We start from the raw sequence: 57,671 nt of genomic DNA, 5'->3' as shown, positions 1-57,671 counted from the left end.
GGTGCGGCTCAGGAATTCGACGTCGTCGCCGCGCGTGCCCACGCCGTCGGCCAGGAACACGAGGTCGAATTTCGCGGCCTCCGCGGTTTGCGCGAGTTTGACGTAATGACGGAAATCCACGCCCGCGTCGGCCTGCGTGTCGGGGTGACGCCAGGCCGCGATGTGATGGCCGGTGGGATAGAGGAAGGCGCCGAGACTCAGCCGGCCGGTGCGTCGGGTCATGAAATCGGATCTCCGGGACAAGAAACCACGGGCGCGGCCCGCCACCGGAAGATCGACGAACCGGTGCGCCGCGTGCAGCAAAAAACGATAGCAGCAAGGGCCCGGGGGCCGAACCAATCAATCGAGAAATGCTTTTCGGCGCCATGGCAATCCTGGGCAATTTGACGCACCAGAACCGCGCATTGCTTATTCGAGGACAAATGCAGCCGATACGGCTTTCACTATATTCATCGCTCCGCAGCACCCCGCTCGACGAGGCCGCCGCGGCCCATCCACCCACCCACACGTCACACCCGAGGTACCGCATGAAGAAAACGCTCACTCATCCCTTGATCGCTCTCGCGCTGGCCGGCGCATTCGCCCCGGTGGCGCATGCGCAAAGCAGTGTCACGCTGTACGGATCGCTCGATGCGGGCGTGCTCTATGTCAACAACGCCGGCGGCCACAACCAATGGCTGCAGAACAACGGCGGGCTGTCGAACACATACTTCGGCCTGCGCGGCGCGGAAGACCTCGGCGGCGGCCGCAAGGCGATCTTCCGCTTGCAATCGGCGTTTTCGCTCGGCAACGGCGCGTTCGCGCGCAACGAATCGGGCTTCAACCGGATGGCCTACGTGGGCCTGCAGGACAACGTCTACGGCACGCTCACCGTGGGCCGCCAGTTCGATTCGATCATCGATTACCTGACGCCGCTGTCGCTGTCGGGCACCGGCTTCGGCGTCAATCTCGCGCTGCATCCGCTCGACAACGACAGCCTCAGCACGCAGCGTTCGACGGCCAATGCCGTGAAGTTCGAAAGCGCCAACTACGCGGGCTTCCACTTCGGCGGCTCGTTCGGCTTCAGCAACGACAAGAATTTTTCGAACGGCCGGGCATGGAGCGTCGGCGCGGGCTACGAAAACGGCCCGCTGAGCGTGGCGACTGCCTACGACCAATCGAACAACAGCGCACTCACGAACCCGAACGGCGCGGCGGCCGACGATTCGATCCCGGCCGGCGTGCATCGCACGTTCGGCGTCGGCGCGCATTATGTGTACGGCCCGGCTGCCGTCGGCGTGCTGTGGACCCACTCGAAAATCGAGGATTCCCGTCTGGCCGGCGTGCCGAACGACATCCGCTTCGACAATGTCGAACTGAACGGCACCTATGCGCTCACGCCGTCGCTCGCGCTGCTCGGCGGCTACACCTATACGTTCGGCAAGACGTCCAGCGCCGGCTCGAAGGCAGGCAGCCCGAAGTGGCACTCGGCCACGCTCGCGGCCGACTATTCGCTGAGCAAGCGCACCGACGTGTATCTGGCCGCCGTCTATCAGCATGCATCGGGCACGCTGTACGACAACGGCCAGGGCGTGCGGGTCGACAACACCGCGTCGGTCGGCGGCCTGCTGACGGCTTCCAGCACCGGCAATCAGGTCGGCGCGACGTTCGGCGTGCGTCACCGCTTCTAAGCGGCTCGCTTCGAAGCCGCGCTCGAGGCATTCGAGATGCTCGATCACTCGACGCGCGCCTGATTCACCTCATTCGCCCGCGCCCCCTGCGGGCCTCGTGCGCCGGCCGCCCACTCCGGCCGGCGCACCTCCCCATCCCGCCCCATCCCATCTCGATATTGAAGGCGGCGCTTTATACTAGGCGCTTTCGCCAAACCGCCCTCCCCACGGCGGCCATCGCCGCCGTGCACCGTCGGCACCCCGCCCTCACTCATCGTCATGCGTCTCCTCCACACTTCCGATTGGCATCTGGGCCAGAGCTTCATGGGCAAGAGCCGTCAAGCCGAACATCAGGCGCTGATCGACTGGCTCATGCTGCGCGTCCAGGAACTGGCCGTCGACGCCGTCGTCATCGCCGGCGACATCTTCGACACCGGCACGCCGCCCAGCTACGCGCGCGAGCTGTACAGCCAGCTCGTGGTGCGGATGCACGAAGCCGGCGTGGCGCTGCTGCTGCTCGGCGGCAACCACGACTCCGTCGCCACCTTGCGCGAAAGCAGCGCCCTGCTCGCACGCCTGTCGGCCACCGTGGTGCCGCATGCCGACGTGCCCGAGGATCAGGTGCGCGTGCTGCCGCTGCGCCGCGGCACCGATAACAACGCGGCCGGCGTGCCCGGCTGCGTGGTGTGCGCGATCCCGTTCATCCGCCCGCGCGACGTCACCCTGAGCGAAGCCGGCCAGACGGCCGACGAGAAGCGCCAGCAATTGATGGCGTCGATCCAGACTTACTACCGGGCCTGCTACGAAGCGGCCGAGGCGGTGCGCGACGCGCTGCACGAGGAAACCGGCCGCCGCCTGCCGCTGATCGCCACCGGCCACCTGACGACGGTGGGCGCCAGCGCCACCGAATCGGTACGCGAGATCTACGTCGGCACGCTCGAGGCGTTCCCGACCGCGGCGTTTCCGCCGGTCGATTACCTGGCGCTCGGGCATATCCATCGTCCGCAGAAGGTGGGCGGCCTGGAACATGTCCGCTACAGCGGTTCGCCGATCGCGCTGAGTTTCGACGAGGCGGCCCAGCAAAAGGAAATGCTGCTGGTCGAACTCGACGACACCGGCCTGCGCGCGGTCACGCCCGTGCCGGTGCCGGTGTTCCGGCGGCTGGCCACGCTGAACGGCAACCTGAAAGCGCTGGCCGACACGCTGCCGCGCCTCGCCGAAGGCGCGACGCCGGAGCAGCCGGTGTGGGTGGAAGTGACCGTGACCGAGGACGACTATCTGTCCGACCTGCCCGCGCGCATCCAGGCGCTCGCGGAAGGCCTGCCGATCGAAGTGCTGCGGATTCGCCGCGAGCGCACCAACACGGCCGCGCAGTTGACGGCCGAAACCGGCGTCACGCTCGACGAACTCGATCCGCTCGATGTATTCGCGCGCCGCCTCGGCCAGGAAACGCTGCCCGAAGACCTGCGCGCGTCGCTGACCGAGCGCTACCGGGAAATCGTCGCCGCCACCGGGGAGCACGACGCATGAAGATCCGCACGCTGCGCCTGAAGAACCTCAATTCGCTGAAGGGCGAATGGTTCATCGATTTCACCAAGCCGCCGTTTTCCGACCACGGGCTGTTCGCGATCACCGGCCCGACCGGCGCGGGCAAATCCACGCTGCTCGACGCGATCTGCCTGGCGCTGTATCACGAAACACCACGCCTGAAGACCGTGTCCGCGTCGGTCAACGACATCATGACGCGCCACACGTCCGACTGTTTCGCCGAAGTCGAATTCGAGGTGAAGGGCCAGGTCTATCGGGCGTTCTGGAGCCAGCATCGCGCGCGCAACAAGGTGGATGGCGCGCTCCAGCAGCCCAAGGTCGAACTGGCGAAAGGCGACGGCACGATCCTCAGCAGCCAGATCGCCGAGAAGCTGCGGCTGGTGGCCGAGATCACCCGGCTCGATTTCGCGCGCTTCACGCGCTCGATGCTGCTGGCGCAGGGCGGCTTCGCCGTGTTCCTGAACGCGCCGTCGAACGATCGCGCCGAGTTGCTGGAGGAATTGACCGGCACGGAGATCTACGGCGAGATTTCGCGGCGCGTCTACGAGCGCGCGGCGGCGGCCCGCGACATCCTCAAGACCCTGCGCGCGCAGGCCGACGGCATGGATCTGCTGAACGCCGAGCAGCGCGAAGCGATGCAGCGCGAAATGGCGGCGCTGGCCGTGCAACTCGACGCGCTCGGCAAGCAACTGACGACGCTGCAGGTGCAGCGCCAATGGCGCGTCGATCTGACCGCGGCACAACAGGCCGCGCAGCAGGCTCAGGCCGGGCTGGACAAGGCCGTCGCCGCGCTCGACGCGGCGGCCGGCGAACTGGCGCGGCTGGCGGCGAGCGAGCCGGCCGAACTGCTGCGTCCGCTGCACGACGCGCTGCAACGCGCCGATGCGGCCTGCCGGCAAACCGTCGCGCAACTGGCCGAACAGCGCACCCGCCAGACGGCCCGCGCCGCCCGGCATGGTGCCGAACACCGGCTCGCGGTGCGGCTGGCCGCGCGTGTCAGCGACGACGCACAGCGCAAGCTCGGCGCGCTCGACGCCCAGCTCCAGCAGTTGAACGAACGCGCCGAGGCGCTGCGCCATCACGCCGTGCTCGGCGAACGGATCGGCATCTGGCGACAGCAATTCGCGCATCGCGGCCAGGCCGTGGCCGGTATCGGTCAACGCGAGAAAGCTGCCGGCGAACTCGCGCGCAAGCTCGTGGACGAACGTACCAAGCTGACGCGCCAGGCCGAAGCCGTCGCGCTGGCCGACAAGGCCCGCACCGATTCGGCCGCGCGCATCGCGACGCTGCACGATGCGCAGCAAACGCGTCTCGACGGCCGCTCGCTGCCCGATTGGCGGCAGCGCTGGCAAACCGCGCATCAGGGCGTCACGGCGTGGAAGGATCTCGACACGCGCGCGGCGGCCCTGCGCGAGCGCGCCACCGAACGCGACGCGCTCGCCGCGCAACTGAAACAGCTCGACGCCGACCTGGCGACCCACGGCACGCGCCTGAGCGAGCGGCAAACCGCACTGAACAAGCTCAAGGAGCAAGCCGCCGACAAGCAGAAGCTGCTCGAACAGGAGCAGGTCATCCGCAGCCTGAGCGAGCATCGCGAGCGCTTGCAGCCCGGCGAGGCCTGCCCGCTGTGCGGCTCGCACGCGCATCCGGCGATCGGCGCGTATGGCGCGATCGACGTGTCGGCCACCGCACGCGGTTTGCGTGAATTGAGCGAGGAAATCCGCACGGCCGACCAGCAGAACAACGCTTTGACCAGCGAACTGGCGGCCCAACGCGCGACGCAGAAGCAATCGCAGGAACGCCTGACGCGGCTCGCCACGCAGATCGATCAAGGCCTGCGCGACTGGCGCGAACTCGCGGCCACGCTCGACGGCGAAGCGATCGGCCCGGACGACTGGGCACATGCCGGCCGCCTCGAAGCGGGCCGCGTGGCGGCCGATCAGGCGTCGGCGCAACTCAAGCAGACGCTCAACGTCATCGAAGAAGCCGAAGACACACTTGCCGGCCTGCGCAAGACCGACGCCGAATCCATCGAGGCCTGGCACCGCGCACGCACGCTGCAGGCCGCCATCGAGCAGACGATCGCGAGCACCGTCGAACGCCAAAGCGAAATCGACATCGAGCTGAAGGCGCAACGCACCGCGCTGGAACATGACGATGCCGCGCGAGTGGCCGCGATCGTCGAAGCCGGGTTCGACGCCACCGGGCTGCCCGCCGAGGCCGAAACTTGGCTGGCCGCTCGTGTCGATGAATGGCAGGCGTGGCAAACCACGCAGCAGCGCGTGCAAACGCTGACGCAAGGCCGCATCGAGCAGCGCGCGCACGGCGAGGCCGCCGCCGCGGTGCTGACGCACTGGCAGACGCGCCTGCAAGCGCTCGAAGCGCAGCATCGCGACGCCGATACGCCCTTGTCCGAGGAAGAAGCCGATACCGCACAAGACGGCGATCCCGCGCAGGCGCTGTCGGCCTGCACGAATCGCATCGATGCGTTGACCCAGGAACTGAGCCAACTGGAAGGCCGCATCGGCCAGCTCGACGGCCTCCAGACCCAGCAGCGCGCCACGCTCACCGAAGCCGACACGCAATGGCGCGCCGCGCTGGCCAACGGCCCGTTCGCCGACCTGCCGGCGTTCCTCGCCGCCCTGCTGCCGCCCGACGAGCGCAAGCGCCTGCAAGCGCTGAAGCAGACGGCCGAGCAGGCACGGCAAACCGCGCAAACGCTGGTGCAATCGGCGCAGGAGAAACTGACGGCGCTGACCGCGCAACCGGCGCAATCGGCGCAATCGGAGTTGTCGCTCGACGAACTGACCATGCAGATCGACGCGATCAACACGCAAACCGCCGAACTGAACGGCAAGCTGGGCGGCCAGCGCGAGCGGCTGAACCGCGACGACACGCTGCGCCGCAATCAGCAGGCCCTGTTCGCGCAGATCGAGGCGCAGGCGCGCGACACCGACGTCTGGCAGCACCTCGACGCGCTGATCGGCTCGGCCAGGGGCGACAAGTTCCGGAAGTTCGCGCAGGGTTTGACGCTCGACCATCTGCTGATGCTGGCGAACCGTCATCTCGACCGCCTGCACGCGCGCTACCTGCTGCGGCGCAAGGCCAGCGGCGAACTCGAACTGGAGATCGTCGATCTCTGGCAGGCCGACGTCACGCGCGACACGCGCACGCTGTCGGGCGGCGAGAGCTTCCTGGTCAGCCTGGCGCTCGCGCTGGCGCTGTCCGACCTGGTCAGCCACAAGACCTCGATCGATTCGGTGTTCCTCGACGAAGGCTTCGGCACGCTCGACGCCGATACGCTGGAGATCGCGCTCGATGCGCTCGACGCGTTGAATGCGAGCGGCAAGATGATCGGCGTGATCAGTCACGTCGAGGGGCTCAAGGATCGCATCGCCACGCAGATCCGCGTGGAGAAAGGCGGCGGGATCGGGCATTCGCGACTGGTGATTTAGGCCGGGGCGGGCCGGTTGCGCATCTCGCGCGGCCGGCCCTTCGTTGCGCTATCGGCCGTCCTGGCTTTCGCGCGTCCCATCGCGCTCGGTACCGTGATCGCCTTCGCTCGGCATCACCAACCGCGTCACCGTCAACGCCGGGTCGGCCGCGATCTCCCCCGCCTCGAACGGCACGCGCAGCCAGCGTCGCTCGGCGTAGCGGCGCGTGCCGTCGGCGAAGTGCGGCGAGGCCGGATCGTCCGATTCCGAATGCGCGAGCAGCGTATGGGCCTCCGCGCCATGCGCGCCGAACGTCACCACCTGCAGATAGCTGTTGCCGCCGATCGTGTCGGCCGAGATCGGATCGCGCGCGCGGCGCTTGCCGTAATCGCAGATCGACGCGAAATAGCCGACGCTCGCGCAGCCGCCGTACAACGGCACCGGCTCGCCGTTGCGCGTCAGGTAGAGCGTTTCGCCGCGCTTGGCGTCGAGCGCGTAGCCCGCATCGGTCACGGCCAGGATCGCCGCGCCGAACGCCTGCGCGACGGCCGGTTCGTCGGCGCGCAGGTCGGCCGGCGTGTTCTGCGGATCGGCCGGGTCGAACGGCTTCGCGTACAGCCGGGCCGGATCGATCTTCTCGGCGCGCACCCAGAACTGATCCCATAGATAAACGCCGCGCGCGTCGCGGTCGGCCACGCCGTTCCAGGCGCGCAGCGTGCGGCAGGCCTCGGCCGTGTCGGCCATGCGCGCCGGATGGAACACCTGCCCCGTCAGCGGATCGCGGTCCACACGCAAGCGCCCGCTCGCGCACACGCGATCGAGCACCGGCCGCTTGAACAGCGTGGCGCCGAGCGTGTCGCCGTCGAGCGTGAAGCGTTGCACGTCGGTTGCCGTCAGCCGCGTGCGCACTTGACCCGGCCGCAGTTCTTCGCTCGGTGCGGTGCGCTCGGCCAGCGCCAGCCCGAGTCGCGCGCGCATGTCGAGCGGTGCGACGCCCGCGCCCATCACGCGCGGAAAGCCCGTCAGCGGCTCGGCAGGATTGGCGAGCCAGTAGCTGTTGTTCATGTTCGCGACGAAATCGCGCCGCAGCAGGCCCGGCATCTGCGCTGCCGGCAGCGACCCAGCCTGCGCCGAGGCACCGTTGCGCTGCCAATCGCATTCGCCGCGCGAACCGTCCAGGAACGGCACGCCGGGCAGCCTGGCGTCCACCGCCTTGCCGATCGGCGGCGTGCAGCGGTCGGCCAGCGCGTCGGGCACGTCGGGCACGTTGCCGATATCGGCGAACCAGACTTGCGGATCGCGGCGGCCGATCGCCAGCGTGTTGACCCACGGCATCGCGGCGGACGCCTTCTGCGTGGCAATGAAATCGGGCAGCGAACGCGCGCGGCCGAAATCGAGAAAGGTGCGGAAGATGCGGTCGTTGCCGCTGTTGGCGTCGCGAATCGAGAAGGCCTGGGCGTGCGTCCAGGCCAGCTTCGGCGACCACCCGGAGAGATCCACCACCGGCCCGTAACGCGTCGCGTAGAGCGTGCGCGCGACGGTGGCCAGCGTGCCGTCGGGGTTGCGCACCGGCACCGTCAGCGGCACGCGGCGCATCGTTTCGCGCCGGCCGTCCACCCAATACGCAGTCGGGTCGTCGGCGGCCAGCTTCAACTGGAACAGGCCGAAGCGCCGCGCGCCGGACACGGTGTGGGTCCAGGCGATCTCGTCGTTGTAGCCGATCATGATCACCGGCACGCCGAGGAACGACGCGCCGCCCACGTTCAGCTTGCCGGGAATCGTCAGTTGCGCTTGGTAGAAGCGGTCCGGACCGCTCCAGAACCAGTGCGGATTGCCGAACAGGATCGACGCGCCGCCCGTGGCGTCGTGGCCGAACGCGAGCGCGTTGCTGCCGATGCCGTAATGGCCGCCGACGTGCAGCGCGTCGGGATCGAGCGCGGCGAGCGAGTTGGCGGTGGCGGTGTCGGCCTCGGCATGCGCGTTGGCCGAGGGGCTGGCCGGGTCGGCGGTGGCCGACTCCGCATGCGTGTTCGTCGGGCGACTGGCCGGGTTGGCCGTGGCCGCCTCCGCATGCGCGCTGGGCGAGTGGCTGGCCGGGTTGGCCGTGGCCGCCTCGGCATGTGCGTTGGCCGGGGGGCTGGCCGGGTTGGCACGCGTGCCGCCGTCCGCACGCAGCGGTGCGCCGGCCGAGGGTGGATGCGCGCTCGCGATCGCCGACACGAAATGCGCCTCGCCGCCCGCCAGGTTCGCCGCGTAGAGGCGCCGGTAGATGTCGGCGTCCGTAATCGACGACAGCCACGGCGCGTTGCGGCAGGCCAGATGCCGGCCCGGCGCATCGCCCGCGCGCACTTCGTCGAGATAGCGGTCGTAGCCGGCCGCGAAGCCGCGAATCATCCGTTGCAGCGCGTCGGGCTGGCTGTGGCGGTAGCGCTCGATGGTGCCGGCCGAATCGACCAGCCGGAAGAAGAAATCGGAATCGAGATTGCTCGGCGCGCCGAGCGTGGAGCGCGTGGCCGGCTTGGCGTTCGCGCCGAAATACCGGGAGCGGTCGCCGCGATAGGTCACGAACGCCTCGGCCATCGTGCAGAGGTTGTCGCTCGCCTGCGCGTAGCCGTATCCATAGCCGAGCGCCTGCCAGTCGGCGGCCTCGATGTGCGGAATGCCGTCGGCCGTGCGCCGGATCAGCACCGTGTCCTTGTCCGCCTGGGCGGTCGATGCGGTCGATGCGGTCGATGCGGTCGATGCGGCCGCCTGCGGCGTGGTCGAACCTGGCGCGGCGCACCCTGCCTGGCCCAGCGCAGCGGCAAGACCGACCGCCGCCGCAAGCGCTGCCATGCCTGCGCGCCATGTCCGGCGGGATCGGCCGGCTGCTGCGCGCCACTTCGTCGAAACTGAAAAAACCATGCTGTTCAATCCATTGCTTGATGCTCGGAGCCGGCCGCCGCGCAACGCCCTCGCCGCGCGACATGCGGCCCGGAGCCGGTGATGTGATTGCGAAGCGCCGGCATGCGAACGCGATCCCGTCGATCCCGGGCGCACCGTGAAGGCACGCCGGACCGGCCAACTTCGCCCTACCCCCGATTCGGAACACGTCGATCGACGTCGATTGTTGTGGTGCCGCGCCGGGCATGCCGGACATGCGGGGCGCGACGGTGACGCGGCGGGCAGGCCGTGCGCTTCGTTGTGGTCGCAACGATGTCGCATTCGCGCGGCCTGCGCCGTGGTTGGCGGCGTTGGCTGTGCCGTATCCGTGGTGGCGTGTCGGCTGCACCGCTCGAGCCGTGCCGTATTGCTCGTGGCGGGTCGCGATCCGGCGTGCCTGTCGGCTGCACTGTCCCGGCCGTGCCGTATTGCTCGTGGCGGGCCGTAATCCGTCGCGCCTGTCGGCCGAACCGTCGCGGCCGTGCCGTATCACTCGTGCCGAGCCGCGTCGAGATCGTCCGCACCATCCCACGCGGCCTCGCCCGCCAGCACCGGCCTCGGCTTCGGCCGGCACTGCGCGCAATAGCCGTGCAGCACGAGGTGATGACCGGTCAGCAGATAGCCGAGCGCGTCGGCCGCCGCCTTCTCGCGGCCATCGATCAGCGGGTCCGAAAACTCGTCCACCTGGCCGCAGCTCAGGCAGATGATGTGGTCGTGCCGCTTGCCGTCGTTCAGTTCGTAGACATGACGATTCGAATCGAGCGTGCCGCTCGTCAGGATGCCGGCCTCGACGAACTGCGACAGCACGCGGTACACCGTGGCAAGCCCGATATCGATCTTCTCGGCCAGCAGATGCCGATACACATCCTCGGCGCTGACATGGCGCGGGCGGGCCGCCGCGAAGAATTCCAGCACCTTCACGCGCGGCAAGGTCGCGCGCAGGCCTGCTCCCTGCAATTGTTCGAGTACCTGCGTCGGCATAGGCAAATTGTCGAAGGTTCGGAGATGAGCGGCCGCCCGCACTGAAACGGCCGGCGCATGGCGCCACGCACACCTTCGTCACAATAACCGACAAAAATGCGAATGAGAATCATTTGCGCAAATCGCAACACTTGCGCATCATGTTGCGATCTTGCCCAACGGAGTCAGCATGAACACCACCGCATCGAACCCCGGCCTTGCCTTCATCGACACGCTGCTGTCGCGTCAATCGCACTACGGCCTGACCGAGCCCGCGCCGCGCGGCGACGAACTCGACCTGATCCTCGACACCGCGATGCGCGCGCCCGACCATGCGCAATTGCGTCCGTGGCGTTTCGCGCTGATCCGCGACGAAGCGCGCATCGAGCTGGCCGAGGTATTGATCGACCTGGCCGCGGCCCGCGAGCCGCAACTGTCGCCGGCCGATCTCGAAGCACGCGGCAACGCCGCGCAGGCCGCGCCGCTGATCATCGCGGTGGCCGTGGCGATCCGCGGCGACGCGGGCATTCCCGAAGTCGAACAGCTGCTCTCGACGGGCGCCGCCACCATGAACCTGCTGAACGCCTGCCACGCACTGGGCTACGGCGCGTTCTGGATCACCGGCGACGACGCCTACGATCCGAAGCTGCCGCTCGCGCTCGATTTCGAGCCGACCGACCGCCTGCTCGGCTTCCTGATGGTCGGCACGCCGGCCTCGCAGGATGCGCCGCCGCCGCGCCCGTCGCGCGCGAACCATGTGCGCGAGTGGCTCGGCCGCGCATCGATCTGATCGTTGTCGGCTGATGACCGGAGCCACGAGTGCGGCCCGGTTCGCACCACGAAGCAACGGCCCGCCCGGTCACCCCGGCGGGCCGTTTCTTTATTCAGTGCGTGCGTACGCTGCCCTCGACGGCCGCCACGCCTTCGAGGCGCTCGGCCGCCGTGCCGCGATCCTCGTAGACGAACTCCGAACCCTTCGACGATTGAATGATCTGGCCGCGCTCGATACGGATCACGCGATCGGCGACGTGGAAATAACGATCGTCGTGCGACACCACGATCAGCGTCTTGCCCTGGCGCTTGAGCTCCGGCAGGAACACCGTGTAGAACACGCGGCGGAACGTCGGATCCTGGTCGGCAGCCCATTCGTCGAACATCATCACCGGGCGCTGTTCGAGCATCGCATGCACCAGCGCGAGCCGCTTGCGCTGGCCCGTGGACAGATCGATGGTCGAGAACACGCCGTCCTCGATCTTCACTTTGTGCGCGATCTCCAGTTGTTCCAGGTAGGCCTGCGCGCGCGCGATCAACGCCGCGTCGTGCACCACCAGATCCTCGAACAGGTGGTAATCGGCGAACACCGCCGAATAGAGCTGGCGGTAGGCATCCATGCGCTCGGCCGGCACCGGCTCGCCGTTCAGCAGCAACTGGCCCTGCCCGGCTTCGTAAAGCCCCAGCAGCAGCTTGATCAGCGTGGTCTTGCCGCTGCCGTTTTCACCGATCACGAACACCATGTCGCCGCGTTCGATCTTCAGGTCGATGGGCCCAAGCCGGAACGGCGGCTGGCCGCCGACCGGCGGAAATTCCCACGCGGCCTGACGCAGTTCGATCTCGCGAAGGTCGGCGAACGGCGCGGGCGGCGTGCCGTCTAGCAGCCGCGCCTCGCGATTCGCGAATTGCGCCGTCAGTTCGGCGATGCGCTGAAACGAGATGCGCGCCTGGCTCAACGCCGGCAGGCTGCTTGCCAGCGTTTCCACCGGGCCGCGCACGTAGAGCAGCACGATCACGAAGCCGCTGACCACTTCCGGCGACACGCCCAGGCGCTGCTGCAACAGCAGCAGCACGCCGATCACGACGAAGAACAGCGTGGTGACCGACGCGCTCGCGCCGTAATACAGCCGCATCGCCTTGATCTTCAACTCGGCCACCTCGTCGGCCGCGCCGGCCAGGCGCGTGCCGAACACGCGCTGGCGGCGGTCGCGGTTGATGCGCAGTTCCTTCGCGCCCTCGGTGATCGCGCGGTATTGCTTCTGCAGCTCGTCCTGCGCGCCGCGTACGCCCCGGTAGTACTGCCCCCACTTGAGGCTGGCGTACTGGTTGATCAGCGCGCCGATCACGATCGCCACCAGCGCGATCAGGAACAGCGGCACCGACAGCACCAGCATGTAGGCCACGCAACCCGCCGCCACCGCCGCTGCGACAGCGACGTTCGGGAAGCTGAAGGTCATCGCGCTGACGGTTTCCACGTCGCTGTTCAGTGTCGAAAGCAGGCGGTGCGTCTTGTAGCGTTCGAGCTCGGCCACCGGCGCGCACACGATGCGCGCCGAAATGTCCTTGCGCAGCGCGGCGATGATGCGCTGGCCCGTCACGCTGTTGCCGATCCCGGCGATGCCGTTGCACAGCAGCGTGATCACGCAGAGTGCAACGAAGGTAACGGCGGTTTTCTCGCCGAGGCCGCCCGGCGCATGCAGGCTGGCATTGATCACCGACAGCAGCCAGGCCGTGCAAAGGCCGCCCGCGATGCCCAGCAGCGTCGCGCCGAGCGTGATCGGCAGGTACGGCCGAAGCAATTGCAGCAAGGTGCCGCCGTAATGTTCGCGCGGGGTGCCGCGCTTGTCGCCAGTCATCGGTAGTTCCTCGGGTGTGTGATGCGCGCCGGCGCGGCGTGGGTGGCGACGCCGGCGAACAGGAGCCGGCCGACGCCCGCCGAACGGGCCTGCGGCACAGCCTACCGCGATGCCGGACCGGTGCGAACCGCTCTCGTTTGCCGGCCGCGCCGCCGGGCGTACTGCCGCCTTGCCGGCGCCTCATCGCGATAATGATTCTTATTTGCAACGCGCGAATGATATTAGGTGCCGCCCGACTTGGCAACCGCCCGAGGCTGCCGCACCTGCGGTTTGCCGCGCGCGGCAAGGCTTTGCGCGGCGCTCGGGCGGCTCGCCGGGGGGCGGGATCGGCCGTTCGGCCAGTTTCATCCGCCCCCGTTTGTTCCGGGTTGTGTCGCCTCAAAATACTGGATATATTTACAGCACTGTACTGATAACCAGTATCGAGGTGAGCAATGGAACATCGGGTTCGAATCGTCAACGATACCGATCGCCAGATCCTTGCGTGGCTGCGCAGCCAGGCCGGCGACGAACGCGTCGCACGGGCGCTCCACCAGCTCGGGCGCACGCGTAAGCCTTACGTATCGGCACTGTGCCGTTATCTCGGCCTGCGCCCGCCGGTCACGATCCAGCGGCCCGCGCGCCGCGCCGCCACCGATCACTCGGTCGGCGATCACTACCTGGCGCTGATCCGCCAGCATCTGGCCCATCATGCGGCCCGCTGAGCCGAGCGCCGGCTGGCGCATCTCGGCGGCCACCGCCGCGGCCTCACGTGGCAGCGGCGCGTTGCGGCGGCGCGCGTTCGTGATCGGTGCGCCGGCCCGGCACGCGCGTCACGTCACGGCGTATCGCGGCGCGCAGCGCACCGAAGGCGAAACGGGCGAAGCGCTCGAAACCGGCAGCGAATAAACGCAAAGGCCGCCCGCAACCTTCAGGTTGCGCGGCGGCCTTTTGCCGATGGCGCCGGCCCGCTGGCGAACGGCATTGCGCCGCTCGCCCGGTGTGTGCCGGTGGTCTGCCAGCCTTACGGCTTCATCGTGCCCGTGCGCACGAAGCGCTCGTGCCACGACAGCGCTTCGCCCAGCAAGTGCGGCGTCTGCTTGCCGAAGCTCTCGCGGCTCGCGCGTTCGAAGTAATCGGCCAGCATCGGGCGGAAATCCGGGTGCGCGCAGGTGTCGATGATCTTGCGCGCGCGCTGGCGCGGCGACAGCCCGCGCACGTCGGCCAGGCCCTGCTCGGTCACCACCACGCCCACGTCGTGCTCGGTGTGGTCCACGTGGCTGGCCATCGGCACGATCCGCGAAATCGTGCCGCCCTTGGCCGTGCTGGCCGACATGAAGCAGGACAAATAGCCATTGCGCGCGAAGTCGCCCGAACCGCCAATGCCGTTCTGGATCTTCGTGCCCATCACGTGCGTGGAATTCACGTTGCCGTAGATATCGGCTTCGATCATCCCGTTCATCGCGATGCAGCCGAGGCGGCGCACGAGTTCGGGGTGATTGCTGATCTCCTGCGGGCGCAGCAGGATCTTCGAGCGGAACAGCGCGATATCGTCGGCGAAGCGCTTCACGGCGTCGGGGCTCAACGAAAGCGCCGTGGCCGAGGCGAAACTCAGCGTGCCGTTCGCGAGCAGGTCGAGCATGCCGTCCTGAATGACCTCGGTGTAGGCGCTCAGGTTCGTGAAGCCGCCCTCGCCCAGCCCGGCCAGCACGGCGTTCGTGATGTTGCCCACGCCCGATTGCAGCGGCAGCAGGTTGGCCGGCAGGCGGCCTCGGCCAATTTCGTGGCGCAGGAAATCGATCAGGTGGCTCGCGATCAGCTTCGAGGCGTCGTCCGGAGCGTTGAACGCGTTGCTGCGGTCGGGTGCATCGGTTTCCACGATCGCGATGATCTTCTCGGCCGGGCAGCGCAGGTAAGGCTCGCCGATGCGGTCGTCGGCCGACACCAGCGGAATCGGCTTGCGGTTCGGCGGCAGCGCGGTGCCGTAATAGATATCGTGCATGCCGTCGAGGCCGAGCGGCTGGCGCGAATTGACTTCGAGGATCACCTTCTTGGCCTGATCGAGCCAGGTCTTGTTGTTGCCGACCGAAGCGGACGGAATCAGCAGGCCGTCCTCGCGAATGCCGGCCACTTCCACCACGGCCACGTCGAGTTCGCCGAACAGGCCGAACCACGCGTATTGGGCGACATGGCTCAGGTGGATGTCCTGGTAGTCGAGTTCGCCGGCGTTGATCTTCTCGCGCAGGATCGGGTCCGATTGATACGGCAGGCGCATCGAGATGCCGTCGGCCTTGGCCAGCGCGCCGTCGAGTTCGGGCGCGGTGGAGGCGCCGGTCAGCACGTTGATCCGGAAATCCTCGCCGCGTGCGTGCGCGGCCGAGATGCGCGTGGCGAGCGCGGTCGGCACGGCCTTCGGGTAGCCGGAACCGGTGAAGCCGCTCATGGCGACGGTCATGTTCGGGGCGATCAGCGCGGCGGCTTCATCGGCGGTGCGCACCAGCGAGCGCAGGGATTCTGCGTGGATTCGGGATGTGGACATGGCGAGATTCGAACGGGGGTGTATTGGTATCGCGTCGAGCGGCGCCGCGGCGGGGTGTCTCGGAAGCGGCGCGTGGCCTGGCGGCTTGCGACAGCAGGCCGAGGGCAGGACACGCCGGGCAGTATCGCAGAGGCCCCTGCACGCATAGAGCGGCCGCCCTGCAAAACTGCATTGCCGGATTCACGCGATATTTAGTGATCAACATCGTTTAACGCGAGGCCAAAACGCGCACCGTGCGGTGTCGCGCATTCATCTATCGGCGGCAGGCCAATCCGTCGCAAAAATCGCGTCGTATCCGTAAGCACACGTTGGAATACGGAAAACTTCCCGATTGCCAATTGAAATATTTCCGGTAAGGATCGATGCCCGCGTGATGCAGATTGCCACGGCACGCGCGCGCCCATTCCAACGACATTTCTTACCGCGAACCGATGACCCCTCCCAAACTTCTGCCGTACGTGTCCGCCGTGCTGGCCGCCGCGTTGATGGGCGCCTGCGGCGGCGACACCGAAACCGCCACGCCGGCACCGTCTCAAACCACTTCCACCGACACCACCTGCCTCGCGATCGACAGCAGCGGCTCGACCTCGGTGGTCGGCTCGAACCAGCCCGGCGACCCGTCGCTGCCGGAGCCGGCTTCGGGCTATCGCAAGGGGCTCAAGCCGATCGTCGCGAAAACCTACCTGGTCGCCACCTCGAACGCCTATGCAAGCGCGGCCGGCTGCGCGGTGCTGCGCAAGGGCGGCTCGGCGGCCGACGCGGCGGTGGCCGTGCAGGCCGTGCTCGGGCTGACGGTGCCGGAAGCCACGGGGCTCGGGTCGGGCGGCGTGCTGCTCTACTACGACGGCCGCGCCAAGACGCTGCAGGCCTACGACGGCCGCGAAACCGCGCCGGCCGCCGCCACCGAAAACTACCTGCGCTACGTGGACGACACCAGCGACCAGACGCTCCCAGTGCCGAGCGCGCGCGCCAGCGGCCGCTCGATCGGCACGATCGGCGTGCCGCGCCTGATCGAATTGCTGCAGCGCGACCACGGCAAGCTGCAATGGCGCGACCTGTTCGGCGATGCAATCTCGCTGGCCACCAACGGCTTCCCGATCGGCGGGCGGCTGGCCGCCGCGATCTCGGGCAACACCGCGAGCCTGAAGCGCGACGCCGAGGCCGCCGCCTACTTCCTGAACGCCGACGGCACGCCGAAGGCGCTCGGCACCGTGCTGAAGAACCCGGCCTACGCCGATGCGCTGACGCAGATGTCGCAAAACGGCGCGAACGCGCTTTACACGGGTGCGATCGCACAGGACATCGTCGCGAAGATCGCCACCACCACCGGCGCGGACGGCTCGAAGATCACCCCGGGCAAGACCACGCTGGCCGACCTCGCCGCGTATCAGGCCAAGCGCCGCGACGCGATCTGCACGACCTATCGCGGCGCGTACTGGGTATGCGGCATGCCGCCGCCGTCCTCGGGCGGCATCGCGGTGGCCTCGGCGCTCGGCATCCTCGAGAACTTCGACCTGAAATCGATGGGGCCGACGGCGCTCGATCTCGAGGGCGGCAAACCGGGCGTGCAGGCCGTGCACCTGATCACCGAAGCCGAGCGGCTCGCCTACGCCGACCGCGACAAGTACGTGGCCGACACCGATTTCATCCCGCTGCCCGGCGGCAGCGCCGACACGATGCTGAACAAGCCGTACCTGAAGCAGCGCGCGGCCCTGATCAGCACCGCCAAGAGCATGGGCACCGCGCTGCCCGGCGACCTCGGCGCGATCCCGCTCGGCGTGGACACCACGTTGATCGAGCACGGCACCAACCAGTTCACCATCGTCGACGGCGACGGCAGCGTCTTGAGCGCGACCACCACGGTCGAATCGAGCATGGGGTCGTTCCACATGACCCACGGCTTCCTGCTCAACAACCAGTTGACCGACTTCTCGGCCAGCCCAACCGATACCGGCGGCGCGTTGGTGGCGAACCGCGTGCAGCCGGGCAAGCGCCCGCGCAGCTCGATGGCGCCGACCATCGTGTTCAAGGTCGCGGCGGACGGCTCGAAGGGGGATTTCCTGATGGCGACCGGCTCGCCGGGCGGCGGCACGATCCCGCAGTACGTGCTCAAGACGCTGGTCGGCACGCTCGACTGGGGCCTCGACGCGCAGCAGTCGGCCGGGCTGATCGATTTCGGCGCGAGCAACAGCCCCACCACCACGGTCGGCGGCGAGCATCCGAACGTCGACACCAGCAACGGCGGTGCGAACGATGCGCTGCTCGTGGGGCTGAAGGCGCTGGGTCACACCGTGTCGACGTCTGCGCAGGCCAGCGGCGTGAATACCGTGCTGCGGATTCAGCAGAACGGCGTGGCGTTGCTGCAAGGTGGGACTGATCCGCGTCGTGAGGGCGTGGTGCTTGGGGATACGTTTACGCGTTGAATGTGAAACGGGGCGCGGTGCCTGCCAGACGACAAGCACCGCGCCTCCCGCTCACCACCTCGCCTCGGGGGCAATTTACCGGTGTAGGCCGATCTACGTTCAACAAAGCTCAGCGTTCAGCCTGGGACGTGCCCTCTTCAAGCGCATTGAGCGGGATTAGATCTGGAAACTCCAACCTGCGTGGGCAACGGGGAAGCCGCTGCCGCCAGGAATGTAGATGGCATTGTTTTGGATCAAGTGCCCGTCGCCAGTGTATTTGGAACTCGCTGTCAGATACCCGGACGAATCATAATTCTTGGCGTTATATGAACCATCGTTGTTGTACGAGAATTTTGAGAACCCCGTAAGGCTGCCAGTTCTCGTGCTAAATCGATCAGCTTCGATCTGACGCCCGAGGCCATCAAAGAAATCACGCTCAAACAGCTTTCCTGACGAATATTGATAATAGTCGTAGACGATATGATTGACGCCAAAAAACGCGACCATTTCCTCCGCCCCGTCGAACGTATGTGCGATAAAGCTATTATCGACCGCGAAGTCGTACAGTTTCGTCGCCGTTCCGTTCGAGTAAAAGATATCGCGTGTCTTGAAGCCGCTGGTGTTGAAGGTCGCATATTCGGTCATCTGCCCATTCGTTCCAAACAGCGCTCCAAATTGCGAGCCATCGCTATTGAAGACGTGAGAGGCGTAGCTGCCGTCAGCATTGAAGTCAATTTGCTTGTTCGCTTTTCCATCTGCGCCGAAGAAGATATCCTGCGTCTTGACACCGGCGGTATTGAACTTCGCATGTTCGGTCACCTGGCCATTGACGCCGAACAGCGTCGCGGTTTGTGAGCCATCGGCAGCGAAATCGTACTTCGTGTAGCTGTTGTCGAGGTTGAAGTCGTATTGCTGCGTGGCCTTGCCGTCGGCACCGTAGAAGGTATCGAGCGTCTTGACGCCGCTGGCATTGAACTTCGCATACTCGGTCATCTGGCCGGTCGTGCCGTATAGCGTCGCGGTCTGGGTGCCATCGGCGGCGAAGTCGTACTTCGTGTAGCTGTTATCGAGTTTGAAGTTGTACTGCTGCGTGGCCTTGCCATCCGTGCCGTAGAAGGTATCGAGTGTCTTGACGCCGCTTGCATCGAACTTCGCATATTCGGTCATCTGGCCGGTCGTGCCGTATAGCGTCGCGGTCTGGGTGCCATCAATGGCGAAGTCGTACTTCGTGTAGCTGTTGTCGAGGTTGAAGCTGAATTGCTGCGCGGCCTTGCCGTTCGCGCCGTAGAACGTATCGAACGTCTTGAAACCGTTGGCATTGAACTTCGCGTACTCGGTTATCTGGCCGGTCGTGCCGTACAGCGTTGCTGTCTGAGTGCCATCGGCGGCGAAGTCGTGCTTCGTGTAACTGTGGTCGAGGTTGAAGTTGTATTGCTGCGTGGCCTTGCCATTCGTGCCGTAGAAGGTATCGAACGTCTTGAAGCCGCTTGCATTGAACTTCGCGTACTCGGTCATCTGGCCGGTCGGGCCGTACAGCGTCGCTGTCTGAGAACCATCGGTGGCAAAGTCGTACTTCGTATAGCTCGCGTCGAGGTTGAAGTTGTATTGTTGCGTGGCCTTGCCGTCGGCGCCATAGAAGGTATCCAGCGTCTTAAAGCCTGCGGCGTTGAACTTCGCGTATTCGTTGATCTTGCCATTCACGCCGTACAGCGTCGCAGTCTGCGAGCCATCGGGGCTGAAGTCGTACTTCGTGTGGCTATTGTCAGGCCGGAAATCGTAGCGCTGGGTTTCCTTGCCATCGGCTCCAAAAAATACGTCCTGGAGTTTGAACCCGGTGTGATCGAATTTTGCTTGCTCCTGGATTTGACCGTTGGGATCGAACAGGGACGTCGTCACTGTGCCTTTCAACGAAAGCTCGCCATTTACCATGACCCATCCGCCGTTCAACAGCGGAATGGCTTTTGTATCAATCGTGAATACCGGCTGGCCATCAACCGTGGAGTTGGTGTACGTGATCATGTCGCCCTGGACCTTCTGCCAGTCGACGAGATTCGCGTCCATGCCGGAATGGTGGAGAATCCACCATTCCGCATAATATTCGGCGTAGGTCAGATTTTTGGCGATGGACGGCGAGAGCGCGCCATAGTATTTCCCTGCAGCATCGACCAGCGCCGTATCGGGACCAACGAGCGCCTGAGCGGCAGAAGACCCCCACGTTACATTTTTAACGTCGATGCCGGCAGACTGCGCCAGTTTATTCAGTTGCAGCGTCAGTAGACTGTCGAACCGGTCAGAATGCATGTGGCCGGCCGCGCCACCGGTCAACCCCAACTGAAAAGCAACGATGTATTCGGAAAGCAGTGCCACCCCTTCATTGGTCAAACCATTTTTGACGGCCTGATCGGGGTTCTGTTCCAAAGAACCGCCCATACCTCCAGGCAGCATCAAATGCCCGAGTTCGTGTGCCAGCGTGGTCACGAAAACGCTTGGCGCTTCGCTCCACGAAGGATCGAAGGCGATAATCTTGTGCGAGGGATCAGTGTAGACTCCCTTACCTTTCTCTCCAGTTACTAAACTCCAGCCTTCAAAATCGCCGAAGGCATTCAGTTCATCAGCCAAAAATGAGGATTTTTCCGAAGCCGCAATAATCGCGTCATACTTTTCGGAATTCAAGCCGAAACCTTTGATCAGCTTTTTAAGCACCTTTTCATTAAGGACGGTTGCCACTTTGACGACTCCTGCTTTTAATTATTCTTAAATTCAATGAGGACACGACAAAGTTCGCCAGCCGAATTAAATCCGACGGTAATTTCTTTCTCGAGTTGGCCATTTATCTGCTGGTGTCGCCACGTTTCGTTCCCGTGAGGTGCAGTAGCTGCACCTGGGCCGCCGTGTGGAGATGGCCGCGGAGGCACACGAAAAAATCTCTTCGCGAATATCCGCTCGCTTGTATCAAAGTCAGGGCCGCCTTTATACATCCCAAAATTTAAGACTGCCGTAACGGCGCCAGATCGATGAATCGTTCTTCCACCCACAAATTCGGCGCCGGGAATCAATCCTCCAACATCTTCAGAAATTTTTCTCAGCGGAATTACAGATCCAGGCACGCTTGCAATAATCGAAATTCTCCGATTTTCGGCGTTATCCTTATCAAATATACTGACATCATCGAGATTAAAAACATCTTTGAGATTGGCGTCGATATAGAACGCATCCTGCAGCAGAAGATCGTCGTCAAAAATGGTCTTTAGGTTCTGAGCAAACTCGATGGGTGTTTTCGGTCTGGAAATCATCTTCGTCATCTTTTTTTCTCCCTGTGGGAAAATGGATTGCTTGGCCGAAGCATCCGACTGCTGTGCAGAATTCAAATGACTCGTCAATGCAGGCTTCATCTGTGGCGCATCTTCCGGTTGCAAATAACTCAAACTCCCCGGCAATGCGGTCGGCATGTGGAACACGGGCGCCGGCTGCGCGTAACTTATGTTGCTTGCCACGGTGGCGGTCGCCACTGCGGCTACTGTCATGGCTTTCATCGGTATTGCTCCTCACGAAAACAGCGTTTAACAACCGGGTTGGAACGTTGGTCCAACCTCCTGAATGCATAGCAACCAGCTTTAAAATCGATTTAGTCCCGATCGCCATCCTGCAAATACGAAATCCATGTCCCGGCATTGCGTCGCCAAGTTAATCCCGTATCGATTTACAAATCCCGTCCTCGACCGGCTCAAGCAGATAATCGAAGGCTGAACGCGCATGCGTGCGGATGAGACGTCGCGCCGCTGCTGCAAGAAGGCACCGATCCGCGCCGCAATTGTTTTATTTGACAAATCGGAATATATTCCCTTATTTGCCCTCCCCTTTACGAAACTCCAGTCCCGATCACGACCAAAGGCATTCAGTTCGCGGGCCAGAAATGGGGATTTCTCTGCCGCAGCAATAATTGAATTATATGCCAAAGTTTTTCGTTCAAAAACTTCGAATAGCTTGTCAAGTGCTTCTGTTTCGATAATCACCGCCATTTTCATCCCCTTATTTTTTATTTTTTTTGACTTGAATAAGAAAACTGGAAAGACTTCCAGCGGGATTAAAACCAATGGTAATTGCCCTATTCGTTCGCTCGTCTACCTGCTCAAACTTCCACGTTTCGTTTCCATGAGAGGCCGTCGCTGCGCTGGGGCCGCCATGCGGAGATGGCTGAGGCGGAACAAGAAAAAATCTTTTTCCAAATATTTTCATCGCAGCATAAAAATCCGGGCCGCCTTCGTACATTCCAAAGTTCAAACCACCTCTGATTGACTCTAATTGGTCAGTCCTTCCACCAACAAAATCCGCCCCTGAAGTCGATCCACCGAAAAATTCGGATGCTTTTATTCTCGGGAAAATTTCTTCGGATACGCGCCCAACTATCGAGATACTTTTCCCAGAGCCATCGATTCTGTTACTAACTTTCAAGCTCTCTAGATTAAAAATATCTTTTAAATTTACCTCGACGTAGAACGCATCTTGCAACAGGAGATCATTGTCAAAAATGACCTTAAAATTCCGAACAAATTCAATGGGAGTCTTCGGCTTGGATATCATCCGCGCCACCCCTTTTCCGCGTTTCGAAGAAATAGACTGGTTTTCCGGTGGGCTCGTTTGCTGCGCGGAATTCAAATGACTCGTCAATGCTGGCTTCATCTGTGGCGCATCTTCCGGTTGAAAATAACGCAAACTCCCCGGCAACGCGGTCGGCATGTGGAACACGGGCGCCGGCTGCGCGTAACTTATGTTGCTTGCCACGGTGGCGGTCGCCACTGCGGCTACTGTCATGGCTTTCATCGGTATTGCTCCTCACGAAAACAGCGTTTAACAACCGGGTTGGAACGTTGATCCAACCTCCCGAATGCATGGCAACCAGCTTTAAAATCGATTTAGTTCCGATCGCCATCCTGCAAATACGAAATCCACGTCCCGGCATTGGGTCGCCAAGTTAATCCCGCATCGATTTACGAATCCCATCCCTCACCGGCTCAAGCAGATAATCGAAAGCCGAACGCGCATGCGTGCGGATATACACCTCGGTCCGAAGCCCAGGCCCAAGTGCGATCGGTTCTTTGGCAAGCCGGTTGGCCTTCGCCAGTGCTTGCGCCGGCACCTCCACCCGCACCACGTAGAAACGCGTGCGCTTGTCGCTGTCGGTCAGGGCGTCCGCGGAAATGTAGGTAACCTTGCCGTCGAGCATCGGCGTGGTGCGCGAGTTGTAGGCCGTCAAGCGAACGTCCGCATGGCTTCCTGGCGCAATCTCGCGTACATCGTCCGGCCGGATGTTCGCTTCCACGATCAGCGGCGCGCCGTCGGGCACGACATCGACAATCGGTTCCCGAGGCGCGACCACCGCGCCGATCGTGTGCACCTTCAGGCCGACAATCACCCCCGCGACCGGCGCGCTCACGCGGGTTCGGTCCGACTGATCGCGGGCCGGCAAAAGCCGCTCGCCGATCTGGACCGCGCGCGCGGTAGCGTCCTTGAATTCGTCGTCGGCCGCCTTCACGTAGTCGTGACGCAGCCCGGCAATGCGAAGTTCGAGATCGGTCTGCCGCTGTTTCGCGCGGCTCAGATCGGCGGCGCCGGACTGGACGCGCGAGAGTGCGTCGGCCTCGGTCCGCTGCAAGTCGAGCACCTTCGTTTGAGCGACGAACCCCTCCCGCTGCAAGGTTTCGTTGGTCTTCCGCTGCTGGCGCGCCATGTCGTAACTGCGGTTCATCGTCTGGATCAGTTGCGAACTGATGGCGATTTCCTGGCGGGTCTGAGCCAGCTCGGTGCGCAGCATCGCGCTCTGGTCGACGAACGCACGCCGGCGCGCGATGAAAAGCGAGGATTCGCGCGCCAGCAATTCGGCGATGCGCGAATCGTTGCGCTGGCTTTCGAGCGCAGCCGGAAACGTCACGGTATCGTTCAGTTCGCGCTCGGCCGACAGCCGCGCGATCTTCGCCTGTTCCGCATCGGATTGCGCCTGCAACGCGGACAGTTCGGCCGCCGGGCCGACGTTGTCCAGCACAATCAGCACCTGGCCGGCCGTCACGCGGTCGCCATCGCGGACCAGGATTTGCTTCACGATCCCGCCTTCCAGGTGCTGCACCGTCTTGCGTTCGCCTTCGGTGCGCACCGAGCCTTCCGCGACGACGGCACCGGAAAGCGGCGCGAGCGCGGCCCACCCCCACATCAAACCCAAGCCCACGACGACACCAGCAACACCCAAGCCGATCAGGCAGCGCGGCAGCGGCAGCGGCAGCACGCGTTCGTCGGATACGCCGGAATCAGGCCACCAGCGCTTCAGGGCTTCGCTTACGCGATGCAAAAACACGAACGTTCTCATCGCTTGCCTTCCGTCGTCGATTCAAGCGTCGGTACCTGGACCGCCTGCAGCGTGGATCGGCTCGCCCGCATCGCAGCAAGATCGATATCGGGCGGCACGCCGCTGGCGTCGTCGGTCTGGCCGGTCCCCGGGTACGAACCGCTGTCGACCTGTTCCATTTGCCCATCCTTGAGCCGCAGGATTCGGTCGGCCAGCGCGAGCAGCGACGGCCGGTGGGTCACCGCGATGAGGGTCACCGCGATGAGGGTCATCCCGTCGGTCTTCAGCCGGCGCAGCACGCGCTCGAGCGCGGCTTCGCCCTGCATGTCCAGGCTCGCGTTGGGTTCATCCAGCAGCAGCACGGCGGGCTCCCCGTACAAGGCGCGCGCGAGGGCGATGCGCTGACGTTGTCCGCCGGACAACCGTTCCCCGGCGTCGCCGATCGGCGTCTCGTAACCGTCGGGGAGATTCAAGATCATGTCGTGGACCTCCGCCCGCTGCGCAGCCCGTACGATCGCGGCCGAATCGAGCGGAAGAGGCTTGGCGGTTCGCGCGATGTTTTCCGCGACGGTGCCCGCGAACAGTTCGACGTCTTGCGGCACATACCCGAGATACCGGCCCAAGGAAGATCGAGGCCACTGCGCCACGTCGGCGCCGTCGAGCCGCACCGCACCCGCCTGCGGGAGCCAGAGCCCGGCGATGACTCGCAGCAAGGTCGACTTGCCGGACGCGCTGGGCCCGGTGATCACCAAGGTCTGGCCCGCAGCCAGCGTGAAATGGATGCCGCGCAGCAACAGCCTTCCCAGGCCCGGCGTTCGCGACGGCACGCTGAACGCGATCTGTTCGACCCGGATTTCCCCCGTCGGTGGAGGCAGCGCGATCGGTTCCACCTCGGCCTGAGCGGCGAGCAGCGCCTCCAGACGAGGCCACGCCTCACGCAGTTCGCCGGCCTGCTTCCAGTTGCCGATCAATTGTTCGATCGGCGCCAGCGCCTTGCCAAGCAGGATGGTCGTGGCGAGCATCACGCCCGGTGTCGCATGGCCCGCAATCACGAGCCACGCGCCGGCAGCCATCGTGATCACCTGAATCGCCTGCCGCAGCCCTTTGGTCAGGTCGCGGTAGAACGCGCTGCGATCCGACACGTCGCGCTGCGCGGCGATGTAGTCGCGCTTGCGCGCATCCCAGGCGCCCACCAGGTTATCCGCCATGCCCAGCACGGTCATGACTTCGGCATTGCGAATGAGCTGTTGGTAAAACGAATCCGTCTCCCGCTGCCGCGCGAGATAAGACGCGATGCCCTTGCGCGTGAGCCGGTCGTTGACCAGCGCGACGCCGATCAACAACAGCGCGCTGATCACCGCAATCAGCGCCAGCGACCAGTGAAACAGGCCGATGACGACCACGTAGACCACCAGCCACGGCGCATCGAAAAACGCGATGACACCGGACCCCGCGAGAAACGCCCGCAGCGTATTGATATCGCCCTGGCTCGCGATGGCGCGTGAAGGCTGCCGATGAGCGTGCGCGGAAATTTGCGCCTGCAACGCGAGTGATTCAAGCCGGTTGCCGATCTGCACGCCCAGGTCCGACAAGATCCGGCTGCGGGCGAGATCGACACCCAGGTTCATCCCGAGTGCGATCGCCATGAAGGCCATCAGCATCAGCAGCGTTTGAATGCTCTGGCTCGGCAGCACGCGGTCATACACCTGGAGCAGATAGAGGGTCGGCGTCAGCAGCAACAGATTCGACGCGATACCGAATGCGGCTGCGATCAGCAGATGGCGTTTGACGAGTTGATGCATCAATGCGCTCCCGATGCGCCGAGGCTCCGTGCACCAACGGGCGTGGGCTCGATCAGCAGTGCGTCGAGGGCGGCAAAGTCGGCCTCGCTCAGATCGGCGGTACTCGCTTTCAGCTTCAGCGCTTGGGCGAGCGTTTCCGCACGGGCGCGCGCCAGATCGCGCTGTGCGCGGTAGCGTTTGTCTCCCGCGTCGAGCACGTCGGCGTTCACGCGAACGCCGACCCGGTAGCCGGTTTGATTCGAGCGCCATGCGACCGTGGCGGACCGCACCGCGCTCGCCAGCGCGTTGCTTTGCGCCAAACCTCGCGTGACGCCCAGATAAGCGTCGTGAGCCGTCAGTCGGGCGCTGCGTTGCGCGTCGTCGAGATCGTCGCGAGCCTTGTCTTCCAGCGCGAGCGCTTCGCGGATCTTGCTGCGGGTCATCAGGCCGTCGGTCAGCGGCAACGAGATCTGGATGCCGATGTAGCCGGAGCTGCCCCGGCTCGCGCCCGTGTAGAAGTTCGTCTGTCCGTTGATATACGCCGCGTTGCCGTTGCTGGCGTTGCCGACCAATGCAACGGTGGGATAGTCGCCGGCGCGTGCCTTGTTTCGCTCCCGGCTGGCGAGCTGGATCGCGATCAATTTTCGACGCACCTCGTAATCCGCGGTGGCGGCCGTGTCCATCCACGGTTGCAGGTCCGCGGGCGACACGGGTGGCAGACGCGCGTCGTCGCGCCATCCATCTACCCTGTCGACAGGATGGCCGACCATCTTCTCGAGCGCCGCGTAGCGGGTATCGCGTTGCGTTTGCGCGGCGACTTCATCGGCCCGCGCGGCATCGAAGCTGGCCCGTGCCTCGTTGGTATCCACGATGGTCGCATCGCCCAGCGCGAAGCGGCGCTTCGCGAGCGCCAGTTGCTCCGCGACGGCCTTGCGGTGGCCGATGGCGAGCGCGAAGTCGTCCTGCGCATTCAGCGCGGCCAGATAGGCTTGGGCAACGCGAAGCAGCAAGTCCTGTTTCGCTTGTGCCAACGCAAGATCGGCATCCATCGCGAGGAGCTGGCCTTGCTGCCAGTTTTCCCACGCAGCCCAGTTGAAGAGCGGTTGATTCAACGTGAGGGTGAAGCCGTTGGTCGAATAGCCGGGGATAGTCTGCCCTGGAATCCTGATGCCATTGCGATAGAGAACCTGCTGGATGCCAACTTGCGGCAGCAGCCCCGCTCGCCCCTGGGGCGCTTTTTCGATGCCCGCCCGCCAGGCCGCCTCGGCACTTTTGAACGCGGCATCGTGAGCGAGCGCGTCGCTGGCGAGACTCGCCAGACTCGACGCGTTGGCAGCCGTCGCCGAGATGACCATCAGAACGCTGGACATTGCCTTCAGGGCGTTGCGCGCAGCGCGCCGACGACGCTCGACCCTGCGATTGGATTCTCGTGACATGCCCCCTGATAACTGCCCATGCCGGCTGCAAGTGCTCATCGTCTCCCTTTATTCGCGCATCCATTGCAGTTGCGCGTCTTATTTCAGGTCGTCGCGAGTGTATAAAAAGCGGGGGTTGATGAAAATTGGATGTTTCTGAATTTCTTGCGGGTGCGACAACGGCATCTCGGCGAACGATTCGGCATCGAGCCGCCCGTCGGCGAAGTTAATGGGTCGTCAGCGATTGGATCAGCGGCAGGCCGGGTGATTTCCCGTTGCGCTTTGTAGAAGAATTACTCGTGGCACGTTTGGCCGTTGCCAGGCCCGCGCGGGAGGTTCGCGTCGGTTTCGCGCGATGTCGCGCAGCAGGTCGCCGAATTGGGCGCCTCGCCGCCCAATTCGGCGATTGGATTTTATTTGATGAGCGGACTACAAAATCAAGGCCTCTCACTCAATAAACATCGCGCAGATACCTACGCTCCTTCGCCATCCTCGCCACATACTCCCCGGCCTGCGCCTCGTCCATCCCGCCGTGAGCGGCCACCACCGCCTTCAGCGCGGCATCGACATCCTTCGCCATCCGCGACGCATCTCCGCACACGTAAAAATGCGCGCCCGCATCGAGCCACGACCACAGTTCCGCACCGCGCTCGCGCATGCGGTCCTGCACATACACCTTCTCCTCCTGATCGCGCGAAAACGCCACGTCGAGTTCGGTCAAAAAACCGTCGTCGCGCATCGCGGTCAGCTCGTCGCGATAGTAGAAATCGGTGGCCGCATGCTGCTCGCCGAAGAACAGCCAATTGCGCCCGCTCGCGCCGCGCGCGCGCCGCTCGTGCAGGAAGCCGCGGAACGGCGCGATGCCGGTGCCGGGGCCGACCATCACGATCGGCGTCTCGCCATGCGCGGGCGGCCGGAAATGCGCCGATTTCTGCACGAACACCGGCACGCCGCCGTCGGCCGCGCGGTCGGCCAGGAACGTCGAGGCCACGCCCTTGCGGTCGCGGCGGCCGTTGCTGTAACGCACCGCCGACACGGTCAGGTGCACCTCGTCGCGATGCGCGGCCGGGCTCGATGCGATCGAATACAGGCGCGGCTGGATCCGCTTGAGCATGCCGACCAGATCGGCGGCCGACAGATCCACCGGGAATTCGTGCAGCACGTCGGCCAGTTGCTGGCCCCAGAGCCAGTTCTTGAGATCGCCCTTGCGCTCGTCGGCCAGCAGCGACTTGAGCGCGCCGTTGCGGCTGCGCTCGGCGATCAGCGCGAGCGCATCGGGATGCGGGCGCGTGATGTCGAGATGCTTGCCGAGCGCATCGGCCAGCCGCAAGTCGCCTACGCCGGCCACCGCCACCGGCGTGTCGGCCGACAGCCTGGTCAGCGCCAGCAGTTCGTCCACCACCGCCGGACAGTTGGTCGGCCAGATGCCGAGCGCGTCGCCAGCTTCGTATTCGAGCGCTGCGCCCTCGGCCGACAGCGACAGATAGCGCGTGTCCTTCGAGGCGCCGGGCTGGTTCAGCTTCAGGTTCGACACCAGCCGCGACGCGGCAGGCCGCGCCTTGGTCGGCAGCAGCGACGGGATCGCGCCGCCGTCGGGCACGGCATGCAGCGCGGCGTCGACGCTCTTGATCCGCGCGATGGTGCGTTCGAGCCAGCTATCGGCGGCGGGCTGGAATTCCGCGTCGCAATCCACGCGCTCGGCCAGCCGCTCGCCGCCCAGTTCGGCCAGGCGCGCGTCGAGCCGTCGGCCGTGGCCGCAGAACGCGTCGTAGTTGCGATCGCCGAACGCGAGCACGGCGAAGCGCAGGCCGTCGAGGCGCGGCGCGCCGGCCGCCGACAGCGCGTCCCAGAACGCCGCGCCGTTGTCGGGCGCGTCGCCGTCGCCGAACGTGCTGGTCATCAGCAGTGCGTATTGCGCGTTCGCGAACACGGCCGGCGTGGCGTCGGCCATGCAGGCGATGCGGATCTCGAAGCCGGCGTTCATCAGCAGCGTGGCGTACAGCTCGGTCAGCGATTCGATGTTGCCTGTCTGCGAGGCCCACAGCAGCACGACCTTGGGCCGCGCGTGGACGATCCGCACGCCGGCCGCCGCATCGTGGGCGTCGGCCGCACCGTCCGGCAGAGCCGCTGTGCCCGGCAACGCAGGCGCGTCGGCGCGCGGCGCGCGGCTGTACAGCCCGGCCAGCATGCCGTCGAACCAGAGCCGCGTGGCGGGCGCGCACGGCGCGCTGGCCGGCAGCACCGGCACGCCGTCGGCCGGCGCGGCGCGCAGCCCGCTGACGAAGCCGGCCACGTAGACGCGTTCGGCGTCGCTGAGGCGCGGCGCGGCAAGGTCGTGCAGGCCGAGCGCGGCCGAAAACGTATCGAGAGCGGCTGACATGGTCGATTCCTGGTGCGTGGCCGTCGCGCCTTCGCGCGCGGCCTGCGGGTTCGGTTCAGAGGCCGCGCCGCCAGCCTCGGGCGACAGGGACGGCGGCGCGGTGTCCACGCGGGTCAGCGAGACCGCGCAGAACTTCAGTTCGGGTTGCAGCGAGACGGGATCGACGGCGTCGCTGGTCAGCGCGTTCACGCACAGCGCCTCGCCGTACACGTCGTTCCAGTGCATCGGCGCGAACGCCGCGCCCGGCTGCACGCGGTCGGTCACCACCGCCGGCAGCACCGCGCGGCCGCGCCGCGAGCGCAGCTCGACGCTGTCGTTGGCGGCAATGCCGAGCGCCGCCGCATCCTCGGGATGCACCTCGACGAACGGCTTGGAGTTCAGCTTGTTGAGCATCGCCACCTTGCCGGTCTTGGTCATGGTGTGCCACTGGTGCTGCAGGCGGCCGGTGTTCAGCACGATCGGGAATTCGGCGTCGGGCAGGTCCGCCGCGTCGCCGTGCGGGCGCGCGAAGAACCGCGCGCGGCCGCTCGGCGTGGGGAACGCGAGCGCGGGCGTGGTGCCGTCCTCGTGGGTCAGCAGCGGCTGGCTGACGCCGTCGTTGCGGTAGCGAATGGGATGGCGGTCGTTGCCGTCCTCGGGCGGACACGGCCACTGGATCGGCGTGACGCGCAGCGCGCGATGGCTCGCGCCGCGCAGGTCGTAACCCGTCTTCGGGTTCGAGAAACGCACGATCTCGTCGAACACCTGCTCGGCCGACGTGTAGTCGAACGCCTCGCGAAAACCCATCTCGCGCGCGACGGCGGCCACGATCGCCCAATCGGCGCGCGCGTCGCCGGGCGGCGCGATGGCCTGCTGCGTGAGCGTGAGATTGCGCTCGGAGTTGATCATCACGCCGTCGGCCTCTGCCCACAGCGCGCCCGGCAGCAGGATGTCGGCGTAGCGGTTGGTTTCGGTGTCGAGGAACGCGTCCTGCGCGATCACCAGCTCGGCCGCCTGCAGGCCGGCGATGGCGTTGGCGCGGTTCGCCATGGTCGCCACCGGGTTGGTGCAGATGATCCAGCAGGCCTTGATCTCGCCGGCCGTCATCTGCTTGAACATGTCGACGGTGCCGCCGCCGCCCTCGGGGCGCAAGGTGTCGGCCGGCAGTTGCCAGAGGGATTCCACGAAGGCGCGGTCGGACGCGTCGAGCAGGCTGCGCTGGCCCGGCAGGCCCGGCCCCATGTAGCCCATCTCGCGCCCGCCCATCGCGTTCGGCTGGCCGGTCAGCGAGAACGGCCCGCTGCCGGGGCGGCAGATCGCGCCGGTCGCCAGGTGCAGGTTGCAGATCGCGTTGGTGTGCCAGGTGCCGCGCGTGCTCTGGTTCAGGCCCATGGTCCAGCAGCTCATCCAGTCCGGCGCGTCGCCGATCATCTGCGCGGCGCGGCGGATCTCGTCCTCCGGCAAGCCGGTGATCGCGGCGACCTTCTCCGGCGTGTAGCCGGCGAGGAACGCCGGCATCGCGTCCCAGCCTTCGGTGTGCGCGTCGATGAACGCGGCATCGGTGCGGCCGTTCGCGTGCAGCAGATGCAGCAGGCCGTTGAGCAGCGCGAGATCGGTGCCGGGCTTGATCTGCAGGAACAGCGAGGCCTTGTCGGCGGTGGTGTTGCGGCGCGGATCGACCACGATCAGCTTCGCGCCGGCCTTGACGCGATCCATCATGCGCAGGAACAGGATCGGATGGCAGTCGGCCATGTTCGCGCCGATCACGAAGAACAGGTTCGCGCGATCGAAATCCTGGTACGAGCCGGGCGGGCCGTCCGCGCCCAGCGAGAGCTTGTAGCCGCTGCCCGCGCTCGCCATGCAGAGCCGCGAATTCGATTCGACGTGCGAGGTGCGGATATAGCCCTTCGCGAGCTTGTTGACGAGGTATTGCGCCTCGATCGACATCTGCCCCGACACGTAGAACGACAGCGCGTCCGGGCCGTGCGCGTCGAGCAGCGTGCGCAGGCGGCGCGCGGTTTCGCGGATCGCGTCGTCCATCGCGAGCGGCGCCGGATCGTACTCGCGCGCCTCTCGCAGGTAGGCCGTTTCGAGCCGCCCCGCGTGACGCAGCGCGACGTGCGCCGACGAACCCTTGGTGCACAGCCGCCCGAAGTTGGACGGGTGCTCGGTGTCGCCCGACACCTTGACCACCTCGCCCGCCTCGACGTGCAGCACCATCCCGCAACCCACGCCGCAATACGGGCAAACCGTCTTGACGCTCGTGCCGCCTGTGCTGGTCATGCGCGCTCCGTAACGATGGCGTCGCGGGTCAGGCCGTGCCGACCCACACGAAGCCGTCCTCGACGCGCGAGGCGTAGACGGCCACCGATTTCTCCGGCGCCTCGACGCATTCGCCGGTACGCAGGTCGAAGTGCTGCTTGAACAGCGGCGAGGCCACCACCACGCGCTCGCCGAGGCTGCCCACCAGGCCGCGCGACAGGATCGCGGCGCGCGACAGCGGATCGATGTTGTCGATCGCGTAGATGCCGGTCGCGCCGTCGCGGCCTTCCACGCGGAACACGGCGACCTGGCCGCCGTTTACGAGCGCGCACACGCCGGTGTTCGGCACGATGTCGTGCAGCGGGCAAACGGGCGTCCAGTTCGCGGCGGGGGACGTCGGGGTCGATTGGGTTTGCATTGCGTATTCCTCGATTCGGGTCAGGCGTGCTGCGGCGCTCAGGCCGTCGCGGGTTCGACTGCGGCAGCCGTTGCCGCTTCCAGCGCGGCAGCGGCGCGTTCGGCCTCGTTGGCCGGGCGGATCTGCCCGCGCTCCTCGACGAACGCGATGGTCGCGTCGGCCGATTCGCTGTTGACGAAGTGACGGAAGCGGCGGCGCGTGGCGGGATCGGTCACGGCCTTCTTCCATTCGCATTCGTAGGTGGCGACCACGTGGGCCATCTGCGCTTCGAGTTCTTCGCCGAGGCCGAGCGTGTCGTTGACGACCACGTCGATCAAATAATCGAGGCCGCCTTCGAGGTTGTCGCGCCAGGTGCTGGTGCGTTGCAGCCGGTCGGCGGTGCGCACGTAGAACATCAGCACGCGGTCGATGTAGCGGATCAGCGTGTCGCGATCGAGATCCGAGGCCAGCAGCTCGGCGTGGCGCGGCTTCATGCCGCCGTTGCCGCACACGTACAGGTTCCAGCCCTTCTCGGTGGCGATCACGCCGATGTCCTTGCCCTGCGCCTCGGCGCACTCGCGCGTGCAGCCCGACACGCCGAACTTGATCTTGTGCGGCGCGCGCAGGCCCTTGTAGCGGTTCTCCAGATCGATCGCGAGGCCCACCGAATCGCCCACGCCGAACCGGCACCAGGTCGAGCCCACGCACGATTTCACGGTGCGCAGCGATTTGCCGTAGGCGTGGCCCGATTCGAAGCCGGCCTCGATCAGTTCTTCCCAGATCAGCGGCAGTTGCTCGACGCGCGCGCCGAACAGGTCCACGCGCTGGCCGCCCGTGATCTTGGTGTAGAGCTTGTACTTCTTCGCCACCTGCCCGACCGCGATCAGCCCTTCCGGCGTGACCTCGCCGCCCGGCATGCGCGGCACCACCGAATAGGTGCCGTCGCGCTGGATGTTGGCGAGGTAGTAGTCGTTCGAATCCTGCAGGCTCGCGTGTTCCGTCTTCAGCACGAACTCGTTCCAGCACGAGGCCAGGATCGAGGCGGCGGTCGGCTTGCAGATGTCGCAGCCGAGGCCCGTGCCGTATTTCGCGAGCAGTTCGCCGAAGCTGCGGATGCCTTCCACGCGGATCAGGTGATACAGCTCCTGACGCGAATACGCGAAGTGTTCGCACAGATGGTTGTTGACGGCCAGGCCCTGCTTCTTCATCTCCGCCTTCATGACCTGCGTGACGAGCGGCACGCAGCCGCCGCACGAGGTGCCCGCGCCGGTGCAGCTCTTCAGCGCGCCGATGCTGGTCGCGCCGTTCGCCACGGCCTCGCACAGCTGGCCCTTCGAGACGTTGTTGCACGAGCAGATCTGCGCGCCGGCCGGCAGCATGTCGACACCCAGGCCCGGCTTGGCCGCGCCGTCCGATTGCGGCAGGATCAGCGTTTCCGGCTCGGCCGGCAGCGCGATCGCGTTCAGCATCATCTGCAGCAGCGTGCCGTATTCGGCCGCGTCGCCCACCAGCACCGCGCCGAGCAGCTGCTTGCCGTCGGCCGACGTCACCAGCTTCTTGTAGATCTCGCGCCGGCCGTCCGCGTACTGCACCACGCGGCAGCCCGGCGTTTTCGCGTGCGCGTCGCCGATGCTGGCCACGTCCACGCCCATCAGCTTGAGCTTGGTGCTCATGTCCGCGCCGGCGAACGTGCCGTCGCCGCCCGCCAGTTGCGAGGCCACCACGCGCGCCATGTCGTAGCCCGGCGCGACCAGGCCGAAGGTCTGGCCGTTCCAGGCCGCGCATTCGCCGATCGCGTAAATATCCGGATCGCTGGTGCGGCAGGCGCTGTCGATCGCCACGCCGCCGCGCGGGCCGATTTCCAGGCCGCAGTCGCGCGCCAGTTGATCGCGCGGGCGGATGCCGGCCGAGAACACGATCATGTCGGTGTCGAGGTGCGTGCCGTCGGCGAACTTCATGCGATGCGTGCCCGCCTCGCCATCGACGATCTCCAGCGTGTTCTTGCCGGTATGCACCTGCACGCCGAGCGCCTCGATGCGGCCGCGCAGCATGCTGCCGCCGCCGTCGTCCACCTGCACCGCCATCAGGCGCGGCGCGAATTCCACCACGTGCGTGTCGAGGCCCATGTCGCGCAGCGCCTTCGCGCATTCGAGGCCGAGCAGGCCGCCGCCCACCACCACGCCGGAGCTGGCGCGCGCGCCGCATTCCTGCATCGCGAGCAGATCCTCGATGGTGCGGTAGACGAAGCAATCGTCGCGCTCGCGGCCCGGCACCGGCGGCACGAACGGCGACGAGCCGGTCGCGAACACCAGCTTGTCGTAGCCGAGCGTTTCGCCGTCGGCCAGCGTGACCGTGCGCGCGGCGCGGTCGATCGAGGCGGCGGCCGTGCCCAGGCGCAGCGCGAGATGCGGATGCGCCTCGAAGAAGCCCGGCGCGACCAGCGACAGCTCGTCCGCCGACTTGCCCGAGAAGAAGGCCGACAGATGCACGCGATCGTAGGCCGGGCGCGGCTCCTCGCAGAGCACCGTGACGCGCGGCGCCGTGTCGTGAGCCTGCGCGGCGAGGCATTCGAGCAGCTTGTGGCCGACCATCCCGTGACCGATGACGACGATGTTCATGATGGGTTCTCCCGTAAGCCTGGATCAGTTGACGGCGTTCGCGGCCAGCGCGCTGGCGCGCAGCGCCGCCTCGCGGGCCATGTGTTCGGCGCTGAAGCGCACCGCGATCGCGCAGAGCGAGGTGACCAGCACCACCGCGCCGAGCACCGACAGCGTGGTCTGCACGTCGCCCACGCCCTTCATCAGGAAGCCGGCCGCCACCGCACCCACGTTGCCGCCCGCGCCGACGATGCCCGCCACGCCGCCCAGCGAATTGCGATCGATGAACGGCACCAGCGCGTAGGTCGCGCCGCAGGCCATGTGCGTGAACAGGCCGAACGCCACCATCGCCAGCACCGCCGTGCCCACCTGCCCCGCATGGGCGAACGCCAGCAGGCCGAGGCCTTCGCCGGCGATCAGCACCGCCAGCAGCAGCGAGCGCACCGCCAGGCCGCGGCGCGCCGCGAAGCGGTCCGACAGCACGCCGCCGAGCGCCCGCGCGAACAGCGCGAGCAAGCCGAAGATGCCGGCCGCGAAGCCCGCATCCTTCAGCGACAACTGGAAGTGATTGACGTAGTACAGCGAGGCGATGTTGTGGATGAACACTTCCACGCCGAAGCAGGCGGCGTAGGTGATCGCCAGCATCCACACGCGGTAGTTGCGCGAGGCCGCGACGAAGCTGCCCCAGCCGCCCTTCTTGCCGCTCTCCACGGTTTCGCCTTGCGCGCGCAGCGCCAGCACGTCGCCGCGCGGCGTGTCCTGCGTGCCGCGCCAGTAGACGACGGCCATCAGCAGCATCGCGATGCCCGGCACCACCAGCGCCGCGCGCCAGGCCGAGCCGTCGCCGAAGCCGAGCATCAGCGCGGCCGACACCAGCAGCGGCACCAGCGCCTGCGCCGCGCCCGCGCCGGCATTGCCCCAGCCCGCGGTGGTGGCGTTGGCCGTGCCCACCACGTTCGGCGCGAACATCACCGAGGTGTGGTACTGCGTGATCACGAAGCTCGCGCCCACCGCGCCGATGCCGAGGCGGCAGATCAGGAACGTCCAGTAGTCGTGGCTGAAGGCCACCGCGATCACCGGAATCGCGCCGAGCACCAGCAGGCCGGTATAGACGCGGCGCGGGCCGAAGCGGTCGCACAGCGGCCCGACCAGCAGGCGCACCAGGATCGTCGCGGCCACGGCCGCGATATTGATGTCGGCGACCTGGCCGGCATTCAGGTGGAACTGCTTGGCGATCAGCGGCATCAGCGGCGCGCAGGCGAACCACGCGAAGAAGCAGACGAAGAACGCCATCCAGGTCAGATGGAACGCGCGCATCTGCACGGTGCGCAGGCTGAACAGGTCGATGCGGGTGGCCTTGTTGATCATGTGGGTAACCCAAAAACGAAAACGGCGCCCTGAGAACCCGGTCGAAAGACCGGATGCACAGGACGCCGTTGCCCAGAAAGCCCGTTGCCGGGCCGCTCAGTATTCGGTGTTGCAGTGATGCCGTATTGCGGAGCACATCGCCGTTGATGCGCTCGACCCTGCATTGCAAGCGCCGTGCCAGAACCGAGCGATTGAATGCTGACAAGGGTTTGCGGCGATTTCGCCGGTCGGGGCGCGATCGCGGGGCGTCGCGTTGTGACGCACAGTCGCACAGACTTGGTGCGGCGCAGCACTGTGCGCGTGCGGCGGTGATGCACCGCAAGCGGGTACGGATGCATGTCGAGGCGAGGCGACGGCGGCCCGATTGCGCGATGCCGGGCATGCCGCGCGGCCTCGCTCGGATGGGGCTGCGCGGTGCGGCGAACCATGGCGAATGGCGACGCATCGGCCAGCCCGATCGAGCTGGCGCGCTTATTGCAATAAAGAGCACGCGCCGGCAACGATGTCGGCGCCCGCAATACCGACGATTCGGGCCGCGCGGCAACGCAGCGGCCTCTCCGGACAATGGCGTCCCCAACGCCCGGCCGCATGGCCGGCGCGCGACGCCGTGCGGTTCCGGCGGCGCGCGCCGCGTCGTGCGCCTCACTGGAACGCAATACGAACATGACGAACCCCACTGGCAAGGTCACGCTGCTCGGCGCCGGCCCCGGCGACCCCGATCTCCTGACGATCAAGGCGGCCCGCGCGCTGGCCGCCGCCGACGTGGTGCTGATCGACGACCTGGTCGATCCCGCCGTCGCCGAGCTGGCCCCGCAGGCGCGCATCGTGCGCGTTGGCAAGCGCGGCGGCTGCCGCTCCACGCCGCAAGCGTTCATCGAGAAGCTGATGCGCCGCTATGCGCTGCGCGGCTTGCAGGTAGTGCGCGTCAAGGGCGGCGACGCGCTGCTGTTCGGCCGTGCCGGCGAGGAATTGAGCGCGCTGCACGCGGCCGGCATTCGCATCGAGATCATCAACGGCATTTCGTCCGGCTTCGCGGCCGCCGCCGAACTCGGCGTCTCGCTCACGCATCGCCGCCATTGCCAGGGCGTCACGTTCGTCACCGCGCATCTGCAGGATCACGGCGAGCCCGATTGGGCCGCGCTCGCGGCCAGCGGCACCACGCTGGTCGTCTACATGGGCATGAGCCGCATCGCCAGCGTGGCTGCCGGGCTGCTCGCCACGCTCGACGCCGCCACGCCGGCCGCCGTCGTCGAATGGGCCGGCACCGCGCGGGCACGTCACTGGACGGGTGCGCTGGCCGCACTCGCCAGCGGCCCTGTCGAGGCCGGGCTCGGCAGCCCGGCCGTGATCCTCGTCGGGCAGGCGATCGGCGAGGCGCTGGCGATGCTGCCGCCGGTTGCCGCCGATGCGCAACGATCGCTTGAAACGCAGGTTCCGGGGGCGCTGTCCGATGCGGCCTGAGTTTCGTTTCGTCGCCCTCGCCGCGTTCGCCGCTTTCGCCATGTGCTGCGCGGCGCGGTTTGCCCGGTTTCACGCGCCGTCGTCGGCGCGGCTTCACTCCGCGCACGCCTCATGGGACTGAACGACGCCACCCGCCCGCTGCGCGTGCTGCTCGTCACCGATACGGACAAGCCGATCGGCGAGTTGCGCGACACGCTTGCGCGGCTCCACTACGAGATGCTCGACGAGGTCGCCACGCCGGCGCGGCTGCCGGCCGTGGTCGAGAAGGAACGGCCCGACGTCGTCATCATCGATACCGAATCGCCGTCGCGCGACACGCTCGAACAACTGGCCGTGATGCACGCGCGCGCGCCGCGCCCGGTGCTGATGTTCAGCCCCGATTCGGATCAGCAGTTGATCCGCGCGGCCGTGGGCGCCGGCGTCAGCGCCTATCTCGTCGAGGGTTTGTCGGCCGAGCGGCTTGCGCCGATCATCGAGGTCGCGCTCGCGCGCTTTTCGCACGACGAAGCGTTGCGCCGCCGGCTGGCCGAGGTCGAGAACGAACTGGCCGACCGCAAGCTGATCGACCGCGCCAAGCGCCTGCTGATGGAAACGCGCCGGCTCTCCGAACACGATGCCTACGCCACGTTGCGCCGCAGCGCGATGGATCAGGGCATCAAGATCGTCGAAGCGGCGCGTCAGCTGCTCGTCGCATCACGCAATCCCGATGGTGAAGCATGAACCAACCGACTTTTCCGCCGCCCGAACGCCGCGAGTTGCGGCTCGGCTTCGTCGCCTTGAGCGACGCCGCGCCGCTGGTCGTCGCGCAACGCCTGAAGCTCGGCGAACGGCATGGCCTTGCGCTGACGCTGGAGCGCCAGCCGTCGTGGGCCAGCATCCGCGACAAGTTGCTGATGGGCGAGATCGACGCCGCGCATGCCTTGTACGGGCTCGTGTATGGCGTGCAGCTAGGCATCGGCGGGCCGCGCGCCGACCTGGCCGTGCTGTCGGTGCTGAACCGCAACGGGCAGGCCATCACGTTCTCGAACCGGCTCGCCGATGCGTGGCACGCTGGCGGCGATCTGCGCGCCGCGCTCGCCACGCTCGGCCGCAAGCCGGTGTTCGCGCAGACGTTTCCGACCGGCACCCATGCGATGTGGCTATATGCGTGGCTGGCCGCGCACGGGGTAGACCCGTTGCACGACATCCGCAGCATCGTGATTCCGCCGCCGGGGATGGCCGACGCGCTCGCGTGCGGCGAACTGGATGGTTTCTGTGTGGGCGAGCCGTGGAACGCCGTGGCCGAGGCGCAAGGCGCTGGCCGCACCGTGGCCGCGACCAGCGAGGTGTGGCGCGATCACCCCGAGAAGGCGCTGGCGTGCCGACGCGAGTTCGCGGCGCTGTATCCGAACACGGCGCGAGCGTTGATTCGCACGCTGGTGGATGCCTGCGCGTGGCTCGATCTGCCGGGCAATCGCGCGCGGGCGGCCGAGTGGCTGTCGGAACCCGATGCGCTTGGGGTGCCGGTTTCGCAGATTCTGCCTCGGTTGCTGGGTGACTATGGCGTGGGGCCGTTTGCCGAAACGCCGGCGCCGGTGCGGTTTCATGATGGCGGCAAGACGAATCGGCCGTTGGCCGAGGATGGGCTGTGGTTCATGGCGCAGTACCGGCGCTGGGGGATGTTGACTGGCGAGCGCGATGAGGCGGCGATTGCGGCGGCGGTGACGATGGGGGCGTTGTATGAGGAGGCGGTGGCGGGGTATGTGCCGGAGGTGGGGGGGTGATTGCGGCTTCGAAACCGACACAGCCAAAGCCCCCATCCCGATACTTGATTTCAGTATTTCCCCAATACGAAATCTCCGAATGCGAACTGCCCAAGGGGTTCAGGGCGACCGGGAATCGGGTAGTCGAACAGCGAAAGCCACGATGCGTCGTCCCGAAAAGGATTGGTTTGCCGAACGTTGTACGCGATAGTGAACTGCAAAACTGCCCGTCTTGCGACATCGTGGAGAACGTTGAAGTTCACGAAATCGCTCGAAAATGGCGACCATTGGTTTAGCGGAATATAGGAGCGCTTGAGCTCAATGATCTCGCGCGGCATCCCGGTGCTATTTATTCTCACAAGATCGATATCGGTGACCTTGATTGCACCAAGATTGTCGCGTTGCCAATTGTGGTACGCGCTGCTGCTGGAGTCGTTGACGCTTTTCCCGCATGCACCACTTGTGACTGGGAGGCCGAACGCATGGAATTGCGCCTTCAGATCGACGAGGGAGATCGTGGTTGCCTGACCGCCAAGGCTGTTGGCGTAACGCACGTCGTCAATCGAATCGGCAGTATCGTCGAATTCGACTTGGATGACCGGCAAGCCTGCCGAAGTGGCGATTGCGCTGCAGACACGCATTGCCATCGGCTCCGGCTCCCACGACGCTCCATGAGCCAGAACCATTAATCGGGGCACCGACCATTCGTTGGCATACACAAGCATCCACGCATTTCCAGAAACCCACACGAACGGATGATTGTCGGATTGCTCGAGTTCTTTGTAAACCGCATTGGATTTATAGTAATTCATGGCAAGAAATCTCATGAAATTGGCATAACACAAAGAGCACAATGAACGCCCTCTCCATTCAAGCTTGCTCTTGGTTTCACATATCGAATTGACCGCTCGGTAATCGTGCATCCCGACAGCCGGATCGGGATTGTAGCGCCATGGAACGGTTGAAACCTTGAATCCTCTTCGGAATTCTCAGAAATATTTCACCTTCCGATCGCAGTCGATATGGACTAGCCGAACTTTCCCATGGCATGACTTCTGAAGCAGATCGAGGATCTCAAGGCTGTCGCCCCCAACGAAAAGATGCTTCGTCGTCTCCCAGCCAATCGATTCCTCTATCTTGGGATGCAACACGGCCCTAAACCGCCTCCCCCACGCAGGCCGCATCGCGTGCCTGCATCCACGGCGCCAGCCCCTCGGGCCGCAACGGCTGCGCGTACAGGAAGCCCTGCAACTCGTCGCAGCCGATGCGCTTGAGCGCGCTGGCTTCCTCGGCCTGCTCGACGCCCTCGGCCACCACGCGCAGCCCCAGCTCGTGACCCAGCTCGACGATCGCGCGGATCACGGCGATATCGGCCAGCGCATCGAGCCGCCCGTTGACGAACGCGCGATCGATCTTGAGCCGGTCGAGCGGAAAACGGTGCAGATAGCTGAGGCTCGAATAGCCGGTGCCGAAATCGTCGAGCGAGAGCTTCACGCCAATCTCCCGAATTGCCTTGACCACATCCAGATAGCGGTCGACGCTTTCCATCAGCACCGTCTCGGTGATCTCGAGTTCGAGGCTGCCGGCATCCACAGCGTGCCGGGCCAGGCTCTCGCGCAGCCGGTTGACGAGTTGCGGATCGTCGCGCAACTGCACCACGGAGAGGTTCAATGACACGCGCAACTCCGGCAGCCCGTCCGCGCGCCAGCTCGCGATCTGGCGGCACACCTCGTCGATCACCCACGCGCCGATCGGCACGATCAGCCGCGTCTCCTCGGCGATCGGGATGAACTTGCCCGGCGGTACGGTGCCGAGATGCGGATGCTGCCAGCGCAGCAGCGCCTCCACGCTCAACAGTTCGCCGGTTTCGGCCTGCACGCACGGTTGATAGGCCAGCCACAGCTCGCCGTTCTCCACGGCCTGCCCCAAATGCGTTTCGAGTTCGAGCCGGTGGCGCGTGTTCTCGGCCATCTCGCGCGAGAAGAATTTGACGAGGTTGCGCCCGCTCGACTTCGCGCGGTACATGGCGGCGTCGGCGTTCTGCATCAGCGTTTCGATATCCTCGCCATCGTCGGGATACATCGCGATGCCGATGCTGCACGCCACCTGCAGCGTCATGCCGCCGATGCTGTGCGGCTCGCGCATCAGCGGCAGCAGCCGTTCGTCGATCAGGCGCTGCACGTCGGCGGCGGTGCCGGCGCCGGTCAGCAGCACGGTGAACTCGTCGCCGCCGAGCCGGCTCACGGTGTCGCCGCCGCGCACCGATTGCATCAGCCGCCGCGACACCGAACGCAGCAGCCCGTCGCCGGCATGGTGGCCGAACGTGTCGTTGATGTCCTTGAAGCGGTCGAGATCGATGAACATCACTGCCACGCCGCCGCGCGCGGGTTGCGCGTGCTCGATCGCATCGCCGAGCCGCCGCGTGAACAGCGCGCGGTTCGGCAGCTCGGTCAGCACGTCGTGCTCGGCCAGGAACTGGATGCGCGCTTCGCTCTTCTTGCGGTCGGTGATGTCGATCAGCGTGCAGATGTAGTGCGAGACGCCACCGCGCTTGTCGCGCACGGCGCTGATCATCAGCCACGCCGGATAGTCGCCGCCGGCGCGCCGCCGCACCACGGCCTCGCCGTTCCACACGCTGGAAATGTCCACCAGCGCGGTCAGTTGCGCCAACAGCGGCGTGTCGCTGCCGCTCGCCACGATGAACTCGGGCAGCGTGCCGACCACCTTCTCGACGCGGTAGCCGGTGGCGCGATAGAACGACGCGTTGGCGGTCAGCAGGCGACGGTCGCTGTCGAGGATCAGGATCGCCTCCGACGACGCCTCGAACACCTTCGCCCACAGCTCCAGGCGCTGCTCCATCAGCTTGATCTGGTTGATCGGCGTGAACGCGGTCAGCACCGCGTCGCGGCCCTGGAACGTCAGGCGGCGCGCCGACAGCATGGCCCAGGTCGGCTCCTCGCTGGCCATCCAGCGCACCTCAAATTCGTCGATCGCCTCGCGGTCGGACAGTTGCTGGAAAAACCGCGCGCGCACCGCCGAATCGAGCCCGTAGGCCCACGGGTCGGAGGTGCGGCCGTTGAGCCAGTACAGCGCCGGGCGGTTCGCGTGCAGCACCTCGTGGCCCGGCACGGCGGTCACCATCATCGGCACCGGGGTGGCCTCCACCAGCGCGTACTGCGCCTCCGAGGCGCGTGCGGTGGCGGCCAGCTCCTTCTGCACGTCGCGCTCGTGGTCGAGCTGCACGAGCATCTCGTTGAAGCCGGTCACGAGCTGGCCGATCTCGTCCTGGCTGTGCCAGGTCGCGCGCTGGCGATGGTCGCCGGTGCGCCGCACGGTGTCCATCACGCGTGCCAGCTCGCGCAGCGGCCGAGAGATCTGCTGCGCCACCAGGTACACCATCGACAAGATCCCGCACAGCAGGAACAGCGCCGTGCCCAGGTGCAGCCACATGCGCGCGAACAGCGCACTGACGCGCGCGTGCAGCAGCGCATCGAGCTCGGTGCCGGTGGTGCGCCACGCGTCGCCGATGCGGGCCACCAGCGCCTGCTGCGCGAGGTCGGCAGCGGCACGCGAGGCGGCATCCGCGCCGCCGCTGGCCACCTCGGCGCGCGCGGCGTCGCGGTAGCGCTCGATGGCGTCGAGCAGTTGCGCGACCGGCGCGGCCAGCGCGGCCTTCACGGCGGGGTTGGCCGCGCCGGCCTCGGAATAGTCGGAGCGCAGCCCCTGCGCGACCGCGTCGAGCTGGCCTTCGAGCACCAGGTAGCGCGTGCCGAGGTCACGCCGCGACGGCGGCTGGCTGGCGCTTTCGTGCAGGCGGTGGCCGATGCCGTCCACCGCGTCGATCAGCGCCGGATAGCGCAGGATCGACAGCGACATCGAGTAATAGCTGTCGAGATCGGGATCGAGGATCAGGTTGGACTGGTTGCCGACCCGCGTGATCAGGTCGCGGCAAGCCGTCAGCGCGTCGCGCACGGTGCCGGTGCCGATCGGGTTCGGCGTGCGCGCGAGCCGTTCGAACGCGCCGCGCACGTGCGCATTCAGTTCGCTGCTCTTCATGTCGGCGCCGTAGCGCTGCTCGGCGTCGGCCAGCGCCTGCGTGGTGCGCGCGATCCGGGCCGGCTCGATGTGGCCGCCCGCGCCGAGCATCGCGGCGTCGACGAGCGCGTCGCGCACCGTGGCCACGTATTGGCTGCCGACGATCTCCTGCTGCGAGAAATCGATCGACATGTATTTTTCGTGGATCAGGATGCTGCTGATGTACACCACCGCGCTGAGGTCGAGCAGGTAGATGAGCAGCAGTTTGCGGCCCACGCGCAGCCGGCCGAGCAGCCGGAAGAACAGATTGTGTTGCATTGCACGCGCCAGAAGGGTCCCTGGGTAACGCCGCGTTCCGGGCCGGAATTCGACGGTCTCTCGTTCCGCGTTGCGTGAAAACGCAGGCTCGACCCTTGTCTAACGGCACCGCCCGGCGCGCGCTTTAGTGCGATCGCAACGATTCACCGAGACGGCGCGCAAATGCCGTGAAGCGGTGCAATCAGGCACCGTGATGGCGCGCAAAAATAGGTGCGCGCGCAAGTAAACACGCCGCCCCCGGGTGACCAGGGGCGGCGATGCGAGGCGACCATCGAGGCCGCCGTCAGGCAATCGTCAGCGCCGCCGCGCTCACAAGCCCGCGAGGATGTCGTTCAGCTCGGCGGCGATGTCGGCGTCGCTGGATGCGGGAGCGCGCAGCGCGTCGATCGATTCGGCCAGCGCGGCCAGCGGCGGGTTGCGCATCAGATCGACCAGCGCCACCTCCGCGCCGAGCTTGGCGCGGATCGCCGACTGCGCCTGCATGGCCGCCAGCGAATGGCCGCCCAGCTCGAAGAAACGATCGGTGCGCCGCACCGGCGTGACGCCCAGCAGCGTCGACCAGATGCCGGCCAGCGCCGTCTCGGTCTCGCCCACCGGCCACGCCTCGTCGCCGTCCGCCGCCTGCGCGGCCGGCTCGGGCAGCGCACGACGATCGATCTTGCCGTTCGGATTCAGCGGCAGCGCGTCGAGCACCACCACGGCGGCCGGCACCATGTAGTCGGGCAAGCGCCCCGCCAACGAGGCGCGCAGCGCCGATCCCGCCAACTCCACGCCAGCGGCCGGTGAGACATAGGCCAGCACGCGCAGCCCGCCCGGGCCGTCACGCGTGATCACCGCCGCCTCGCGCACGCGCGCATCCTGCAACAGCACCGATTCGATCTCGCCCAGTTCGATCCGGAAGCCGCGAATCTTGACCTGATGATCGGCGCGGCCCAGATAAGCGAGCGACCCGTCGTCGTGCCAGCGCACGATGTCCCCGGTGCGATAGAGCCGCGCGCCGGGCGTGGCCGCGAACGGGTCGGCCACGAAGCGCTCGGCCGTCAGGCCCGGGCGGTCGTGATAGCCGCGCGCCAGCAGCGGCCCGCCGATGCACAGCTCGCCCGCCGCGCCGAGCGGCGCGAGGTTGCCGTGCGCATCGAGCACGGCCAGCGTGCGGCCCGGCAGCGGGCCGCCGAGCGGGATCTGCGCGGGCACGTCGCGGCCCGCATCGCGCAGCAGCGCGCCGCAATCGAAACGCGTGGCGGTGACGGTCGCCTCGCTCGGCCCGTAGGTGTTGGCCAGCGTCACGCCGGTCAGCCCGGCCGCGCGCCAGGCGCGCACGCCGTCGGCCGGCATCGCCTCGCCGCCGGCATGCACGCAGCGCAGCGTCGCCAGCGCCTGCCGCGCCTCGGGCCGCGCCGCGAAATCCTGCGCGAGCGCGTTCCAGTAGGCGGTGGTCAGGTCGGCCACGGTGATCCGCTCGCGCGCCACCTCGTCGACGAAACGGCCGGTACTCCACAGCTCCGGCCCGCGCACGATCAGCGCCGCGCCGGACGCCAGCGCCGGAAACACCTGCTCGACGAAGCCGTCGAAATTGAACGTCGAGAACTGCAGCACGCGATCGGTCTCGCCGATGCCGAACATGTCGATCGACACCTCGGTATGCCGTGCCAGCGCGTCGTGCGTGATGCCGACGCCCTTCGGCCGCCCGGTCGAGCCGGACGTGTAGATCAGGTAGGCCAGATGCTCGCCCCGCACCTCGCAGGCCGGCGCGCCGGCCGGATGGCCGCTGGTTTCGGCGGCCAGCGCGGCGATGTCGAGCGCGGGCACCGGCAGCCGGCCGCGATCGTCCGCACCGGCGTGTTCGGTCAGCGCCAGCGCGATGCCGCTGTCCTCGATCATCATCGCGAGCCGCTCGGCCGGGTACGACGGATCGAGCGGCACGTAGGCGCCGCCGGCCTTCAGCACGCCGAGGATCGCCACGATCATGCCGAGCGAACGCTCGATGGCGATCCCCACCCGCACGTCGGGGCCGACGCCGGCCGCGCGCAACGCATGCGCGATGCGGTTGGCGCGCGCCTCGAGCGTGCCGTAATCGAGCGTTTCGCCGTCGTGCACCAGCGCCGTGGCGTCGGGCCGGCGCGCGGCCTGCGCCGCGATGCGCCGGTGCACGGGCGGCAATGCGGGTGCGTCCGCGCCCTGCCCCCAGGCCGCCAGTTGCGCGCGTTCGGCGCGCGGCAGCGGGTCGAGCGCGCCGAGCGGCGCGGCGGCATCGGCGGCGAACGCGTCGAGCAGCGCGCCGAACTGCGCGGCCAGCCGTTCGATCTGCGCCTGCGTGAACAGGTCGCCGGCATAGGCGAATTCGATATCGAGCTGCCCGGCGTCGCCCTGGGCCTTATCACCCGACGCGCCCGCCTCGCCCGGCGCGGCCGCGTGCGCGGCGCGGCCCTGCGTGACCGACAGCGTCAGCGGATAGCTGGTGCGATCCTCGTTGCGCAACCCCGAGAAGCGCAGGCCGTGCGGCGAGGCGTCGTCGAGGATCGCGTCGACCGGATAGTTCTCGAACACCAGCAGCGTGTCGAACATCGGCTGGCCGCCCTCGATGCCGGCGCGGCGCTGGATATCGGCCAGCGGCAGGTGCTCGTGCTCGCGCGCGGCCACGCCGTCGCGCTGCACGGCGGCAAGCCAGTCGCCCACGCGCATCGACGGCGCGGGCGTGCCGATCACCGGAATCGTGTTGATGAACAGGCCGAGCATGCGATCCGCGCCCGGCAGCGAATCGGGACGCCCGGCCACGGTCGCGCCGAACGTCACGGTGCGCTGCCCCGTATAACGTTGCAGCAGCACCAGCCAGGCGGCCTGCACCAGCGCACTCAGTGTGGCGCGCTGGGCGCGGGCGAACGCGGCGAGGCGCGCGGTGCGCGGCGCATCGCAACGCAAGTGCACGATGCCGTGGCGCGCCGCGAGCGCCCGGTCGGCCGCAAGCGCGGCCACTGGCGCGGGCAGCGCGTGGGTCAGCAGGCTCGGGCCGTCGAGGCGGGCCGTTTGCGCCTGCCACCAGGCGTCGCCGGCCTCGCGCGGCTGCGCGGCCAGCCAGCCGACGAAGCGGCGGTAGCGCGGCGGCGCATCGGTCAATGCCGCCGCTGCGCCGCCGTAGATCGCCAATACCTCGGCCAACAACTGCGCGGCGCTCCAGCCGTCGAGCAGCACGTGATGGAAGGTCCAGACCACGTGATGACGGGTATCTCCGGTGCGCAGCAGCGTGACGCGCCAGAGCGGCGGCACGGCCAGATCGAAGCCGCGCGCGAGATCGTCGGCGCTGAAGCGGTCGAGGCGGTCGGCCAGCGCCGCGGACGAACCGCTTGCCTCGCCGCGCAGGTCCAGCGCCGCGAACGGCGTGGCCACGCTGCGCGCCACCCATTGGCGCGGCTGGTCGTCGAACGCCAGCACGCCGGTGCGCAACATCTCGTGACGCTGCGCGACCGCCGCCCAGGCCGCTTCGAAACGCGCGGGGTCGAGGCCGTCGGCATCGACGCGCAATTGATTCACATACGCATGCTGCTGCGCGCCGAGCAGGCTGTGGAACACGATGCCGGCCTGCATCGGCGCGAGCGGATACAGGTCGGCCAGCTCGGCCGCCGCCACCGGCAGCGCGTCGAGACGCGCCTGGTCGATGGCTGCGAGCGGCACGTCGGACGGTGTCAGCCCGGCCGCGCCGCTCGTGCAGTGCGCGAGCACGGCCAGCAGTTCGGCATGCAGGCTGGCGGCCAGCGCATCGAGCGCAGCCGCGTCGAAGCGGTCGCCGCCCGGATGGCGCAGCGCGATCGACAACGCGCCGTCGCGGATCTGCGCGGCGATGTCGAGCGCGTGGCTCGGAGCGTTGCCCGCGCCGACGGCCCGGCCGCCACGCTCGGCGGCGAGACGCCAGGCATCGCCGCCATCGCCAGCGCTCGTCAACGCACCATCGAACTGGCCCAGGTAGTTGAACAGCACGTCGGCCGCACCGACGGCAGCCAGCGCGGCGCGCGCCTCGGCGTCGCCCGCGTAGCGCAACATGCCGAAGCTGGCCCCGCCGTGCGGCAGGTTGCGGCGCGCTTCCTTGACGCGCTTGATCGCCGCGCCGATCTCGCCGGCCGGCGCGAGCGCCAGCGGATGAATGCTCGTGAACCAGCCGACCGTGCGGCTCAGGTCGGCCTCGCCCACCGGCGCGTCGCGGCCGTGGCCTTCCACGTCGATGCGCAACGCCTCGCGCCCCGCGAACGCGCACAGCGCGCGGCCCGTCGCCACCAGCAGCAGGTCGGCCAGTTGGGTGCGATAGGCGGCGCAGGCCGGCTGTTGCAGGCGGCGCGTGGTGTCGGCGTCGAGCGTGATGGAGGCGGTGTGCGGGACGGCGGGCGTGGCAGAAGCGCCAGTGCCGACTGCGGGCAACGCCGCATCGACCGCGCCGATCGCAATGGACGCCGTACGCGGGACGCCAGGAGCGGCAGGCACGCCGACCGCGCTTGCAGGCACCGCCGCATCGACTGCGCCGCCCGCAATGGACGCCGTACGCGGGACGTCAGGAGCGACCGGCACGCCGACCACGCTTGCAGGCACCGCCGCATCGACTGCGCCGCCCGCAATGGACGCCGTACGCGGGACGCCAGGAGCGACCGGCACGCCGACCGCGCTTGCAGGCAACGCCGCATCGACCGCGCCGATCGCGAGCCAGTCATCGAGGCTCGCCGCCACGTCGGCACGGCGGGCCGCGTCATGCACGCGCCGCGCGAAGCCGGGGTACGACAGCGTCGGCGCAGGCAGCGCCACCGGCTCGCCCGCACCGAGTTGACGGTACGCCCGATGCAGGTCGCCAAGCAGAATGCGCCACGACACGGTATCGACGGCCAGATGGTGGATCGCGATCGCGATGCGCCAGCTTCCGTCGCTGACGCCCAGCACGAGCGCGCGCAGCAGCGGGCCGTGTTCGATGTCGAGCGTGCTTTGGATCGCGTCGCAGGCGGCGTCGATGGCGTGCGGCGCGACGCCGGTTTGCGTCGCGACGAGCGGCGCGGCGTCGAGCCCGCCGATCCGCTGCCGCCATGCGTTCGCGGCGGCATCGTGCGCGAAGCGCAGACGCAGCGCCGGATGCGCCGCCGCCACGGCGTGCAAGGCCTGGTCGAGACGCGCCGCATCGGGCGCGGTGTCGAGATGCAGCAGCACCGATTGATTCCAGTGACTCCGGTTCGCCAGCGGCTGCGCGAGGAACCATGCCTGCACCGGCATCAGCGCGACCGGCGCGCCGTCGGCCATGGCGGCGGCTTCCTCGGCCTCGTCGGCAGCGGCGCGTTGCGCATCCGCGTCGCGGCCATCCACCGGCAGCGCGACGGCCGCGAGTTCGGCGATCGTCGCTTGCTCGAAGATTTGACGCGCGCTCAGCACGTAGCCGGCTTGCCGGGAGCGCGCGACGATCTGCAAGGCCAGGATCGAATCGCCGCCCAGTTCGAAGAAATCATCGCGCCGGCCGACGCGCGCGCCGCGCAGCAACGCGGACCAGATCGCGGCGAGTTCGGCTTCCGCGCCGTCTTGCGGCGCTTCGTAGTTCGCGGCGGTTTCCGTATCGGCTTCCGGCAGCGGCAGCGCGCGACGGTCCACCTTGCCGTTCGGGTTCAGCGGCAATGCCTCCAAAGCGAGGATGCGCCACGGCACCATGTAGTCGGGCAAGCGGGTGCCCAGTGCGGTACGCAAGGCGGCCGTATCGGGTTGGTCGCCCGTCACGTAAGCGACGAGACGGCCTTCGTGCGCGATGACGACCGCCTCGCGCACGGCTGCATCGGCGGTCAACGCCGATTCGATTTCACCAAGCTCGATGCGCAGGCCGCGGATCTTGACTTGATGGTCGATCCGGCCGAGATAGTCGATAGCGCCATCGGTACGCCAGCGCGCGAGATCACCCGTGCGATACAGGCGCGCGCCCGGAGCGTCCGCAAACGGATCGGGCACGAAGCGGTCAGCCGTCAAATCGGGACGGCCCAGATAACCGCGCGCAAGGCCCGCGCCACCGAGATACAACTCGCCAGGCACACCCGGCGGCACCGGATTCAACCGCGCATCGAGCACCCACGTTTGCGTGGCTGCAATCGGGCGGCCGATCGGCACCGGGCGGCCGGCTTCGTCGATGCAGGTCCATGCCGTGACGTCGATGGCCGCTTCGGTCGGGCCATACAGGTTGTGCAGCGCCACACCCGGAAGCACCGCCGCCGTACGCGCGCTCAGATCGGCAGGCAAGGCCTCGCCGCTGCAAACGATGCGCTTGAGCGTCACGCCGCACGACGCTGCCGCGTCGCTCGCCATGAACGCTTGCAACATCGACGGCACGAAATGCAGCGTCGTGACGCGATGCGCGACAATCGTCTGCGCGAGTTCCACCGGATCGCGATGTGCGCCCGGCGCCGCAATCGCCAAACGTGCGCCCACCATCAACGGCCAGAAGAATTCCCAGACGGAAACGTCGAAGCTGAACGGTGTTTTCTGCAACACCGTTTCGCCGCGTTGCAGGCCGTATTCGCGCTGCATCCAGATCAGGCGGTTCGACAAACCGTCGTGGCTGTTACCGACGCCCTTCGGTCGCCCGGTCGAGCCGGACGTGAAGATCACATAGGCCAGGTTCGTGCCGTGCAGCTTGACGTTCGGATTCGTGGCCGGAAGCGACGAACCCGCCGACAGATCGAGCGTTTCCAGATCGACGCGTTCGACTCCGTCACACACCGGCAGCGTCACATCGCGTTGCGCGAGCAACAAAGCGATGCCGCTGTCGTCGATCATCGCGGCAATCCGATCGGCCGGATAAGACGGATCGAGTGGCACATACGCCGCGCCGGCCTTCATGATCGCGTAGAGCGCGATCACCAGTTCCAGCGACCGCTCGGCCGAAACGCCAACGCGCGACTCCGCACCCACGCCGCGCGACCGCAGCCAATGCGCCAGACGATTCGCGCGATCATTCAGTTCTGCGTACGTCAGCGCGTCAGAACCAAAAACCAGCGCCTCATCATCGGGATACGCCGCCGCATGACGCTCGAACGCATGAAACACCGGCTCGATCTTGTCGTACTGCGTACGATTCCGGCTCCACGCATCGAGCGTCGCGCGCTCGGCCTCGCCGGTCAGCGCGATATCGGCGATCCGCACCGTCAACGGCCCTTGCGCGATGGCCTCGACGCAGCGCAGATAATGCGCGGCGAATCGCTCGATCGTCGCTGCATCGAACAACTCTCGCGCGTAGGTCCATTCAATCGCGATCGCCCCATCCACCGCTTCCTGCGTGTTGAGTATCAGCTCGAACTGCGCCATCGTGGTCGGCAGCGGATGCGGCTCGATATGCAGGCCCGGCAGCGTGTCGAGCATGCGCCAGTCGCGGCGCTGGTGATTGAACATCACCTGGAACAGCGGGCTATGGCTCAGGCTGCGCTCCGGACGCAGCGCTTCCACCAGCGCGTCGAACGGCAATTCCTGATGCGCCTGCGCGCCCACCGTCGCCTCGCGCAAGCGGCCGAGCAGATCGCCGAGCGTCTCGTTGCCGTCGAAGCTCGCGCGCATCACCTGCGTGTTGACGAAGAAGCCGATCAGGCTTTCCGTCTCGACGCGGTTGCGGTTCGCCACCGGCACGCCCACGCGAATGTCGTCCTGCCCCGTGTAACGATGCAGCAGCGCCTGGAACGCCGCCAGCAGCAGCACGAACGGCGTGACCGACTGCTGCTGCGCGCAGGCCCTGATTGCCTGCGACAGCGACGCGGGCAGGTCCAGCGCATGGCGCCCGGCCGTGTAGTCGCCGTGCGAATTGCGCAGGCCGTCCATCGGCAGCGCCAGCACCGGATGCGAATCGCCGAGCGTCGCCTTCCAGTAAGCCAGTTGCCGCTCGCGCTCGCCCACTTCTAGCCACTCGCGCTGCCATGCGGCGTAGTCGGCGTACTGGATCGGCAACGCGGCCAACTGCGCCGGCTCGCCAAGCACGCGCGCGCGGTAATGCGCGACCAGTTCGCCGAGCAGCACCTGCACCGACCAGCCATCGGACACGATGTGATGCATCGACACGGCCAGCAGATGCCGCCCCTCGCCTGCGTCCCGATACAGCGCCGCGCGCAGCAACGGGCCGGCCGACAGGTCGAACGGCTCGTCGGCCAGCGCGCGCGCGGCCGCTTCGAGCGCATCGCTCGCCACCGTTTCCTCGCGCCAGTCGATCGAGGCCGCCTCGTCGACGAAGGCCTCGACCTCGCCAGCTGCATTCGCAACGAAGCGCGTGCGCAGCACCGCATGACGCGCGACGATCGCCGCGAACGCCTCGCGCAGCGCCGCGCCATCCACCTCGCCCGTCAGCCACAGGCCGCCCGAGACGTGATACGCGCGGCTGTCCGGCGAAAGTTGCGCGAGCACCCATTGACGCCGCTGCGCGTACGACACCGGCACCGCGTGGGTCTCGTGGGTCTCGTGGGTCTCGCGCGAGCGCGGCAGGATCGGGAACTGCGCGACGCTCACGCCTTCCGCCTGCATCTTTTCCCAGAATAGACGGCGCTTGTCGGGCGTCAGGTCGATGAAGCGGGCGGCGATGCGGGCGGCCGTGGTCTTGTCCATGAATGCGTTCAAAGCGTGTCCATAAAGAGATCGAGGCTGTTCAGGGCGTCCGTGCCCTGCTGCGCGTCGCGGCCGCGTGCGATGGCCTCGGCCTGTGCGGCAAGCGTGCGCGCGTCGAACAACTCGGCAAGCGCCAGGCTCGCGCCGAGGTCCAGGCCGATCCGCGCGTTCAGGCGCACGACCAGCAGCGAATGGCCGCCCAGCTCGAAGAAATCGTCGTGCCGCCCGACCCGCGACACGCCGAGCAGCGCGGCCCAGATCGCGGCGAGTTCGGTTTCCACGCCGTCTTGCGGCGCTTCGTAGTTCGTCGTGCCCACCGTGTCGGCTTCCGGTATCGGCAGCGCGCGACGGTCTACCTTGCCGTTCGGGTTCAGCGGCAATGCCGCCAAAGCGAGGATGCGCCACGGCACCATGTAGTCGGGCAAGCGGGTGCCCAGTGCGGTACGCAAGGCGGCCGTATCGGGTTGGTCGCCCGTCACGTAAGCGACGAGACGGCCTTCGTGCGCGATGACGACCGCCTCGCGCACGGCGGCATCGGCGGTCAACGCCGATTCGATTTCACCAAGCTCGATGCGCAGGCCGCGGATCTTGACTTGATGGTCGATCCGACCGAGGTAATCGATAGCGCCATCGGTACGCCAGCGCGCGAGATCGCCCGTGCGATACAGGCGCGCGCCCGGAGCGTCCGCAAACGGATCGGGCACGAAGCGGTCAGCCGTCAAATCGGGACGACCCAGATAACCGCGTGCAAGGCCCGCGCCACCGAGATACAACTCGCCGGGCACACCGGGCGGCACCGGATTCAAGCGCGCATCGAGCACCCACGTTTGCGTGGCTGCAATCGGGCGGCCGATCGGCACCGGGCGGCCGGCTTCGTCGATGCAGGTCCACGCCGTGACGTCGATGGCCGCTTCGGTCGGGCCATACAGGTTGTGCAGCGCCACGCCAGGCAGCACTGCCGCCGTGCGCGTGCTCAAGTCGGCCGGCAAGGCTTCGCCGCTGCAAACGATGCGCTTGAGCGTCGCGCCGCAGGAAGCCGCCGCGTCGCTCGCCATGAACGCTTGCAGCATCGACGGCACGAAATGCAGCGTCGTGACGCGATGCGCAATGATCGTCTGCGCGAGTTCCGCCGGGTCGCGATGCGCGCCCGGCGCCGCAATCGCCAGACGTGCGCCCACCATCAACGGCCAGAAGAATTCCCAGACGGAAACGTCGAAGCTGAACGGTGTTTTCTGCAACACCGTTTCGCCGCGTTGCAGGCCGTATTCGCGCTGCATCCAGATCAGGCGGTTCGACAAACCGTCGTGGCTGTTACCGACGCCCTTCGGTCGCCCGGTCGAACCGGACGTGAAGATCACATAGGCCAGGTTCGTGCCGTGCAGCTTGACGTTCGGATTCGTGGCCGGAAGCGACGAACCCGCCAACAGATCCAGCGTTTCCAGATCGACGCGTTCGACTCCGTCACACACCGGCAGCGTCACATCACGTTGCGCGAGCAACAACGCAATGCCGCTGTCGTCGATCATCGCGGCAATCCGATCGGCCGGATAAGACGGATCGAGCGGCACATACGCCGCACCGGCTTTCATGATTGCGTAAAGCGCGATCACCAGTTCCAGCGACCGCTCGGCCGAAACGCCGACGCACGACTCCGCGCCCACGCCGCGCGACCGCAACCAATGCGCCAGACGATTCGCGCGATCATTCAGTTCTGCATAAGTCAGTGCGTCAGAACCAAAAACCAGCGCCTCATCATCGGGATACGCCGCCGCATGACGCTCGAACGCCTGAAACACCGGCTCGATCTCGTCGTACTGCGTACGATTGCGGCTCCACGCATCGAGCGTCGCGCGCTCGGCCTCGTCGGTCAGCGCGAGATCGGCCACACGCGTCGCGAAACCCGACACCACGGCCTCGACGCAGCGGCGGTAATGGGCGGCGAACCGCGCAATGGTCGCCTCGTCGAACAACTCCCGCGCATAGCTGAACTCGAAGCTCACCGCGCCGTCCGCTTCCTCGCGCGTATCGAGCATCAATTCGAACTGCGCGGCCGGTGCGGGCAACCGGCACGGCTCGATCGACAGGCCGGGCAAGCCGTCCAGCACGCGCCAGTCGCGTCGCTGATGATTGAACATCACCTGGAACAGCGGGCTGTGGCTCAGGCTGCGCTCGGGGCGCAACGCATCCACGAGCACGTCGAACGGCAGATCCTGGTGCGCTTGCGCGCCGGCCGTCGCATCGCGCAGGCTGCCGAGCAGATCGCCCAGCGTCTCGCCGCCGTCGAAGCGCGCACGCATCACCTGCGTATTGACGAAGAAGCCGATCAGGCCGGCCGTCTCGACGCGATGGCGGTTCGCCACCGGCACGCCGACGCGAATATCGTCCTGCCCCGTGTAACGGCGCAGCAGCGCCTGGAACGCGGCCAGCAACAGCATGAACGGCGTGGCGGAATGCTGCTGCGCACAGGCCTTGATCGCCTGAGACAGCGACGCCGGCAAGTTCAGCGCATAACGCCCGGCCGTGTAGCCGCCCTGTGCGTTGCGCACGCCGTCCATCGGCAGCGCCAGCACCGGATGCGAATCGCCGAGCGTCGCCTTCCAGTAGGCCAGTTGCCGCTCGCGCTCGCCGGCGGCCAGCCAGTCGCGCTGCCACACGGCGTAGTCGGCGTACTGGATCGGCAACGCGGCCAACTGCGCCGGCTCGCCGAGCACGCGCGCGCGGTAATGCGCCACCAGTTCTTCGAGCAGCACCTGAACGGACCAACCGTCCGACACGATGTGATGCATCGACACGGCCAGCAGATGCCGGCCCTCGCCCGCGTTCCGGTACAGCGCGGCGCGCAGCAGCGGGCCGGCCGACAGATCGAACGGTTCGTCGGCCAGCGCGCGCGCGGCGGTTTCGAGCACATCGTTCGCCACGGTTGCGTCGCGCCAGTCGATCGACACCGTGTCATCGACATGCGCCTCGACCTCGCCCGCCGCATTGGCGACGAAGCGCGTGCGCAGCACCGCATGGCGCGCGACGATCGCCGCAAACGCCTCGCGCAGCGCCGCGCCGTCCACCTCGCCCGTCAACCACAGGCCGCCCGACACGTGATAAGCACGGCTCGCCGGGGCGAGTTGCCAGAGGAACCACAAACGCTGCTGCGCAAACGAAGCGAGCGAGCGCGAACGCGCGGCGGCAGGCAGGCTCGGAATCGGCGACGACTCGGCCGATGCGTCCGCCACCGATGCCGAACCGGAAACCGGCGCGTCGGCCAGCTTCGCAGGCGCAGGCGCAACCGCCGCCTTCGCCGCCGATTTCTCGGCCAGTTCCGCCAGTGTCAGACGCTGGAACAACTGCTTCGGCGTGATCGTGATGCCGAGCTTGCGCGCCTTCGCGACGACCTTCAGCCCAAGCAGCGAATCGCCGCCCACTTCGAAGAAATTGCAATCGCGGCCGATGCGCGCCAGTTCGATGCCGATCACATCGGCCCAGATCGCCGCGATGGCCTGTTCGGTTTCGCCGCGCGGTGCGTCGGCGGCTTGGACTTCCGCTTCGGCCGACGAGCCTTCCGGAGATTCGCCCGAAGCCGGAGCGACTGACGTAACCGACTGCGCCAGCCAATCCCCGAGCCGCGCACGCAGCGCCGCCCGGTCGAGCTTGCCGTTCGCATTGAGCGGCAGCGCGTCGAGCGCGATCGACTCGGCCGGCACCATGTAATCGGGCAGCAGCCGCGCCGCCGCCTCGCGCAGCGCGGCGGCCTCCGGGCCGCCCGCGACGAACGCGGCCAGCCGCGTGCCGGCCGGCGTTTCATAGGCCAGCACGGCCGCGCCGCGCACGCCGTCGAGGGTCGTCAGCGCGCGCTCGACCTCGGCCGGCTCGACGCGGTAGCCGCGCACCTTGACCTGATCGTCGGCACGGCCGCGATAGTCGAGCAGGCCGTCCGGGCCGAGGCGCGCCAGGTCGCCCGTGCGGTACAGCCGCTCGCCGGCCAGGAACGGATCGGGCACGAAGCGTTCGGCCGTCAGCCCCGCGCGGCCGTGATAGCCGCGCGCCACGCCGGGGCCGCCGACGTAGAGTTCGCCGTCCTCGCCGTCGGCCACCGGGTTCATGGCCGCATCGAGCAGATGCAGGCGCATGCCGGGCAGCGCGCGGCCGAGCGGCAGGTCGCGATCGGCGAGCGCACCGGCCGGCCAGGCGTGCATGGCGACGCCGACGGTGGTTTCGGTCGGGCCGTAGTGATTGAACACGCGGCAGTGCGGCGCAAGCGCGGCGACGCGCGCCAGCAGCGCGGCCGGGGTGCGCTCGCCGCCGACGATCAGCGCGTCGGCCGGCAGCACCTGCGCCGCTTGCGCGGCGGACAGCAACGCGGCCAGATGGCTCGGCACGATCTTCAGGACCCCGACGCGATGCGCGGCCATGTAGGCGGCGAACGCATCGGGCTGGAACACCAGATCGGGCGCGATCAGATGCAGCGTGCGGCCCGAGGCCAGCGCGCCGAACAGCGTCGTGTGGCCGAGGTCGGCCGCAGGCGTGGACACCATCGCGAACGACGATGCCGGCTGTGCATCGAGCGTGGCGAGCATGCCGGCCACGTAGTTGCCGAGCGCGCGGTGCGTGATCACCACGCCCTTCGGCTCGCCGGTCGAACCCGACGTGTAGATCATGTAGGCCGCGCGATCGGCTTGATGTTGATGCGTACGCGGCAGGCTCGCAGTGGCGACGGTAGCGGGCGGCACGGCCTCGTAACGCAACGCCATCGGCACGGCGGCAGCCAGTGCAAGGCCGTCCGGCAAGGCCACCGCATGCAGCAGCAATGCCGCGCCGCTGTCGGCCAGTTGCGCCGACAGGCGCGCGGCCGGCGCGCGCGGGTCGAGCGGCAGCCAGGTCGCGCCGGCCTTCAGCACGGCCAGCATGGCCAGCACATGCTCGACCGAACGCTCGGCCAGCACGGCGACGCGCGCCTCGGGG

At 67.0% G+C, this 57,671-nt stretch carries 30 protein-coding genes (2 of these 30 cut by a window edge); 10 read left to right on the top strand and 20 right to left on the bottom strand.

Translation table 11 applies throughout. From position 1 onward, the window contains the following. On the bottom strand, positions 1 to 222 hold the 5' portion of the coding sequence (locus AB4850_RS06840; RefSeq protein WP_414441850.1) for an LLM class flavin-dependent oxidoreductase. 1,143 nt of this gene lie to the left of the window's left edge; the window shows 222 of its 1,365 coding nt (coding positions 1-222); the start codon lies at positions 220 to 222; its stop codon lies beyond the left edge, outside the window. 305 nt (positions 223 to 527) lie between these two features. Between AB4850_RS06840 and AB4850_RS06835 the strand changes: the two genes are divergently transcribed. From AB4850_RS06835 to AB4850_RS06825, 3 genes are all read left to right on the top strand, one after another. After that, on the top strand, positions 528 to 1,670 hold the full coding sequence (locus tag AB4850_RS06835; RefSeq protein ID WP_414441849.1) for a porin: 1,143 nt from the start codon (positions 528 to 530) through the stop codon (positions 1,668 to 1,670). A 258-nt stretch (positions 1,671 to 1,928) separates the two neighbouring features. Then, positions 1,929 to 3,179 (top strand): exonuclease subunit SbcD, encoded by a 1,251-nt coding sequence (gene sbcD, locus AB4850_RS06830; RefSeq protein ID WP_414441848.1) that lies wholly within the window; start codon positions 1,929 to 1,931, stop codon positions 3,177 to 3,179. Then, entirely contained in the window at positions 3,176 to 6,652 is a 3,477-nt protein-coding gene (locus AB4850_RS06825; RefSeq protein ID WP_414441847.1) for an AAA family ATPase, read from the top strand. Before sbcD ends, AB4850_RS06825 begins: the two co-directional genes overlap by 4 nt. A gap of 48 nt (positions 6,653 to 6,700) precedes the next feature. Here AB4850_RS06825 and AB4850_RS06820 read toward each other — a convergent pair whose 3' ends face one another. After that, complete coding sequence (locus AB4850_RS06820) at positions 6,701 to 9,466, bottom strand: penicillin acylase family protein (protein WP_414441846.1); 2,766 nt, start codon at positions 9,464 to 9,466, stop codon at positions 6,701 to 6,703. A 576-nt stretch (positions 9,467 to 10,042) separates the two neighbouring features. Then, positions 10,043 to 10,534, bottom strand: coding sequence for a Fur family transcriptional regulator (locus AB4850_RS06815; RefSeq protein ID WP_414441845.1), 492 nt, complete (start codon positions 10,532 to 10,534; stop codon positions 10,043 to 10,045). Between the two features lie 169 nt (positions 10,535 to 10,703). Between AB4850_RS06815 and AB4850_RS06810 the strand changes: the two genes are divergently transcribed. Next, the gene (locus AB4850_RS06810) at positions 10,704 to 11,303 is read left to right on the top strand and encodes a nitroreductase (RefSeq protein ID WP_414441844.1); all 600 of its coding nucleotides are present in this window, start codon (positions 10,704 to 10,706) and stop codon (positions 11,301 to 11,303) included. A gap of 94 nt (positions 11,304 to 11,397) precedes the next feature. Here the strand turns inward: AB4850_RS06810 and AB4850_RS06805 are convergent, their stop codons facing one another. Continuing rightward, complete coding sequence (locus AB4850_RS06805; protein WP_414441843.1) at positions 11,398 to 13,140, bottom strand: cyclic peptide export ABC transporter; 1,743 nt, start codon at positions 13,138 to 13,140, stop codon at positions 11,398 to 11,400. Between the two features lie 434 nt (positions 13,141 to 13,574). Between AB4850_RS06805 and AB4850_RS06800 the strand changes: the two genes are divergently transcribed. Continuing rightward, on the top strand, positions 13,575 to 13,844 hold the full coding sequence (locus tag AB4850_RS06800; protein ID WP_414441842.1) for a hypothetical protein: 270 nt from the start codon (positions 13,575 to 13,577) through the stop codon (positions 13,842 to 13,844). After that, complete coding sequence (locus AB4850_RS06795; RefSeq protein WP_414441841.1) at positions 13,831 to 14,028, top strand: hypothetical protein; 198 nt, start codon at positions 13,831 to 13,833, stop codon at positions 14,026 to 14,028. Before AB4850_RS06800 ends, AB4850_RS06795 begins: the two co-directional genes overlap by 14 nt. Positions 14,029 to 14,143: 115 nt before the next feature. On the opposite strand, the gene AB4850_RS06790 is transcribed toward AB4850_RS06795, so the two are convergent. Further along, entirely contained in the window at positions 14,144 to 15,658 is a 1,515-nt protein-coding gene (locus tag AB4850_RS06790; RefSeq protein WP_414441840.1) for an acetyl-CoA hydrolase/transferase family protein, read from the bottom strand. A gap of 431 nt (positions 15,659 to 16,089) precedes the next feature. Between AB4850_RS06790 and AB4850_RS06785 the strand changes: the two genes are divergently transcribed. Continuing rightward, complete coding sequence (locus tag AB4850_RS06785) at positions 16,090 to 18,081, top strand: gamma-glutamyltransferase family protein (RefSeq protein WP_414441839.1); 1,992 nt, start codon at positions 16,090 to 16,092, stop codon at positions 18,079 to 18,081. A 156-nt stretch (positions 18,082 to 18,237) separates the two neighbouring features. Here the strand turns inward: AB4850_RS06785 and AB4850_RS06780 are convergent, their stop codons facing one another. The 11 genes from AB4850_RS06780 to AB4850_RS06730 all read right to left on the bottom strand — a co-directional run bounded on the left by AB4850_RS06780 (position 18,238) and on the right by AB4850_RS06730 (position 36,576). After that, the gene (locus AB4850_RS06780) at positions 18,238 to 20,787 is read right to left on the bottom strand and encodes a hypothetical protein (protein ID WP_414441838.1); all 2,550 of its coding nucleotides are present in this window, start codon (positions 20,785 to 20,787) and stop codon (positions 18,238 to 18,240) included. 17 nt (positions 20,788 to 20,804) lie between these two features. After that, positions 20,805 to 21,593 carry a hypothetical protein gene (locus AB4850_RS06775; RefSeq protein ID WP_414441837.1) on the bottom strand — a complete coding sequence of 263 codons (789 nt, stop codon included), beginning with the start codon at positions 21,591 to 21,593 and terminating at the stop codon, positions 20,805 to 20,807. An 81-nt stretch (positions 21,594 to 21,674) separates the two neighbouring features. Beyond that, a complete protein-coding gene (locus AB4850_RS06770; protein ID WP_414441836.1) occupies positions 21,675 to 22,079 on the bottom strand; it encodes a hypothetical protein in 405 nt (134 codons plus the stop codon). A gap of 10 nt (positions 22,080 to 22,089) precedes the next feature. After that, the gene (locus AB4850_RS06765) at positions 22,090 to 22,881 is read right to left on the bottom strand and encodes a hypothetical protein (protein ID WP_414441835.1); all 792 of its coding nucleotides are present in this window, start codon (positions 22,879 to 22,881) and stop codon (positions 22,090 to 22,092) included. 151 nt (positions 22,882 to 23,032) lie between these two features. Further along, positions 23,033 to 24,418: an HlyD family type I secretion periplasmic adaptor subunit gene (locus AB4850_RS06760; protein ID WP_414441834.1), complete on the bottom strand. Its 1,386-nt coding sequence runs from the start codon at positions 24,416 to 24,418 to the stop codon at positions 23,033 to 23,035. Beyond that, the gene (locus tag AB4850_RS06755) at positions 24,415 to 26,199 is read right to left on the bottom strand and encodes a type I secretion system permease/ATPase (RefSeq protein WP_414441833.1); all 1,785 of its coding nucleotides are present in this window, start codon (positions 26,197 to 26,199) and stop codon (positions 24,415 to 24,417) included. The genes AB4850_RS06760 and AB4850_RS06755 overlap by 4 nt, the downstream gene beginning before the upstream one ends. Beyond that, the gene (locus AB4850_RS06750) at positions 26,199 to 27,548 is read right to left on the bottom strand and encodes a TolC family protein (protein WP_414441832.1); all 1,350 of its coding nucleotides are present in this window, start codon (positions 27,546 to 27,548) and stop codon (positions 26,199 to 26,201) included. Before AB4850_RS06750 ends, AB4850_RS06755 begins: the two co-directional genes overlap by 1 nt. 496 nt (positions 27,549 to 28,044) lie before the next feature. After that, on the bottom strand, positions 28,045 to 32,235 hold the full coding sequence (locus tag AB4850_RS06745) for a molybdopterin-dependent oxidoreductase (RefSeq protein ID WP_414441831.1): 4,191 nt from the start codon (positions 32,233 to 32,235) through the stop codon (positions 28,045 to 28,047). Between the two features lie 28 nt (positions 32,236 to 32,263). Further along, positions 32,264 to 32,632 carry a nitrite reductase small subunit NirD gene (nirD, locus tag AB4850_RS06740; protein ID WP_414441830.1) on the bottom strand — a complete coding sequence of 123 codons (369 nt, stop codon included), beginning with the start codon at positions 32,630 to 32,632 and terminating at the stop codon, positions 32,264 to 32,266. Positions 32,633 to 32,670: 38 nt separating this feature from the next. Beyond that, positions 32,671 to 35,229: a nitrite reductase large subunit NirB gene (gene nirB / locus AB4850_RS06735; protein ID WP_414441829.1), complete on the bottom strand. Its 2,559-nt coding sequence runs from the start codon at positions 35,227 to 35,229 to the stop codon at positions 32,671 to 32,673. Between the two features lie 24 nt (positions 35,230 to 35,253). After that, positions 35,254 to 36,576 (bottom strand): MFS transporter, encoded by a 1,323-nt coding sequence (locus AB4850_RS06730; RefSeq protein WP_414441828.1) that lies wholly within the window; start codon positions 36,574 to 36,576, stop codon positions 35,254 to 35,256. Between the two features lie 663 nt (positions 36,577 to 37,239). On the opposite strand from AB4850_RS06730, the gene cobA reads away from it, so the two are divergent. The 3 genes from cobA to AB4850_RS06715 all read left to right on the top strand — a co-directional run bounded on the left by cobA (position 37,240) and on the right by AB4850_RS06715 (position 39,800). Further along, complete coding sequence (cobA, locus tag AB4850_RS06725; RefSeq protein ID WP_414441827.1) at positions 37,240 to 38,037, top strand: uroporphyrinogen-III C-methyltransferase; 798 nt, start codon at positions 37,240 to 37,242, stop codon at positions 38,035 to 38,037. 111 nt (positions 38,038 to 38,148) lie between these two features. Beyond that, on the top strand, positions 38,149 to 38,757 hold the full coding sequence (locus AB4850_RS06720) for an ANTAR domain-containing response regulator (protein ID WP_414441826.1): 609 nt from the start codon (positions 38,149 to 38,151) through the stop codon (positions 38,755 to 38,757). Continuing rightward, positions 38,754 to 39,800, top strand: coding sequence for a CmpA/NrtA family ABC transporter substrate-binding protein (locus tag AB4850_RS06715; RefSeq protein WP_414441825.1), 1,047 nt, complete (start codon positions 38,754 to 38,756; stop codon positions 39,798 to 39,800). Before AB4850_RS06720 ends, AB4850_RS06715 begins: the two co-directional genes overlap by 4 nt. 50 nt (positions 39,801 to 39,850) lie before the next feature. Here the strand turns inward: AB4850_RS06715 and AB4850_RS06710 are convergent, their stop codons facing one another. The 4 genes from AB4850_RS06710 to AB4850_RS06695 form a co-directional block, all read right to left on the bottom strand. Beyond that, a complete protein-coding gene (locus tag AB4850_RS06710; RefSeq protein WP_414441824.1) occupies positions 39,851 to 40,591 on the bottom strand; it encodes a hypothetical protein in 741 nt (246 codons plus the stop codon). Positions 40,592 to 40,934: 343 nt separating this feature from the next. After that, positions 40,935 to 44,132, bottom strand: coding sequence for an EAL domain-containing protein (locus tag AB4850_RS06705; protein ID WP_414441823.1), 3,198 nt, complete (start codon positions 44,130 to 44,132; stop codon positions 40,935 to 40,937). A gap of 309 nt (positions 44,133 to 44,441) precedes the next feature. Then, a complete protein-coding gene (locus AB4850_RS06700) occupies positions 44,442 to 52,718 on the bottom strand; it encodes an amino acid adenylation domain-containing protein (RefSeq protein ID WP_414441822.1) in 8,277 nt (2,758 codons plus the stop codon). A gap of 8 nt (positions 52,719 to 52,726) precedes the next feature. Further along, positions 52,727 to 57,671 carry the 3' portion of an amino acid adenylation domain-containing protein gene (locus AB4850_RS06695; protein ID WP_414441821.1) on the bottom strand. 3,527 nt of this gene lie beyond the right edge of the window, so only the last 4,945 of its 8,472 coding nucleotides appear in the window; its start codon lies beyond the right edge, outside the window; its stop codon occupies positions 52,727 to 52,729.

The organism is Burkholderia sp. 22PA0106 (genome assembly GCF_047497155.1).
GTDB lineage: Bacteria > Pseudomonadota > Gammaproteobacteria > Burkholderiales > Burkholderiaceae > Burkholderia.
The sequence above is the reverse complement of the archived record's forward strand: the minus strand, read 5'-3'. Positions and strand labels throughout refer to the sequence as shown.

What these genes read in the sequence shown, in the direction of transcription:
- AB4850_RS06835 (WP_414441849.1), top strand. Translation starts at nt 528, where the DNA reads ATGAAGAAAACGCTCACTCATCCCTTGATCGCTCTCGCGCTGGCCGGC.
- sbcD (WP_414441848.1), top strand. Translation starts at nt 1,929, where the DNA reads ATGCGTCTCCTCCACACTTCCGATTGGCATCTGGGCCAGAGCTTCATG.
- AB4850_RS06825 (WP_414441847.1), top strand. Translation starts at nt 3,176, where the DNA reads ATGAAGATCCGCACGCTGCGCCTGAAGAACCTCAATTCGCTGAAGGGC.
- AB4850_RS06820 (WP_414441846.1), bottom strand. Translation starts at nt 9,466, where the DNA reads ATGGCAGCGCTTGCGGCGGCGGTCGGTCTTGCCGCTGCGCTGGGCCAG.
- AB4850_RS06815 (WP_414441845.1), bottom strand. Translation starts at nt 10,534, where the DNA reads ATGCCGACGCAGGTACTCGAACAATTGCAGGGAGCAGGCCTGCGCGCG.
- AB4850_RS06810 (WP_414441844.1), top strand. Translation starts at nt 10,704, where the DNA reads ATGAACACCACCGCATCGAACCCCGGCCTTGCCTTCATCGACACGCTG.
- AB4850_RS06805 (WP_414441843.1), bottom strand. Translation starts at nt 13,140, where the DNA reads ATGACTGGCGACAAGCGCGGCACCCCGCGCGAACATTACGGCGGCACC.
- AB4850_RS06800 (WP_414441842.1), top strand. Translation starts at nt 13,575, where the DNA reads ATGGAACATCGGGTTCGAATCGTCAACGATACCGATCGCCAGATCCTT.
- AB4850_RS06795 (WP_414441841.1), top strand. Translation starts at nt 13,831, where the DNA reads ATGCGGCCCGCTGAGCCGAGCGCCGGCTGGCGCATCTCGGCGGCCACC.
- AB4850_RS06790 (WP_414441840.1), bottom strand. Translation starts at nt 15,658, where the DNA reads ATGTCCACATCCCGAATCCACGCAGAATCCCTGCGCTCGCTGGTGCGC.
- AB4850_RS06785 (WP_414441839.1), top strand. Translation starts at nt 16,090, where the DNA reads ATGACCCCTCCCAAACTTCTGCCGTACGTGTCCGCCGTGCTGGCCGCC.
- AB4850_RS06775 (WP_414441837.1), bottom strand. Translation starts at nt 21,593, where the DNA reads ATGAAAGCCATGACAGTAGCCGCAGTGGCGACCGCCACCGTGGCAAGC.
- AB4850_RS06770 (WP_414441836.1), bottom strand. Translation starts at nt 22,079, where the DNA reads ATGGCGGTGATTATCGAAACAGAAGCACTTGACAAGCTATTCGAAGTT.
- AB4850_RS06765 (WP_414441835.1), bottom strand. Translation starts at nt 22,881, where the DNA reads ATGAAAGCCATGACAGTAGCCGCAGTGGCGACCGCCACCGTGGCAAGC.
- AB4850_RS06760 (WP_414441834.1), bottom strand. Translation starts at nt 24,418, where the DNA reads ATGAGAACGTTCGTGTTTTTGCATCGCGTAAGCGAAGCCCTGAAGCGC.
- AB4850_RS06755 (WP_414441833.1), bottom strand. Translation starts at nt 26,199, where the DNA reads ATGCATCAACTCGTCAAACGCCATCTGCTGATCGCAGCCGCATTCGGT.
- AB4850_RS06750 (WP_414441832.1), bottom strand. Translation starts at nt 27,548, where the DNA reads ATGTCCAGCGTTCTGATGGTCATCTCGGCGACGGCTGCCAACGCGTCG.
- AB4850_RS06745 (WP_414441831.1), bottom strand. Translation starts at nt 32,235, where the DNA reads ATGACCAGCACAGGCGGCACGAGCGTCAAGACGGTTTGCCCGTATTGC.
- nirD (WP_414441830.1), bottom strand. Translation starts at nt 32,632, where the DNA reads ATGCAAACCCAATCGACCCCGACGTCCCCCGCCGCGAACTGGACGCCC.
- nirB (WP_414441829.1), bottom strand. Translation starts at nt 35,229, where the DNA reads ATGAACATCGTCGTCATCGGTCACGGGATGGTCGGCCACAAGCTGCTC.
- AB4850_RS06730 (WP_414441828.1), bottom strand. Translation starts at nt 36,576, where the DNA reads ATGATCAACAAGGCCACCCGCATCGACCTGTTCAGCCTGCGCACCGTG.
- cobA (WP_414441827.1), top strand. Translation starts at nt 37,240, where the DNA reads ATGACGAACCCCACTGGCAAGGTCACGCTGCTCGGCGCCGGCCCCGGC.
- AB4850_RS06720 (WP_414441826.1), top strand. Translation starts at nt 38,149, where the DNA reads ATGGGACTGAACGACGCCACCCGCCCGCTGCGCGTGCTGCTCGTCACC.
- AB4850_RS06715 (WP_414441825.1), top strand. Translation starts at nt 38,754, where the DNA reads ATGAACCAACCGACTTTTCCGCCGCCCGAACGCCGCGAGTTGCGGCTC.
- AB4850_RS06710 (WP_414441824.1), bottom strand. Translation starts at nt 40,591, where the DNA reads ATGAATTACTATAAATCCAATGCGGTTTACAAAGAACTCGAGCAATCC.
- AB4850_RS06705 (WP_414441823.1), bottom strand. Translation starts at nt 44,132, where the DNA reads ATGCAACACAATCTGTTCTTCCGGCTGCTCGGCCGGCTGCGCGTGGGC.
- AB4850_RS06700 (WP_414441822.1), bottom strand. Translation starts at nt 52,718, where the DNA reads ATGGACAAGACCACGGCCGCCCGCATCGCCGCCCGCTTCATCGACCTG.